The sequence below is a fragment of the Streptomyces collinus genome, from assembly GCF_031348265.1.
GTDB classification, from domain to species: domain Bacteria; phylum Actinomycetota; class Actinomycetes; order Streptomycetales; family Streptomycetaceae; genus Streptomyces; species Streptomyces collinus.
The window spans coordinates 7,819,433-7,877,103 of record NZ_CP133771.1 but is presented as its reverse complement, the minus strand read 5'-3'; the positions used below and the strand labels follow the sequence as shown (position 1 = coordinate 7,877,103).

The following is a 57,671-nucleotide window of genomic DNA, read 5'->3' as shown; positions in this document are numbered from 1 at the left end:
TGGCTCAAGGGCCTGTCCCTGCTGGCGTTCCCGGTGATGCCGGACCTCGCCGAGCTGCTCTGGCAGCGCCTCGGCGGCGCAGGAGAGCCTCGCGCGGCGGCCTTCCGCGCCAGGACCCCGGCCCACCGGGACCGGCCCGCGCCCGGCTTCGGCCGGGTGAGCGCCGCCGATCTGGATGCCTGCCTGCCCGACACCCTGCGACCGGGAGCGGACACGTGACCGACCGGACCACCCCGCTGTACGTCGTCCTCAACCGCTCCGGCGACGAGTTCGGCGAATACCACCGTTTCCTCGACGGCCACCCCTGCCGGACGGTGTACCTCACCACGCCCGGCGGGCTGCCCGCGCTCGACCAGGACGGGGCGACCGAGGTCCATGTGCGCGACAGCCTCGCCCACGACGACCTGCTGCCCCTCGTACGGGAGATCGCGGACCGGCACGGCACGCCCGAGGCCGTCTTCGGCCAGTCCGAGTACGACATCCTGACGGCCGCCCGGCTCTCGGCCGCACTCGGCGTCCCCGGCGGCTACGGTCTCGACCTCGTCGAGCGGTTCAAGGACAAGCCCGCGATGAAGAGCGCGGTGGGCGCAGCGGGACTGCGGGTTCCCCGGTTCCTGCGCCTCGACGACGCCCCCTCGGCGGAGGCGGTCGTCGACGCCCTCGGCGGTCTGCCGCTGGTCCTCAAGCCGCGCGCCGAGGCGGGCTCCCAGGGAGTCACGGTCGTCCGCAGCACCGACGAACTGCGCGACGCGCTCGTGGGCGTGGACCCCGAGGCGTACGAGTGCGAGGAGTACGTCGAAGGGGACATCTTCCACGTCGACGGCGTCCGCCGCTCCGGCCGCCTCCACTTCGTCACCGCTTCCCAGTACGTCCACACCTGCCTGGACTACGCGCACGGCCGCCCGCTCGGCTCGGTCCTGCTCGACCCGGGTCCCGAGCGCGACGAGCTCATCACGTTCGCCGACCGCTGTCTGCGGGCGCTCGGACTGCGCGACGGCGCGTTCCACCTGGAGGCGATCCGGCGTCCGGGAGGCGAGCTGGTGTTCCTGGAGGTCGGGCTGCGGCCGGGCGGCGCGCAGGTGCCGTTCCTGCACGTCGACCTCTACGGCATCGACCTGTTCGCCGAGGCGTTCCGGGCGGCCCTGGGCCTGCCCCCGCTGTGGCAGCCGTCCGAACCGGTCGGGCCCCGGGCCGGCGGCTGGCTCATCTACCCCGCTCCGCGCGAGCTGCCCGGACGGGTCGTCGCGCGCACCTCGCCCAAGTCGGCCGTCCCCGAGGTCTACCACGAGGAACTGCCCGCGATCGGCCAGATCATGACCGGGCCCGGCAGTTACGACGAGGGCTGCGGGATCTTCCGGTTCCGGGGGCGGAGCGCCGCCGGGGTGCGCGCCGCCGTGCACACCGCGATGGAGGTGTACGGGCTGCGGACCGAGCGAGCCGAGGGAGCTGAGCCGCGTGGCTGAGGAACGCCGGTACGGCGCCGTGCTGCGCGCCTGGTTCCGGGAGACCCTTCCGGCCGCCGGGAACGCGCGCAGACTCGGCGTCCTGACCCTCATCCAGTCCCTGGGGCTCGGGGTGTTCCTCACCTCCAGCGCCGTGTTCTTCACCCGGACCATCGGCATCCCCGCCCAGCGCGTGGGCCTCGCCCTGTCGGTCGCCGGGCTCTGCGGTCTGCTCTGCACCGTGCCCATCGGCCGGCTCGCGGACCGGCTCGGCGCGGGCCGGGTGCTCACCGCCAACTTCCTGCTCGCGGCCGTCGGCTTCACCGCGTACTGCCTGGTGGACGGCTTCGCCGCGTTCCTCGCGGTCGCCTGTGCCATCGCGGTTCTGGAGACCTCGGCGGGCGCGCTCCAGGCGTCGCTCACCGACGCGCTGGTGGGCGAGGCGGAGCGGGTCAGGGTGAGCGCGCAGATGCGCAGCCTGTTCAACCTGGGCTTCCTCGGCGGCGCCGCGCTGGCCGGAGCCGCCATCGCGGCCGGCACCTCGACCGCCCTGTACGCCACGGTCCTCGCCAACGCCGCCCTCCAGCTGGTCTCCGTCGCCGTGCTGCTCGGGATGCGGCTGCCCGCGGGCGCCGGACCCCGGGCCACCGCCGCCGCCCCCGCCGCCGAGGCGCCGGGCGGGGTGCTGCGCAGCGCCGCGCTGCGGGACGTGCGCTATGTGGCGGTCGCACTGGTGTGCGGCGCTCTGGAGCTGTACCACCCGCTGCTGACGGTCGGTCTGCCGCTGTGGATCGTCACCGGCACCGACGCACCCGCGCTGCTGGTGTCGGGGCTGCTGATCCTGGACACCGTCCTGGTGCTGTTGTTCCAGGTCACGGTCAGCAAGGGCGCGCGTACCCCGGCGGGAGCGGCACGTATGCTGCGCTGGGCGGGGTGGGCGCTGGGGGCGTCCTGCCTGGTCTTCGCGGTGAGCGGGGGGCACGGCGCGCTCCTGGACAGCGCGGCCCTGCTGGGCGGCGCGCTGGTGCTCGTCCTCGGCGAGCTGTACCAGGCGTCGGCGAGCTGGGGCCTGTCCTTCGGGCTCGCCCCGGCGGGCCGGCAGGGGGAGTACCAGGCGGTGTTCTCCCTCGGGCGCGGGTTCCAGCAGTTCGCCGGGCCGTGGCTGATGACCTCCCTGGTCGTCGGCGCGGCGGGGACCGGCTGGCTGGTCCTCGCGGCGCTCTTCGCCCTGCTCGGGCTCGCCGCGCCGCCGCTGGTGCGCGGCCTGGAGAAGGCCCGCGCGCGGACGGAGCCGGCACCGGCCTGAGCGGACCGGCCGGAGCCCGTCCGGACCACATGTGTCACACCCCTACGACCGAACCAAGTGAGCGAGCGCACCATGATCCTGAAGCGACGACACGACCCGGACGAGCGCGGCTTCGCCAGCGACAACTACGCGGGTGTACACCCCGAGATCCTTGCCGCGATCGCCCTGGCCAACGGCGGCCACCAGGTCAGCTACGGCGCCGATGTCTACACCGAGCGCCTCCAGGAAGTGGTGCGCGGCCACTTCGGCCCCACCGCGCACACGTACCCGGTCTTCAACGGCACCGGCGCGAACGTGGTCGCGCTCCAGACCATGCTCGACCGCTGGGACGCCGTGGTCTGCGCCGAATCGGCCCACATCAACGTCGACGAGGGCGGGGCGCCCGAGAAGGTCGCCGGGATCAAGCTCCTGACGGTGCCCGCATGGGACGGCAAGCTCACCCCTGAGCTGATCGACCGGCAGGCGTGGGGCTTCGAGGACGAGCACCGGGCCCGGCCCAAGGTCGTCTCGATCGCCCAGTCCACCGAACTCGGCACCTGCTACACGCCGGACGAGATCCGTGCGATCTGCGACCACGCGCACGACCTCGGCATGCTCGTCTACCTGGACGGCGCCCGGCTCGCCAACGCCGCCGCCACCCTCGGCGTGTCCCTGCGCGAGATGACCACGGACGCCGGCGTGGACGTCCTCTCGCTCGGCGGCACCAAGAACGGGCTGCTCTTCGGCGAGGCGGTGATCGTGCTCAACGAGGACGCGGTGCGCGGCATGGCCCATCTGCGCAAGACGAGCATGCAACTGGGCTCCAAGATGCGTTTCATGTCGGTGCAGTTCGAGGCGCTGCTCGGCGGCGACCTCTGGCTGCGCTCGGCGGCCCGCTCCAACGCGATGACCCGGCGGCTGTACGAGGCGGTGCGCGACCTGCCGGGCCTGGAGATCGCCCGCCCGGTGCAGGCCAACCAGATCTTCGCCGTCCTGCCGCCGGCCGTCACCGAGCGGCTCCAGAAGCGCTTCCGCTTCTATACCTGGGACGAGCAGACCGGCGAGGTCCGCTGGATGACCTCCTTCGACACCACCGAGGGCGACGTGGACGCGTTCGCGACGGCGATCGCGGAGGAGCTGGCGGCGGAGCGAGGGCAGGGGGCGGCGGGCGCGCTGTCCGTGGCGGAGCGGGAGGAACTGGTGCTACTGCGCCGGAAGGTCCGCGAGATGGAAGAGACGATCGAAGCGCTGGGGAAAGAGCCTGCCTTCTCCGCGAACCGCAAGACGAAGTAGCCGGCGGGGGAGCCTGGGGGGTCAGGCGAGCGCCCTGCCCCCAGGCAGGAGAAGCCTGCCCCCGGCAGGAGAAGCGCGAAGAGGTCGTCCAGTTCGCGGTCCCACTGATCGGCAGCATGCTCGGTGATCACGTGGGGAGGCTGCCCCGCCGCTGCCACTACCAGCGACGCGGGTCCCTGAAGAGCCTCTGCACACGGTGGCGTTCCATCGGCTCCGTGTAGTAGCCGCTCGGACTGCACAGCAGACAGCCCTCCTTCGTGGTGCCGTGCTTCTCCTCGTACCGCTCCATCTCTTCCCGCACCGAGCGTGGCAGGGGAACCTCCCGGAACTCCCCCGCCTTGTGATGCTTCAGCTTTCGCGGCTTGTGCGTGTTGGAGTGGATCTGCTCGTGCACCCGGTAGACGTCGTCGGCCACGACGTTGTGTTGATGTTCACCGCCCGGGCTTCCTCGTCCCCCAGATGACCAGTCATGCAGAGATCGAACTGGCCCATGCCCTCGGTCCGATCACAAGAGGGTGTCGCCAGGCAAGCGCCTGCTTCCCATGCAGTCGCACTTCTGCCTGCCAAGCCTCGCTCTCAGCTCCAAAGCCCCTTCGTTACCACTCCCTGTGGCTCACCGTTGACTGTTACCGCCGGGTCGGCCTCCACCACGCGCACGGACATGTCGATCGGTGCGGGCCGGGCGTTAGCGGTCTCGGCTGCCGAGAGGTGCCGGACATTGGAGGAGCCGTCGGCAAAGGGCCGGATGGTATGGGCCAGGAGACGGGTCAGTTCCTCCTCGAGACCCTGCTGCAGCGGGGTGCCGTCGGGGCCAAAGGAGTCAATCTCGCGCTCAGAGAGCACTACGCCGGTGGCCACATGGGTGGCGGTGAAGTGCAGAATGCCGCTCTCGTTGTAGCGGAACTTGACCTCGATCTTGTTCCGCTGGACATCCTGCTCCCGATTCGGGAGCGGCACCTCGATGTTGGCCAGCGGAAAGGCCCTGTCGCTGTCGGCCGAGTGGCCAACCTCGCCCTCAATCACCGGGACGCGTACACAGGAAGCTCCCGGCTTGCTGGGATGGAAGGTTTTCATGCCCTCCGCAGGGAGCGTGGCGTTGCGATGAATGATCGCCTGAAACCCCCTCTGCTCACCCGCAATCACAGCCGTACCCAGGTCGTAGCTGGTCACCAGAGAGAAGTCGCTGTCGTCTCCGAGTTCTCCGTCGAGGGAGGCCGCGTAGATGGCCGCACCCCGGGCAACGGCGGTCATGGGCCGGCACAGGCCGCTGTCGACGATGCGGTCGTGGCCGAGCAGCTCGCCCAGGGCGTGACGCACTTGGGGGATCTGCGAGGTTCCGCCGATCATCAGAACCGAGTCGATGGCGTCCGGGGTGATGGCCAGGTCTTCCAACGCCTGCTGGACCGGCTCCAGGGCACGGGTGATGAGCGGGGTGATCGCCTCGGTGTACTCGGCCGCGGTGATCCTGACCTCGCGCTTCGAGATCAAGGGGGCAAGACCGACCGGGAGGTCGAAGAAGAGCGCGCCATCCATGGGCACGGAGGACAGAGCGATCTTCGTCAGCTCAACCGACCGGCGCCACCGGCGTCGCTCGGCCTTGGTGAGGCGGTCCGCGGTCAGGCCGATCTTCTGCTGGATCAGCTTGGCCAGTGCGTTGTCGAACTCCAGGCCGCCGAGGGCGGTGATGCCGCGGGAGGTCTGCTCCTCGAAGAGACCGTCGTCGTATTCGAGGACGGTGACGTCGATGGTTCCGCCGCCCCAGTCGAAGACGAGGAAACGGCCGGGGATCGGGACGTCGTGGGCGTACGAGATCGCTGCTGCTGTGGGCTCGTTGAGCAGTGCCCGGACCTTCACACCGCCGAGCACTGCCGCGGCACGGGTGCGGTAGCGGGCACCGCCCGTCGCCTTGGCGGGGACGGTGACGACCGCGTCGGAGAGGTCGAGCAGCTGGGCGGAGACGCCTTCCTTCAGGCGGCTGAAGAGAGAGGCGGCCGCGACCGTACTGTGGAACTTCTCCGAGCCGACCCAGACGTGGTACTCCTCCAGCCGGGCCGCGACCTCGAGGCCGTCGATATCGCCGTCCTTCTCGGCGCTGGAGCGCGTGCCGAGCATGCGCTTGACGGCGTCGAGCGGCTCGCTGGTGCCGGTCTTCGCCTCCCAGCCGAAGCAGAGAGTGCGCTGCAGGTCTCGGACGGACAGCACGGAAGGGAAGAGCTGCTCGAACTCCGACATCTGCCACTGGGCGGGCACGTTGTCGCCGTCGACCGGCAGGACTTCGGTGGTGTGCCCGTTCCAGTGAGCGACCACGGAGTTGCTGGTGCCGAAGTCAATACCGAAACTCATCGCGTTTCCTTCCGCGTCACCCGGCGGCGGTCTCCGTTTCCTGCAGGACGGGGGCGCGGTGCGCCGTCGCCCTTCCCATTGCCTCTGTTCTGCTGCTTTTCGGGGTCCTGACCCCGGTGATACTTCTTTCTCCCGTGCTGTGCAGGAGCCTTCTTCTCCAGCTGCTTCTTCTTGGCCTCGGCCTGGTTCGCTCTACGCCTCTGACCGGGTTTCACCTCGTCGAGTGAAGGCTTGGGAAGTTGTGCCTCGGCAACAGCCCGCAGCCATCCGCGTTCAACGAGCTTCCCCGACTCCTTGTCGACGTAGGCCGGCGCGATGAGCTCGAACGTGACCGGCTCTCGCTTCATCACGCCGGGCTGGTCCTCCACGACGTTGAACAGCGACGGGTCACCGGTGTCGTCGACGATCTGCAGGCCGGCCTTTGCTGCCTCATGGTCAAGGCGGGTCAGCACCGTTGTCAGCTTCTTCGCCTCCAGCACGTGCCGGTGCAGGACGGCCAGCTGCGCCAGGTGCATCTGGCGCGTGCGGATGCTCTCCAGCACGCCTCTGCGCACCGCTTCGGTGAACTGAGGAAGTACTCGGCGCATCAGTTCGGCCCGGAAGGTGGAGACCAGATCAGCCTCCGCCTGCTTGTCGGCCAGAGCGGCGCCCAGCTTCTCCGTCGCCTCGTGCAGCTCCTCCTCCACCACGGGCAGGAGCGTCTCGTTGACCGACTTCAGGATCGCGGCCGCGTCCAGGGCCCCTGGCGTGAACTCGGGCAGGTGGCTCTCGGTGTACCGCCAGGGAGCAGCCTCGGCCGCCCTGAGCTCACCGCGATTCCGCACGCTTCCACGATTCGGCCCTCGTCCCCGACTCCGTCGGGATCCATCACGGGGGTCAGAACCACTGTCGCCTTTACCGGCTCCGCTGCTCATGATGTGCCGCTCTCTGGGTCTTCAAGGGCTGCGGTGTCTTCAGCAGCCGGGGAAAGGCGTTCTGTCGCCTTGGTGATTATTTCTCGGGCAGCCTCGGTGCGAGACCACTCGCGGTCGCTGTCCGTGGATGGCATCGTGAGCCTCCGTAGGGGCTCGGGCGGGAGCTCCAGCCGGTGGCTTGTGCCGGTGGGGGCTACCCAGCGGTGTGGGGCGAGCGGTACCACGAACCGGGGCAGTTCCTGCTGCTCCCGCTCGGCCTTCTCGATCATGTCCTTGGCCCGGTTGATCTGGACGCGGCCACCGTCGTCGAGTTCCTTCCTCAAGGTTCGCCAGGCCTTCTTCCAGTCTTCCGCCTCGTCGGGTACGTCGAGCACGAGGTACGGGTTGAGCTGTTGGTCGCGTTCCCCGAGCGGCCGGTCCTCCAGGAAGCTCCGGTTCTTCCGCAGCGCGACCACGGTGGCTCCACCCAACTGTTCCTTCACCGGGGGACGGCCTTCAGCATCCTGCTCCAAAAGCTTGAGAGACTCCGTCATCTCTTGGCCGACGCACAGATAGGCCTGGATGTTCTGGGCCTCCCAGCGCACTGGCTGCGACTGGTGCCGGAGCCTCGAAGCCACAGTAAGCGCCGTCTTCCTCCGCTGCTCCGCAGTCACGTCGTCCCCGCGGAGGAGGGCACGGTGCATCTGCCGCACGGCCCTGATCAGGAGCCGCACGCCGATCCAGCCGTTGAACTTCCTGCTACTCGCGCTGCGCACCTGGGAGTTGATCCGTTCTAGGAGGACCCACAGCCGCTCGTCGGCGATGAGGTCGTCCGGGACCTCCCCGGTCCGCCGCACCTCACGCAGGCTGTCGAGGAGCTTCTGCGTCGGTGGCAGGAGGTCGGTCCACTCCTCGGCAATGGAGCGGGCGTCGTTGGCCTGCAGTCTCACCAGCAGTTGCCAGTCCTGCGGCCAGTCACGGCCAGGTTCCGCTTCCGGGCCGGCCTCCCGGCGCTCTCGCTCCAGGGGCCAGGCCAGCAGGTCCATCTCTTCATCGGTGAGGGATGCCGGGTCCAGGCGGGCACGGAAGTAGGCCGCCCGGGAGGTGCCATCGTGATCGGGGACCGCGCCGATCCACTCCTCATCGATGTAGTCGTCGAGGAGCGGCCGGGGAAGCTTCGCCAGAAGAGCCTTCTGCCGCGGGGCAGGCAGGTTGGTCTCTGTCAGGCGGCGGTCGTCCTGATAGATCTGCCACATACTGCCCGGCTCCCCCGGGAGCGGCAGTGGCTTGTCTTCCAGCAGGGCGCGGGCCCGGTCGTCGAGCTGGCCGTTGAAGACGTCCAGTCCGTGGTCCTGGGCCATGACGAGCAATGAGACGCCTTCGACCGGGCCGTCCTTCCGGGATGCTGTATCGACCGCGACCCATGCCAGTTTCTCTGCGGAGAGCCTTCCGGCCTCGGCCTTCAGTGCGTCGGGCAGCATGAGTTCCGCAAAGGAGCGGGCGCGCTCCCAGGCCACTTGGTCGGCGAATCCTTCGGGAATCGGTTCGGGCACGACCGGTTCGGGCTGCTTTTGCGGCGGAACGAACGGGGCCGGGCTGCTTCCACTTTCCGGGACTTCCCTAGTGGTGACGGCCTCGACGGGAGCGGTCCGGCCCTCGCCGCGAGCCTGACGGAGGGCGAGGCGGCGGGCGATCTCGCGCTGTCGCAACTCCTCCAGGCGAGCCTGCTCGTCCTGGCCTGCTCCCAGCGGGATTTCCGGCGTCATCAGAAGTCCTCCGCGAAGCTGCGCACCTGCTCGATCACCGCGGCAGGAGTGCGGTCCAAGCCGTGGGAGTCGGCGAAGGCGATCCTGGTGGCGAAGCCGCGGGAGCGGACCTCGTCACGCAGGGCCTGGAGGCGTTCGTTCGGGCACTCCTCGGTGATGGACTCCAACGGATGCTTGACGGCGACCGCGACTGGCTCGCCAGTGAAGTCCGAGGTGAAGAGCGCGACCGGTCCGGCTGCTGTCTCCGCCAGGCGGACCGAAGTCTCCTCGTCCGCCCAGCCCTTCAGCAGGACGGCATGCTCATCCGGGTCGATCTGCAGTTTCCGGCCCCGCAGGGCATCGGTCAGGTCGCGGGCGAGCCGCCAATCGTACAGCGGGTGGAGGCGCATGTTGGAGTAGTCGCGCAGGCAGGCGTAGCAAGAGCTGCGGCAGTTCTGCGCATGGTGGTCAGCCTCCAGTTCGTGCACATATTGGTCGACCGCCTGGAGGAACTCCTCGATGTGTTCTTCCGAGCCGAGGTAGGTGCTGAAGCCTGCGCCGTTGTCGAGGGTGTCCGCCAGATAGGCCATGACGGGAGCGGCCACCGGGGCGTCCGAGCCGTGGATGCCGCTGAGGAGTTCCTCCGGCTGCACGTCCAGGTGCGGAGCGGCTGCACGGCGCAGGAGGGCCGCCAGCGAGTACCAGGCGGCACGCCGGCCGTGGTACGCCTCGGGGAAGCCGTCGGTCTGCTGAGACTTCGAGATGTCGAAGCGGAGACCCCGGCTCGTGTCGAAGGCGCCCTTGGCCCCGATGAAGAGCATGTCAGTGTGCTGGGTTGCGCCGAGGGCAATCTCCAGGTCGGCCTCCAGCCTGGGGCTGTCCACGGTTTTGTACCCGCCCCAGGCCCCGTGGTTCTTGACGAACCGGAAGAGCTTGCCGGCGTTGGTGTTGACGATGTAGCGGTCGCCGCTGCCGGTGTGGACGACCATCCAGTCGTCGGCAGCACGGTGGATGCGCGGGGCGGTCTTCTCCAGGTCGGTGGCGGTCCGTGCGCTGGTGGCGTTGGAGCCGACTTCCCGATAGCCGTCGTAGTCGCGTGCTTCGGGGGCGGCCCGGAAGCCTGCAGGCTCCCGGAAGGGGACAGCTTTGTAGTACTTGCTCTCCGCACCGCAGGCGGGGCAAGTTCCGGCGCTTCCGGTCTCCGGGTCGACGACGGCCTGCGGGTCCACATGGGAGCAGATCCTGCACATTGCGACCAGCTGTTCCGGGCCGAAGGGATCCTCGGCGGCCTGAACGCCGCGGCCGCTTGGGACGAGGGACACCACGCCCATGGAACGGAGCAGACGGCCGTCCTGCGGGGTCTCGCTGCCCGGCGCGAACTTGCTGAGGGCGACGGCCAGGTCTCGGTTGACGGAGTCGGCCGGCGGCCAGGGGAAGGTTTTCTGCGGGATGCTCCGATAGAGGAGGCGGGAGCGGGTCGGGAAGCCGAACATTGGCAGGAGGCCGGCCTCCGCCAGACGCTGGCTGAGGTCGGAGTGGCCGACGGTTCGGGCTGCCACCTCGTCGACCTGGTCGAGGAGTTCGTCAATGACGACCACCGGGTCGATGGCGGTGATGTTCTCCGGCGTCCCGGCCTGGAGGGCCGTGGCAGCGGCCCTGATGCGGCCCGGGTGATCGGCGATCCAGCGGCGGACGGAACTACGGTGCATCGGCCAGTCGGCGGCGAGGCCGAATTGTCCGTGGACGTTCGTCGTCATGTCCGCCCCCTTCCTGGGGTCGTCCGGCTGCATGGGCTCGAAGGCCTGGCGCAGGACTTCTCCCAGCAGGACCCGCCGGAAGACGGAGACCATGCCGAGGACCAGGTAGGGCGGCGGGGTCGGGTCGTTGGTGATGGCTTCCGGGCGGGCGAAGTAGTGCTCGTCGTGGCTGCGGCCACGGCAGACGGTGAGTGCCACGGCGACCGGGCTGTTGCGTCGGCCTGCGCGGCCCACCCGCTGCTGGTAGTTGAAACGGGTGGGCGGCATGTTGGCCATGATCACGGTGTTGAGGGGGCCGATGTCGACACCGGCCTCCATGGTCGTGGTCACTGAGAGCAGTTCCAAGCCGTCCGCCTGCGGCACGTCGTTGTCGCCCAGGAAGACATCCTGGAAGAGGCTCTGCCGGCGCTGGGCCTCCAGCCGGTCCGTCTGGCCGGTCAGCTCCGCGGTCCGCAGGGGGAAGTCGCCGGTGCTGTGGGCCGCCTTCCAGGCGTAGTAGTCGCCTTCGAGGACGCCGCTGTACTGCTGGGGTATGGCAGGCAGCGGGGTCAGACACTTGGTGCACAACCCCGCACCCGGGTGCAGGTGCGGACGGTGGCAGGAGAGACACGTCCAGGCTTTGTTCTCGCCGGGGCGGAGCGCCACCTTCTCCGGCTTGATCACGTAGTCGACGACGGCGTCCTTCCAGACGCCCAACACCCGGTCCGTGATCGTCTCCAGATCGGTTCCCTGGCCTTCGGCGACCTGCTTCCAGAAACGCTTCAGGGGGGCGGGAGGTCCCTGAAGAGAACCGCGCATCCTGGTAAAGCGCCGCATCAGGCCGAGGATCCGCAGGCTGGCCCGCGCCACGGCCTGATCGCTGTCCGGGCCGATCTGTATCGGTGACCGGTCGTCGCGCAGGCAGAGCCAGCCAAGACCGAGTGATTCGAAGTCTCGGCCTCCGCTGGAAAAGAGGCTGCCCACGGTCTCGAGGCGGAGACGAGAACGGAGACGGTCGAGCAGTTCCTCCTGGGTCTGGGTATCCACCACCGCATCGCGGTCCCGTTCCCAGTTGTAGAGCGTGGTCCAAGGCTGTCCGGCTGAGGTCTGCTGGAGCGAGGCCGCGGGCCCCGCGGGGTTTGTGCCGTACTTCAGCAGCATGCCTTCGAGGTCGGAGGCGAGGTCGTCCAGCGACGGCAGTTCGGAGAACTTCCGCTCCAGGTCAGGCAGAAGCTCCGGATCCGCATCGAGGTCGTCGGTGAGGATCGCCTTCAGGCGCCCCCAGTCGGCCGGGTTGCGGTCCCGCAGCCGTCGCATGGCGGCACGGACGCCGTCACGTTCAACCGGTTCCCCCGCGTAATGGGCTTTTACGAGCTGAAGGTCTCCGAACGGATCTCCCTGGCTCTCGACGGCCTGAGCACTAAGCAGACGGAGAAGGTCCTGGTAGTGGCGGAGGGCAAGACCGCTGGCGAGCTCGGAGGCGTCATCGCGGCTGTCGGAGAAGGCGATCGCTTTGCGCTGGCCGTCAGGGAGGTGGCCGAGGGCTTCCGTCACCAGCACCTGGTTGATCTTGTAGAAACCCGTGCGCATCCGCCGGACCGGCGCGTTGCGCAATCGATCAGGGGATTCGAGCGGGATGAAACGGCCGTCCCGGTCACGTTTGATCTCCCAGTCGTCGCCGCAGGCCGGACAACGGGTGGGGAAGGCCTGCAACCGGGCCGGGTCGTAGGCCGGCTTCTTGCCCTCCTTGTCCAGGGGCACGGAGATGTGGAACGACCATCCCGTGTGGTGGACGTCCCGGTTCTCCAGGCGGCCGGTCGCGGGCTGGTAGGCGCTGCGTCGGAACCCGAACTCGACCTGCGGTCCCCCGTCGGACAGGCCCGCGTGCCAGCTGGGGTCGTCAAGGCCGAGGCCCTTGGTACGCGGCCAGTACACGACGTAGTTCGCCGCGGTGGGCACCCCACTGGCCTCGTCTGGAAGCAGGTCCAGGTCCGGGAAGTCGGTGTGGAGGGCACCGGTGAACTTGCGCTTGTGGGTGTCCTTGGGACTGGCGTAGCCGCCGAGCATGAGATCGCCGCATGCCTGGCAGGAGAGAAGCTCCAGTACACGGGCGCCGCAGGTGCAGCGGGAGGTGGGCTCGGCGAAGAGCCGGCCGACCCGGCGTTCGGGGCCGTGCTCCACGGGGATATCGGGGCACTGCGGGTCGGAGCAGGCCCAGACGCCCTCGATGTTCCGGAAGAAGAAGTGGGCGCGGAGCTGGGGAAGTTCGGGATCCTGGGCGGAGCCGAGTGTGCGCAGGACCCCATGGAGGGCGTCCTGGCGCTGCTCCTCGGGGACGGCCGGGAAGAGGTTCTTCGCCAGTTCGGGGGCGGGCAGGGCGCGGGGTTTGCCACCGGGGGTGAGCGCACGCTGGAGCGCCGGACCGAGGCCGGTCTCCCGGGCCAGAGCGACGGCATCGCGCCGGGAGATGGGGGCCTTCGCGGCTCTGACGAGGCGTTCGGTGTGGACGGCCAAGTCACCCTCGCCGTGATTCTCCTTCGCCCTGCCGGGGATGATCACTCGCCGAGAGCCGGGCAGGGCGAAGAACCCATCGAGGAATTCGTCGTCCCGTCCGGCCTCCAGGGAGGCGGAGGCGGCGAACACGCGGAACTTTTCGGGGCTCTTGTCGAGGCCGAGACGGTGGCGCAGGTTGCGCAGTAGGTAGGCCACCTCGGTGCCGGCCGTGCCGCGGTACATGTGGAGCTCGTCGAGAATCAGGGTGAAGCAGGCGCCTGGCGTCTCCTCCAGCCACTTCCGGGTGGCGCTGAAGATGAGCTTCTCCTGCTTGCGGAGCAGCATGATGTTCAGCATCGAGTAGTTGGTGACCATGATGTCCGGCGGAGCAGCCTGCATGTCCCAGCGGGCGTGCATCTCCGCCCCGCCGAGGCGCGGGATGAAGGCTCGCAGCTCCTCGCCGAGCTTCTCGTCGGCCTTACGCTGCCGTTCCTGGACCTCCCGCAGGTACTGCCGGAGACGGAAGTTCGCAGGTCTGGAATCGCGGCTGCCGGAGACGGGAGTGGCTCCGGTGTAGCGGCCGAAGTAGTAGCGGTGTCCGTTGCGCTTCCTGTCCAGCCACTCATGTGCCTCGCTGCTGTTCAGCGATTTCCGGAGTCGGACCAGCTGGTCGTCGGCGAGGGCGTTGGTGGGGTAGAGGATCAGCACGCGCATAGCGGCAGGGTGGCCGTGCTCACCCTGCCGGCTGGGCACGTAGTCACCGTCGCCCTGCCACCATTCCCGCTGCGCCACACGCGTGCCCTGCCAGTGGACGGACTCAGCGACCAGGTCGGCCAGGACCGGCAGCAGGAAGGACTCTGTCTTGCCGGAGCCTGTACCGGCGGTGACCACGAGGTCCTTGCCCTCGCAGGCGGTGACCAGGGCATCGTGCTGGTGCTGGTAGAGGCTGGCCACGCCGTCGGGGAGCGCGAACCGGGCAAACTCGGCCGCGTCGGGGTGCGCCCCTGCCTCGGCAAAGGAGTCCGCGATGCTGATGCCCCGGGAGGCGTACTGCGGGCGCAGCTCGATCAGCGGGTCGCGCCAGGCTCCGTTGTCCCGGTCCAGCAGGCTGCGCCGCTCCTCCATCACGGAACGGTCGTCGACGCCGAACGGGGTGTCGTAGTAGCGGAAGAGCGCGCTGCGCAGATCGCCGAAGGTGCCCATGACATCCTGGACATCGGTGTTCGTCACCGCCGCTGTCTGCTGTTCGATGCTCACTTGACCCTCCCGCCGGTGGCCCCCACCGGTCGCGGCATGATCTCCAGGTTCTGCTGCAGCGAGACGGCGATCGCCTCAGCCAGCCCCCTCGGCACGTTGTCGTACGTGCGGGTGTGCACGTGCTTGCCCACCGAGGGCGGGAAGCCGCTGCACAGGACGGCGGCGCGCTCGTGCAGGGCGGGCAGGGGCGCGTACCGGTCGACGAAGAGCCGGCCGATGCCGACACGGCCCTTGCCGGCTTCCGGCCTCCATCGCGTCGCGCCGGTGCGGTGACGGGCGAGCTCGAGGTAGATGCCCGTCTCGCGTTCCACCGCGTAGAAGACGCCGTTGCGGCGGACACGGGTCAGGCGTGCGTAGTCGGCACCGCGCCAACGGTACAGGCCGTCCTCGTTGTCCGTCTCCACTGGGACGAACCGCTGGAGGCGCAGCTCGTACTTCTCCAGCGTGTTAGCGGTGCTCCCGCCGGGCGGCGCGGACTCGGGCCCTGGAGTCGCCTGCGGAAACAGGTCCATCAACTGCAGGGCGGCACAGGGTACATAGCGGGCCCCAAGCAGGTCGGCGGCTTCCTGAAGGGCCCGCAGGTCCTCATACTGGAACAGGAGGGTGTCGGGCAGCGGCGCCTCACCGGCCTCCAGCCGATGGGGGACGGTGATCAGCTCCATCCACTCCTGCGCCGCCTCGTCGACGCGCGCGCTGATCCGCGCGGTGCGCGCGCCGGTCAGCAGCGCGAGGCCGTCTGCGTGAGGCAGCCGGGTCAGTATCGGCGGCGCCACCGACCAGCGGTCGGCGCGCAGGTCCACGTCGATGAAGCCGAGGGCCGCGACCTTGCGCATCCAGTCCCAGTCGGCGTACTCCTTCAGCTCCTGGCCCCATGCCTGGGCTTGGCTGCGGACGCCGTCACGCAGTGCGGACGCCTTGCCGCTGCGGCTCTCGCTCAGCCACCGCAGGAGGATCTCGCCGAACTCGTTACTGCTCATCGTTCCAGCTCCTTCGCGGCCTGCACGTACTCGACCCACGAGGACTCGGTGGACGCCTGCTGGGCGTTGAGGACGACGCGAGCCCATGCCCGCGGGTTGGCGGCAGTCTTCGGCTTCGGCGTTCCGGGGTTCACCGGGCGGCCCTTCCAGCGTCCGCTCCGGCGCTCCAGGAGCCAGCCGCCGATGCCGTGGAAGTCGGCCTCGAAGCGGAGCGGGGCGGGGGTGTCGGGGAGGCGCTCCGTCCACCAGTCCGGCTGCTCCGGGGCCTCCAGCGTCCACAGCCGTCCGTCGGCTGCCGCGAACAGCACCTCGTCCGCGTCCCGCCGGCACAGCTCCATGACGGCTGCAGTGTTCTGGAGTGTGACACCCGTGCAGTCGGCTCCGGTGATGCCGGTCGGCAGGGTCTGCTCGGCGAGGAGGGAGGGCGACTCCGACACCGTGCCGTCCACGACCGTGAAGCCGCAGACCTTGGTCATCTTCGGCTCGATGACGGCCTGGTCCGCCGTCGCAAAGTCGATCTCCACGCCTGCGTAATTCACCGTGTGGCGGCCCGGCTCCAGCCGGAGCACGGCCAGGGGAACGGGACGACCCGCGGCGATCGCCTTCTTGAGCTCGGGCCGCTCCTTCCCGTCGACCAGCAGCGTGCCGTCCATGGCGTCTGGCAGGACCACATGGGGCTCACCGCCCCGCAGATAGAGGTGAGCGTCGAGCGAGGGCGCGAGCTTCAGCCCGCCCTCGAGGCGGAGCTTGAACTGCGCCGGAGGCTGCAGGAGGCTGATCGCGCCCTGGGCCTCGTGGAGCGCCCGGCGCAGGGTGACGGCGTCGTCGAAGGTGACGGGGCGGTGCATGGACCAGCTCTGCGGCACCCATGTCAGCCTGCTGGTGTCGCTGTTCCTGCCCGTCGTCGCCGCCTTGTCCAGTAGCCGCTGCACGTCCCGCTGCGCCGTCGGGGAGGCGAGCACCACGTGTGTCTCTCCCGGGCGGAAACCGTCGGTGCTGGCCCAGACGCCGAGCACGTCGTCCCGTACGAGCACCAGGACGGAGGAGGAAGGGCGGCTGAGCACCAGATTGTCCCCGTCGCGACGGATACCCCTGACGAGGGTGTCCGCGCTCGGGACGGGCAGGCCCGTCACCTCGTAGTAGGCGGTGTCGCCAAGCTGCTCGAGCACGACGCCGCCCTTGAGCTCGATGCGGTCCTTCTGCTCCGCGGACCGCAGGCGCGCCACCCAACTGAGACGGCCGGCGTCCAGCCGCACTAGTAGCTCGGCGCGGGTGACACCGGTGGGCACCAGCTCGTCCGAACCATCCCAGGAAGCGGCGTAGTTGCCGATCAGGCTGGCGAGGAAGGGGCGGAACTCCTCCTCCTGCAGGGCGTTGCGGAAACCCTTGGAGAAGTGCCGCTCCATGCCTTGGATCTCGATCTGGGCCAGCAGTGTCTTCCCCGGGAGCGGCCAGGTCGTGCCGTGCTCCCTCAACGACCGGAAGAAGTTCGGCATGAAGGACCGGTCCGCGCCGCTGAGCAGCGCCTGGGACTGGGCGAACCCGATCATACTGCGGTTCGAGGGCAGGTCGGCGGGTGCGGGAATGGTGCAGAGACCCCGCGCGCCTCTCTGGCTGAACTGCCAGGAGGCCAGCACCTGCCACATGCGGGAGATGGGCTCGTAATGCTGGCTGCCCAGCTGCTTCGCGTCGCCGGTCAGCAGCTCGGAGAAGCGGGCGTGGTAAGCGGTGGCCCGGTGGTTCTGGTCGTTCATCATCCGGGACGCGGCCATCACCGAGCAGGCCAGCAGCGGCAGGAAGACGGGCACGCCGTTCTTGTCCTGCTGCCGCTTGCGCCAGCGGTAGTCCTCCAGCGCGCTGTACGGTTCCGCGGTCCCCAGCCGAAGAAACTTGCCCACGCACGGGACGAGGGGTTCGTCTATGCCGTACCCGCGCCTGAGTCCCTGCTCCACGTCGTCGTCGACGTAGAACAGCGTCGGGTGGCCGGCGTGCTGCCGACCGAAGAACTCTTCGGCCAGCGCTTCCTGCCACACCTCATAAGAATGATCCACTCTGTCCCCAAAAGAGAGGTTCCAATGCCCTGTTCGTAAAGTCCCCCTGGGCATGGAACGATTCCGCGTCACCCTAGAGCCCGCCACTGACAACGGGCCGCCACCGAACGCCCCCTCGGGCGCAGCTCCCGTCTGCCGCGCAGCCCTCGACCGTCACCGGTCGGCGCAACTTACGGCGCGCGACGCCCAACGACTTACCCAATCCTTCCCCCACCACATTCATAAGCGACCCATCACAGAGCCTGCACAGCCAGCCGGAAGGACTCACCAGAACCTTTACCGATGGTGGCGCCCGCAATAATCGCAGGATTCACGACAGTTACACAAAACCCTCATCGCTCCGCAACCAAAGCTACTTGTGCCGGTGACGTGATCGAGATACAGGAGCGACGATCCGAACTCCCGTCCGGACGACTCTCGGCTCTCATCCGGAACAGCTTCGGCCGACAAGACGCACAGGCTCCGACAACACCGCGCGAGCGCTCTCGAAGTCGGCCAGACGGGCCGCGACCGTGGCGACGGCGAGGCGTTCCGGGAGGGCAGCGGAGAACTTGAGGCCTCGTACGGCACGCTGGTCCACGTCGGGTAGGACCAGGCTCTCGCCGACACTCTCGCGAGCCGCACGCCAGTCGGCGGGGGTGAGGTCTTCGCGCAGGCGCAGCCAGCAGTCGGTAGGGCGTTGCAGAGGGTCCGTGACCGACTGCAGAGTTGCCCCGAGGGTGGCGTTGGCGCGGTAGCCGGCCCAGGTCCACCAGCGCACGTCGCTACCGACGCGCGTGATCAGCGTGCCGTCCAAGTGCACCGTGTCGGGGGCGTCGCTCTCGCGCTGTTCGGCCAGGCATGCCTCGGCGCGCCGGGTGAGCGAAACGGGCGGATCCGCACCGAGCAGCACCTCGCGCATGGCGCGGGTGAGGGCATAGGACAGCCCGGCGATGCCGCCGTTCATCCACTTGGCGATGCCGCCGCCGTCTGCGGGTTCGACGAAGACGCGTTTACGCAGCCAGTCGATGTACGTCACCTGCCAGCTGCGTCCGCCGAGCAGCAGACGCCGGGGCCCGGGACGTTCCTCGGTGAGCACGCTCGGGTCGGTGCGGCCGATCTCCGTGCGTCCGGACAGCACGGTGAACTGGGGTGGTGCGGTGAAGGACGCGGTGAGTTCGATGAAGTGCCGCCTGCCGAAGCGGCGTTCGGCCTCGGGACCGACGAACAGCAAGCCGCCGTCGTCGTCGAGGAAGCCCTCCTCGGTGAGGTGGCGCAGGATGGGGGCGGCGGAGCGGTCGAAGGGGGCGAGTCCGTTCCACTGCCGGTCCCACAAGTGGTCGCCGAGCTTGTGCTGTTGAAGTGTGACGGCTAGGAGCTGCTGGGCGACGAGGTGGCGCGGCTCGGGCGGCGGGAGGACCGGTTCGACCCAGCCGCGCGACCACAGCAGCAACAGGCCGGCCGCCTGCAGCAGTGTGTCCTTGCGGGTGGTGAGGAACAGACAGTTGCGTACGGTGCCGGAGCGTCGGCCGGTACGGCCGATGCGCTGCAGGAACGAGGCGACGGAGGCCGGTGAGTCGACCTGGATGACGCGGTCCAGGTCACCGACGTCGATACCGAGTTCGAGGGTGGAGGTCGAGACGATGACGCAGTCGCGGGCCTCAGCGAAGGCCTGTTCTGAGCGGGTGCGTTCGTCGACCGACAGGGAGGCGTGCGACAGGAAGACGGTCACCTCGCGGGCCCGGAGCGCAGCGCCCAGTTGTTCGACCTGGGCCCGCGAGTCACAGAAGACGAGCCGTTTATCTCCCCGGTGCAGGGCCGCGATGAGTTTGGCGGCGTTGTCCAGGGAGCCCACGTAGTCGAGCTCCACCTCTCCTGCTGGCTTGGGGAGTTGACTGGCTGGGGCGGTGCCGTCGTGTCCGGTTGCGCCGGGAGCGGGCGGCAGTTGCAATCCGGGGGCGACGACCTGCCCGGTACGGCTTCCGGCGCCCGCGCCCTGCAACCAGTGCAGCAACTGCTCGGGGTTGCCGACGGTCGCCGAGAGTCCGATCCGCTGGATGGGGCGGCCGGTGACCCGCTCCAGTCGTTCGAGCACGGCCAGCAGGTGCCAGCCCCGGTCGTCGCCCGCGAAGGCGTGCACCTCGTCGACGACGACGGCCCGTACACCGCTCAGCAACCGGGCGTGATCGGTCTTGACGCCGATCAGCATCGCCTCGAGCGACTCGGGCGTGGTGAGGAGGATGTCCGGCGCCTCGGTGCGGATGCGCTGCCGCTGGGACTCCTTGGTGTCGCCGTGCCAGAGCGCGGCGCGCCGTCCCAGCCACTGGGCGTACGCGTCGACGCGGCCGACGAGGTTGTTGAGCAGCGCCTTGAGCGGGCACAGGTACAGGACCGAGGTGCCGGTCCACTTCTGTTCGGTCATGGCCGACAGGAGGGGGAAGCAGGCCGCCTCGGTCTTGCCGCCCGCCGTGGGCGCGAGCAGTACGGCGTCCTCGCCGCCCATGAGCGGCGTGATCGCCGCCCGTTGGAGGGGACGCAGGTCGGGCCAGCCGAGGGTGTTGACGATGTGGTGCAGGACGACGGGGTCGAGCCGGTCCAGCACGTCGGCCGGACCGTCGCCGTTCGCGGTGTCGCCGACCAGGTTGCCGTCCTCCGCCATCACAGCTCCAGGTCGAAGTCGTCGGCCGATGCGGGATCGCCGGAGACGGAGGCGGCCAGGTTCCTCTCGACGTCGGTGAGTTCGCTGCTCGCGACCGTCAGCCGGTAGTGCTGCCGGGGGTCGAAGTCGTCGAACTGGTCCACCCGGTCCAGGACGTCACCGACGAGCTTCTTCAGGAACAGCCGGGGTGCCACACCGACCTTCCCGCCCAGCGCCCCGCCGACGGCCCGCGCGAGGTCGGCGACGTAGGCGTCGTCGACGACCGTCTTCACGCGCTCGGGCGCCTCAGCGGCGTCCGCGTACAGGTCGCGGATGGTGATGCCGAGGCCGACCAGAGACTCCTGGCTGAAGCCGGGCAGCCGGATCTGCACGGCGCGGGGGTTGTCGAAGCGCGGATCGGTGGTGAAGTCGGTGGCGAGCCGCTGAGCAAGTGGAGCGAGACGCTGAACGCCCTGCTGACCGTCGTAGAAGGCCGGCGTGCCGGTGATCACCAGGTACAGGCCGGGGAAGCGCCCCGAGTGGACCTCGTCGATGAGCTGCCGCAGCGCGTTGAGCGCCTTGTCGCGGGCGTCCGACCGGACCCGCTGCAGGGTCTCCACCTCGTCGAGGACGACGAAGAGGCCGGTGTGCCCGGAGTCGCGGAGCACGGTGAGCAGGCCCTGCAGGAAGCCGAGCGCGCCGAAGTGGTCGAGGTCACCGCGCACACCCGCGGACCGGCGTGCGGCGGCGGCCACGTGCGGCTGGCCGCCCAGCCAGGCGAGCACGGCGGCGGCGGTGGCCTCGTCTCCCTCGGCGAGTGCCGTCCGGTAGCCGCGCAGCGCGGTGGCGAAGGACGGCGCGTGCCGGGACACCTCGGCGAGCCGGGCGACGAGGAGCTTCTCGACCTCTTCTGGCAGTGCCTCCTCGGTCACGCCGGCGGCGAGGGCGTCCTCCTCCAGCGCGTAGAACCAGGCGTCCACGACCGGCCGTAGCGCGCTGGGCGGGAAGCTGGGCGTGGTGAGCCGTTCGGTGAGCCGCCGGTAGACGGTTTCCAGCTTGTGCAGCGGGGTTTCGTTCTCCGAGATCTGGATCTCGGCCACGGCGAAGTTGCGCCGCTTGGCCCTCTCCCCCAGCCACCGGGTGAAGAACGTCTTGCCGGACCCGTACTCACCGCGCACCGCCTTGAACACGGACCCGCCGGACGCGACGGCGTCCAGTTCCGCGTCCAGAGCCGCCTCATAACGGTCGAGTCCGGTGGCGAGCAGGTCGAGCCCGCTCTCGGGCACGGCCCCGCGGCGCAGGGCGTCGATGACGGTACGGCGGCGGGCGGCGCTGACCTGGGCGGGGCGCCTCGATCCGGTGGTGCTCACGGGGACCAGTGTTCCATCTCTCTGTGCACCAGGACCTCGGCGAGAGATCGCAATGTCCGGTTTATGGGCATGTGAGTTCGAGGGCGTCACCGTACACGCCGCCGCCCTCACCGTTCGGGACGATCACGGTGCAGGTCGACTCCGCAGCCGTGGCGTGCTGCCAAGCAGTGTGGGAAGCAGCGTAGTTCGTTCGGTGTGTCATCAGGCGACCTGCCTGTGAGTTCGACTTGCAGGGAGGCTACGATCCGGCTCAGCGCAGTCGGCGGGTCTCAGGAACCCATCCCTTGCGATGGGCCCTCCGGTCTGGGGCACCTCGGTGCTGATCACACGGGGTGCTGGGGATCGGTCCCTGTGCTTGCACAGGGTGGCGGAGGGATACAGCGGACCGCCCGCCTGTCGGGCTTGGAAAAGCCACACTCAAGGTGAGGCTCGCCGACTGCGTATCACGGGGAGGGACGAGGCGGTTCGGTGACGACGACAGACGACTTCGCGGATCTCACACCGGACCAGTTCCTTGAGGCGGTGGTCAGCGGCTCGATCTACCCTTACACCGAGCACCGAATACCCAAGCGCCGCGGCGGACGGCGGACCTTGCACGCCCCGGTCCCGCGGTTGTCCGAGGTGCAGCAGGAAATCTTGGCCCGCCTGGAAACTCTTCCAGCCGACTTTCAGCCACACCCGGCAGCGTTCGCCTACCGACGTGGCCGCTCGGTCGTGGACTGCGCTGCCGCCCATCTGCGAGCCCACACCGTGATCCGCCTGGACATCGCCGACTTCTTCGGGAGTATCCGGGAACGGCACGTCCACGCCGCTCTAAAAGACGCCTGGACTCAACCGGCGGAACGCGGATACCGGCTCGATCTTGCGGAGAACGACGAGGGCCGCCGGGAGATCGCCCTGCGTCGTAACGGTCGCACCCTGGGCACGTACACCACGGCCCGGCTGGTCACCGTGTCACCACCGGAGCCGAACCACACCTGGACGAACCGTGGCACCGGGCGTCGCACCGTGCGCCTGGAGGCCACCGGACAGGACTTTTCCGTCCGCCGGCCCGGCCTGATCCACAAGCACACCCGCGAGGGGTTCCTGCCGCAGGGCGCTCCCACGAGCGGGTACCTGTCGAACATCGTCATGCGCGACGTCGACGAGGTCGTCACCCACCAGGCCGAGTCCTTAGGGTTGCGCTACACCCGCTACAGCGACGACATGTACTTCTCGAGGCGTGCGCTCGTTCACCACGACGACGTCGTCCGTCTTATGGCCGGAGTGAAGCAGGCCCTGGAACCGCTCGGCATGAGGCTCAACACGAAGAAGACCTATGTGGCCCGTCCTGGTGCGCGCCGCAGCGTGCTCGGCATCCTCGTCGATGGTCCCGCTCCTCGTCTGACGCGCGAGTACAAGCGCCGCATCACCAAACATGTGCGAGGGGCTGCGTCGTTCGGTATCGAGCAGCATCGCCGTCACCAGAAGTTCAAGGACCTGGCCGAGCTGGACGCCCATGTGACCGGACTGCTGTCGTTCGCGCACATGGTCGAGCCCGGCTGGGCCGATACACAACTCGCGGACTGGAAACGGCTGCGCGAGATTCCCCGCGACCACGAAGAGCCGGTGATCGTGCAGCACGGGCTCGATCTGCCCTGGGACGAGGAGGTTGAGGTCTCCCAGGCAGACCTGGCCAAGGCCTCGATCGACGACCTCGTCCGCGGCGCCCAGCGCTATCGCTCGTCCTCGGACTACCTGCAGATGCTTGAGTTCGTCGGCCGGTTCAAGCGGTATGCACCGTTCAACGCCATGGTGGTCCACATACAGAAGCCGGGGGCACGCTACGTCCTACCTTCCTCCGAATGGACGTCGAAGTACCGGCGGGTGCTCAAGCCCGGTGCCCAGCCGCTGATGATCTTCCAGCCCCGTGGGCCCTACATGCTCGTGTACGACGTCGGGGACACCGAAGCCCTGCCCGGTGCCCGGCCTCTGCCCAAGGGGATCACCGCACCGGTATCGGTGTCCTCTCGAGTCGGTGAGAAGGTGGTCGCCGAGGTCTGGCACCACACCGAGACGAACCTCGCACCCCTGGGGATCCGGCTCACCCTGGTCGACCACGGGGCCTCCTCCTGCGGAGGCACGTACCGCAGCAGGTCCGGCAGTGCTGTCGAGCGTCCCGGCAGCAGGCCTGGGGACCGACCGGAGACTTACCCGACGTTGTTCGAGATCGAGGTCAACCGGAACTTGCCTCTGCTGGACCGGTACGCCACGCTCGCCCACGAACTCGGCCATCTGTTCTGCGGACACCTCGGCGCAGGCCCTGGGGAAACCTGGCCCGACCGGTACGTGCGGCCTCTCTCGGACGAGGATGCAGTGAAAGTCCATGCACGCAACGAGGTTGAGGCCGAGTCCATCGCCTACATGGTACTCAAGCGTCTGGACCCGGATGTCCGGATGGGCGACTACATCACTGGACATCTTGGCCCCGACCAGCAGGTTCCCGAGACCGTCGCCCTCAACGTCACGTTCAAGGCCGCCGGCCTGATCATCGAGATGGGCAAGAAGCGCATCCCTGCCGCCAAACTCCAGAAGCCCAAGAAGTGATCAGGGTCCTCGACCTTGTACGACGACGCGGGAAGACGGACCGCTCAATGTCCTGATCCTCCGGGACGTCCAAGCACGACCTGGCGGGGCGCGGGGGCTCGCCTGCAAGTGGGAACCCGCAGAGGCAGCATTGTGACCCGGCGGCCATTACTTACGGGGCGTCGGTCTGGGGGTCATCGTCCCAGTCGGTCGCCAGTGCGGCCGGCAGCGGCAGCCCGTACTTGTCGCACAGGAAGCGGGTCTGGCAGTACCGCTGGGCGTCGGCGGCCACCCTGCCGAGGACCGCGGCGTTCATGCCGGCACCGATGAGGACACCCACGAACGGCACGACCTTGGCGACATTTTTGACTGGCACCCTGGAGCCGGCGGGGCCCAACTGCTGCATCAGCTTCTCAAGGGCGGCCAGAAGGCGGTGATCCTGGCGAAGCTTCTGTGACCACTTCAGGCGTCCTTTCACCGCGTTCGCCGCCTGTGCGGTCTCACGCAGCGGCTTGGCTTTGGCCGCCTGCGCCATGAAGGACCGCTGTACCAGGCGTTGGATGAATTCCTGCTCCTTGGGGTCCTTGGCGTCGTAGCCGTAGGAATACGCGATGCGCGATGCGATCGACGTGCTGAGGACCTGGATGACGAGGATGTCCGCTGTCATCGCGACGGGGATGCCAGCGACGGGGACCATGGCCAGCAGGCCCATGGCACCACCTTCGAACGCGCCGGCGGTGCGCCACCTGAGGGTATTGCGGGACAGCAGCCGGTCGCAGACCTTGAGATCCTGCTGCCGTAGTTCGGTGAAACTGTCGAGTTCGAAACCTTGCTTGCGGGCGAGCTTCTCGACGTTCTTCGGGTCGTTGAGCTCCATGGCCCAGTCGTTGACCAGCTCGAGCAACGCTGCCGCGCCTGCGAGCGCCGGTCGCATGGCCTTGTCGGCGACCGCGTCGCTTGCGCGACGGATCGGTTCCGTGACCGCCTCCGGCACAGCGTCCGTAACCCGTCTCACGGCGTTTCCCGCGACCTCACCGGTGCGACCGAGGGCGGCGCTCGCCCAGTTCGGCAGACCACGGCGGTTGTTGCGGCGCTGCCAGTGCTCGTTGAGCGTGTCCCACACCTGCCCCTCGTACTCACTCATCGGAGTTGCACCGTCGACGAGTGGATCGGCGTATGTGCTCATTGAGGTTCTCCATTTTCGACTGTGATCGCCGGGTCCACGATGCCTGCCAGCCGACACGTGGGTGAAGCCGCAGTGTGGGGGTCGGTGTGCGAAGCGCGGGTGACTGAGATGCAAGATCTCCTTCAAGGAAGGCCGGTCACCACACACTGAATCGCATGATCTAGGAGCTCGGACGCATCGCGCAGTAAAACGGCCACATACGCCGGGAGTATGTCTACCCGGGCGACGAGGCAAAGCGGGATGTGCTGGCCGACGCTGCCCGCACCGGCAACTGGCCCCGTGCGGCTGAGTACCGCTCAGGCGGAGGTCGCAGTCGGACAACACACGGGTGGTTTTCGGCCATGCATCTTGGACTGTCCGCGCAGTAACCCTGAGGGCGGCACAATGGCTCCGCAGACCGACACCGCGTTCCCGGGGGACTCATTGACTCGCTCTTCATGCGCGCACCTACCAGCAACCTGCTGGTTGCGGGCTCCTTAGAGCTCGTACGCGCATCGCTGGGAAGGACCACTCACCTCGGTGAGTCGTGCCCTCTTCCCGCTAGCGAGCCAACAAGTCAATGGAGGAACGGTGTCGACCAACTCGACCCATCAGGCGTGCCACCACCCGGCCCGTGACATCACCATCGTCGCTCTCGTCTCCGGTGTGGTCTCTCTCGGCACTGCCGTCACGACGATGGCGTTCGATGTCAGCCCGTTGGCGACTCTCACGAGCAGCGGTGGTGCGTTCATCGCCGTCCTCAGCGCGGGGATGAACGTGCTCAACCACGTGAAGCGCAACAACATGTAGCAACTTCAGGGGCGGCCTGCTGGAAAGCGGGCCGCCCCTGTCTGCGGCATCCCGCCACAGGCCGCGGTGAGCCTGCTGCCGCTCTCTTCGAAGCCGTGGGTCTGCAACCTCAGATGCACGGTGCTCACGGTGATCTCGCTCTTCGGCGTACAGGTTGACGGTCACCGCAGAGCGCTGCTGGAATCACTCTCTGTACGCGTGACAGGTGAGAAGAGAGACACATGGCGGCACTGGACAATCTGAAGCTCAGGGACGTACTCGCGGATGTCGCCTCCGGGGCGTTACAACTGCCCGACTTCCAGCGGAACTGGAAGTGGGACGACGACCGGATCAGGGCGATCATCGCGACAGTGACGCTGGACTACCCGCTCGGCGTGGTGATGACGCTGCAGACCGGTGGTGCCACCCGCTTCCGTTCCCGCACGCTCACCGGGGCCCGCCCCGAGGGCGATCCGAAGGCGGACCTCCTGCTGCTGGACGGACAGCAGCGCCTCACCTCCCTCTTCCAGGCACTGTGGCTGGACGCCCCGGTGGAGACGTCGGACTCCCGCGGCAAGCCGATCGAGCTGTGGTACTACGTCGACATCGAGAAGGCCGTCGGACCGTCCGCCGACCGCGACGATGCGATCCTGTCCGTCCCGGCGGACAAGGTCCTCCGCACCGACTTCAACCGCACGGTGGTACTGGATCTGAGGACCGAGGAGGCCGAGTGCGCGGCGGGTCTCTTCCCTCTGCACCTCGTTTTCGACGCCCAGCGCGTCAACCAGTGGAAGAGGAACTACATCAAGGCGGACGAGGAGCGGAACTGGGACCTGTGGGGCCAGTTCGACGACCTCGTCCTCCAGCAGGTCCGCGCCTTCCAGGTCCCGATGATCCGGCTGGCCGCCTCCACCTCCATGGACGCCGTCTGCGCCGTGTTCGAGCGCGTCAACACCGGCGGCGTGCCTCTGAACGTCTTCGAATTGCTCACCGCCACCTACGCCGGTGACCCCGAGTACGTGGAACGGACCGGGGACTACTACCAGCTTCCCGAGGTGTGGCGGGAGATCAAGCAGGCGCTGGCGTCGAAGTACCCGGTCTTCGGCCGGCTGGACAGCGGCCTGGAGAACGGCCTGAGCAGCATCGACTTCCTGCAGGCCATCGCGCTGGTACGCACCTGGGAGCGCAAGGAGGCGGGTGTCGGGGCCGCGGTGTCCTGCAAGCGGCGCGACCTGCTGGACCTCCCGCTGGCCGACTTCGTCCGCCTGGCGCCCGAACTGGCCGAGGCCTTCGCCTGGGTGGGCGATTTCCTGGAGCGGCAGTGCATCGTCCGGCCCAACGATCTTCCGTACAAGACACAGCTCGTCCCGCTCGCGGCCGTCCGCGCCATTCTCGGCGGCGACGAAATGGAGGGCCTGGGGCCGGAGGAGAAGATCGAGCAGTGGTACTGGTGCGGGGTCCTGGGTGAGATGTACGGCGGCTCGACCGAGACGCGCTTCACCCGGGACGTCGAGCAGCTCGTCGACTGGATCCGGCAGGAGGACCGCGCGCCCGACACGGTCACGGACGCCTTCTTCTTCACCGAGCGGCTCGACACCCTCACCACCCGCAACAGTGCCGCCTACAAGGGGATCTACGCCCTGCTGATCAAGCAGGGCGCGGTCGACTGGCACTACACGGACGCTCCGCTCAGTCCCGGGCGGCTCGACGAGTACAGCGTGGACGTCCGGCAGATCTTCCCCAAGGCCTGGTTCCGCCGGGGCAACAGCCAGGGTCTGCCGACGAGCTCGATCGTGAACAAGACCCCGCTGTCCTACCGTGCCACGATGGACATGATGGGGGCTCCGTCCTCCTACCTCTCCACCCTGATCGCCGCCTCCGACATGCGCCCCGAGTGGTTCGACGACGTGATCGCCACCCATCTGATCGATCCGGAGACGCTGCGCGAGAGCGACTACAAGCGCTTCTACACCGACCGCTCCCGGCAGTTGCAGGACCTGGTGCAGTCCGCCATGGGCAAGCGCACCATGCTCCGTGACCTGTCGGAGGGCGACGCCCGATGACCACCAGGCCCAGCGAGAAGGACCTCGCAGCGCTCAAGGGCAGCACCGTGCCCGTGCAGGAAATCCTCGACCTGTTCCAGGTACGGGTCCGCGATCACCGCACGGTGCACTTGATCTCGCAGGCGCTGGCGGACTCGGGACTGACGACGCTGCCGGATTTCGCGGTCTGCGGACTGCGCAGCAGTGTCGACGTGGTCCCCATCGCCTCCGTCCCCGCGCAGGCCGGGCCCGTCGAGACCGAGGCCGGGGAGGAGGCGGACGAGGCCCTCCCCTCACTTCCCCAGCGGTTGCTGCTCGGTGACATTCCGTCGGCCAAGCGGGGCGTGCGCGGCGTCACTCTTGGCAACTCCCTGGCACACGCCACCTTCTTGATGCGTACCGAGAGCTTCTCCCAGGTGCCGGTGACTACCGGCATGGCGCAGATCCACGGCGTGATCACCTGGGGTTCGGTGGCCAGGATGTACGAGGCGGGCAAGGCCGCCACGCTGGAGAACGCCATGGAGAAGGACTCGCTGCCGGTCGCTGACGCTCGACAGGAACTCTTCGCCGCCCTCCCGGTGGTCAAGGAGCACGGTTACCTGCTCGTGCGCGGCGACGACGGCTGCCTGTCGGGCATCGTCACCGCCGCGGACGTCACGGAGCGCTTCGAGGGGTCGGCAAGGCCCTTCTTCATCGTCGGGGAGATCGAGTCCCTGCTGCGCCGCTGCCTGGGCGCGGCCCTGGACGAGGAGTCCGTCAAGGCCGTCCAGACGAACAAGAAGCCCGAACACCGCACCGGCCAGGTGTCGGACCTGATGTTCGGCGACTACCTGAGGCTCCTGGACGGCGACCAGACGAAACAGTCGCTCGCCGAGCGCGCCGATCTCAACTGGGAGGCCCTGAAGTGGCCGAACATGCCCCGCGAGCAGTTCATCGGCCGCCTGAGGCGGGTGAAGGACATCCGTAACCGAATCGCCCACTTCGACGAGAAGCCGCTCCCCAAGCAGATGATCGAGGAGCTGACCGCCTTCGCCGCACTGTTGCGGGCGTTCGTCTCCTGATCGCGCGGTCCCGCCGGACCATCCGGCTCACGACGGGTGCGTGATCTCCGCCCACACGGTCTTCGTGTGGGCGTCTCGCGTCTGGCAGCCCCACTCGTGGGCGTACGCGGCGACGAGAAGCAGGCCCCGGCCCGTCTCCGCCTCCAGCACGTCGAGGTTGGTGGGCGTGGCTGCCGTCTTCGGGAGGCGTTCCGGGCGGGTGTCCACGACCTCGATACGGACTCCGCCCGGAAGCCGTGCCAGCGACAGCAGGAAGTCCCGGCCGGGCAGCCGGCCGTGCGTGATCGCGTTCGCCGCCAGCTCCGCCGTGACGGCCACGGCGGCGTGCGAGGTCTCCGAGTCGTACGGGATCCCCCAGGCGGCGAGCCGCTCGGCGGTGAGGCGGCGGGCGAGCCGGGCACCGCGTCTGGTGCTGCTGAAGCGAACGGTGAACTGCTCGGTGGAGGCGCGGCGTTCGGGAGTGGTGTCGGCCAGTCTCATGCGGTGACCGTCTCGTCCCAGCCACCGTCCCTGCCAGGTCGGAGAGTGGTAGCCGATCGCGGGTACGGCTCCGGTACGGGTTTGTACGGCCGTTGTACGAGCCCGCACCGCGCATCGGTTGAACCGCGGCGTCGTTGAGCAGGTCGCACCAGGAATGTGGCAGATCGGGGGCGACATGGGCAGGGCAGCGGAGCGCACGTGCCAGACCACGGGCCGACGCAGGCCGGAGAAGGAACGGCCGGCCGTGTGGAGCGCCTACGGCAAGCTGCTGCGCCTGTTCCGCGAACGGGCGGGGCTGACGCAGCAGGGGCTCGCGGACGCGATCGGGTACTCGGTGGAGCAGGTGGCCTCGGTGGAGCAGGGGCGGCGCGCAGCGAAGCTCGTCCTCACCGAGGCCGCAGAACAAGTGCTGGGTGCAGGCGGTGCCCTACGGGTTCTTCAGGATGATGTGGACCAGGCGAAACTGCCCGCGTTCTTCCAGGACTTCGCCTCCATCGAGGTCGAGGCGGTCAGCCGTCTTTCGTACGACCCGCTACTCATTCCTGGACTCCTGCAGACGGAGGCCTACGCCCGAGCCCTCTTTACTGCCCATTGCCCGGCCTTGGAAGAGGAAGTAATCGACCTGCACACCGAAGCCCGCGTCCATCGACAGCGGTTGCTGACTCGGACGCCCATCGTCGAGTTGTCGTTCATCATCGGCGAAGCGGCACTCACCAACCCGATCGGCGGTGATGAGGTGATGGGCAAACAGCTTGTGCACCTGGTGGACAGGGCAAAGCTCCGTAACGTGACCATCCAGGTCATGCCTGCCGCATACGGCTTCCACCCAGGCCTCAACGGCGGCTTCGTCGTGCTGGAGACAGCAGAGCACCGTCAGGTCGGCTACGTCGAGTCCCAGGAAGTGGGGACCGTGGTCACCGATCCCATCCAGGTCAGCGCCTTCAGCTCTAGGTATGGCAAGCTGCGCTCGCAGGCGTTGAACCCAGAGGAATCCGTACGCTTCCTCGGGGGACTGGCAGGGGAGACCACAGCATGAACGTTGATACTCACACCGGGGGCGGCGAAGGCCAGCTCCACTGGCGCAAGAGCAGCTACAGCGGCTCGGGGGGCGGCGACTGTGTAGAGGTCGCCACCACACCCGCCACCGTTCACGTCCGGGACTCAAAGAGGCCCCTGGCGGCCTCCCTCACCTTCTCCGTAGAGCAGTGGAGCGCGTTCGCCGCCTACGCCGGGCTGGCGTAGGCGAGCGAAGCACCTCACCTCTACCGCAGCTCGAACTGGTCCCTCAGCAGGGCCGTGTGCAGCCGAAGCGTGCGGCCGTCGGGGAGGGTCTCCAGGACCTGGACCCCGTCATAGTTGAGAAGCTGCCGCAGGACGGCCGCGAAACCGTCGCCCCGTGTGGGCGGCAGCCCGACGCGCTGGGCGAGGGCCGTGACCGGGAGGGTGCCCGCGTCGACGAGGGTCGCGAGCGCCTTCCTGATCTGTTCCTGCGGCGGCTTGCGGGCCAAGAGCCCCAGCTGGGCCTGGTAGGTCTCCGAAGTGAGGAGGCCGTTGACCAAGGTCTCATCCGGGGAGACCAGGGTGGGGGTGACGAGTGTGTCGTCGCCACCCGCCGTGACGGCCACGTCGAAGAGGGCGTCGTGGGTCTTCGCGAGCTCGGCCTGTTCCTTCTTCGGCTTGGCCGCCGTCTTCTTCGTCGGGACTGCGGCCTGGGCCACCGGACGGGCCGCGACAGGATCAGCGGTCCGCGTGCCGGTGGACCACCACTCCGGCCGCTGCTCCCCCAACTCGCGCCACCCTTGGGGCGGTTCCGCGCCGAAGGGCAGGAACGCAAGCACCGGGATGGTGAACTCAGCGAGCGAAGCGCCACCATGGTAGCCGGCCTTGAGTGAGGTGTAGCGGGAGTCGACGTCCCACAGGGCGACGATGGTCGCACCGGGCTCCGGCCAGACGACCCGGGGACCGGACAGCGTGATCTCCTGCTCGGCGAGCGGGCCACCGCCGGGGAGACGGTGCCGGGCGGACGGCGGTTCCGTCGCCTCCACCTTCACACCATGCCGGTCGACGACGTGCCCGTGGTCGCTGGTGAGGATGACCGCCATGCCCTGGGCGGCAGCCACCCGCAACAGGTCACGCAGCCCGGCGACATGATCGACGTGCCAGGCGCCGTCGCCGAGCTTCTGCTCCTTGGCGAGCCGGTCGTCGATGGTGTTGAGGACGACCGCGACGTGTGTCTTGCCGTCGGTGAGCGCTTCGGTGAGGGCGGGACCGAAGGTGTCCCCGGCCTGCTCGGCGCGCAGGTCGTCCTTGTGGAAAACGGCGGCCGGAGCACCGCCCCACAGCTTGTGTGCGGGGAACAACCGCTTCTCGTCGGCCTGGGCGCCCTTCATCAGCCGACCGGCGAACAGGGAGGTACGGGACACAGCAGTGAGGGTGGGCAATGCCGCGGCCATGGCGCGACGCTGCGGTGTCCCCAGAGGCAGAGGGTCGAACTCGGCCCAGGTGCCGCGCAGTTCCTCACCGAGTTCGTTGCCGATGGCGGCGCTCATGCCGTCCAGGACGAGGAGCAGCACGCGCCGTCCCTCGCCATGGTGGACGACGGGCTTCACCACCTGGTCGAGGAAAGTCTCCACGGTCAGCATCGAGCCTGGCTGGGTGCCGGACTCGGTCCAGACGGCGAGTGCGCGGGCGAAGGAGGCGTCGAGCGCGCGGCGCCGTTCACGGACCCGGGTGCCCAGAGCGTCGTACGCGGCCTTCAGCACCGGGTCGGGGTCGCCGCCGGCCTCGATGTGTTCGAGGGCCAGGTCGACCCAGCCGGTCTCGGAGACGTGCCGCTTTATGGCGTCGCCCACGGTGGGCGACTCGGCAGGCGGTTCGGTGGCCAGCCAGCGAGCGAGTCGCTGGCCCATCCGGGCCCGTTCGATACGGGCGGACTCCTCCGGGTCACCGGCGAGTTCGTGCTCCGCCAGGTGCCGTACGGCGTCCGCCACCGCGTCCGTGTCGGCGGCTGCGGCAAGGGCGTGGCCCACGGCGGTGAACCGGGCATCGAGCCCGCCGGTCATCACCGGGCTGGACTCGACGGCCTTCTCCGCGCCGAACTGCCGGGCCAGGACCCCGGCCCGGTCGAGGACGATGCCGGTCAGTCGGCGGGCCTCGCGCGCCCGGTCCGGGTCCGTCGTGCCGGCGGTCCGGTGGCCGGTGGCGAGCAGGGCGACGACGTACTTCTCGGCGGCCCGGCCGAAGACGGACACCAGCGTGTCGAGCTGGTCACCGGTGGCCGGAGGCCGGTCTCCGAAGTAGCGCTCGGCCCGGCCGCGGGCCTGATACGTCTCGGGAGCGGGCTCGGCGTGCTCCCACAGAGCCGCGCACACCAGGCCGAAGGCTACCGCGTCGGCTCCGCGTTCGGCGTCGACGAGGGCGAGCAGGGCGCGCCCGGCGAGTCCGGCCTGGTCGTCCTCGGCGAGGAAGGCGGCGAGTCCGGTCCGTTCGGGGCCGCGCAGCCCGAGAAGCCGTTCGGGGCCGCCCGCGCGGGTGGACCAGTCCAGCAGGGTCTGCGCGTCGAGCCGTTCGTCACCGGGTCGCTGAGCGGGGGCGACCGCGCTGTCGGTGTCGTAGCGGCCGAGGCGCAGACGGCGCTGGGCGAGCGCGGTGAGGGCGTACTGCCGGGAGAGCCAGCCGCCGGAGACGGGCGGCCAGCCGCCGGGCGGGGTGGCGTCGAGCAGGGCCTCGGCGGCCCAGTTGGCGTCCTTCAGGCGCGGGTCGATCTGCCGGGCGCCGAAAGCCTCCCGGACCACGTCCCAGCCGTCGACGGTGTCGATGGCCTTCTTGTGGACGCGGGCGAGGATCGCGGGGTCGAGTTCGTGCTGTTCGCGGTCGGTGAGGACGACGAGGACGGCGGGGCCGGGGGTGCGGCCCGCGAGGTGGTCCAGGACCAGTTCGTGGACGGCGAGCGGGGACAGTGCGGCTGCGACGCGTGCGGTGCGGCCCTCGGCCCAGGCGGGCTCGGCGGGTCCGTCCCACTGTGGCGCGGAGCGCAGCAGGACGGCCCTGCGCCGGTCCTCCCCTCCTGGCCGGAGGGAGGCGGCGAGCTGCGGCTGGGAGGAGAGGTACTGGGTGACGGTCGCGGTGTTCAGCCGAACCGCGCCCGGTACGGCGGAATCGGAGACGGGAGCGGTGGTGGTCATCAGTCGACCACCCGCCAGGTGATCTCGATGGTGGCTTCCGGGTTGTTCTTCGCCAGCTCGGTCAGCTCCGACTCCAGCGCCTTGACCGCCTGACGGGCGGTGGTGGTGCGGCGGCCTGCGGACTGCCCTGCCGTGCCGGTGCCTTGGGTGGCGGTGGGCTGCTGGGTGAAGGGGATGCGCGGGTCGCTCGTCGGCGTGTTCAGGGACAGGTCGTCGGGCTTGACCGGGTCCTTGGCCGCCGGGGGTGTGACGGGGGCGGGCGGCGGGGTGGCCGCCGCCTGGTTGCGCTTGATGAGGGCCAGGATCTCCCGCTCGGTGCGCTTCAGCGCCTCGCGCAGGTCTGCGGTGCGCTGGTCGCCGCGGGCCACGTTGCGCAGCGAGTCGAGCAGGGCCGCGCCCTCCGCACCGAGGCCGATGCCGAGTTCGAGGGTGTGCCAGGACGCCTCGGTCACGGCGCGGGCGACACCGCCGGCCTGCTTGACGGAGGTGCCGTACCGGTCGGCGCTGACCTCGCCCAGGTCGAAAGCGGCGAGTGCCTCCACGGTCTTCTTTGCCCCGGCTCCGCTCTGCGCCGCGCCGCCGGTGAGCGTCTCCAGGAACTGGAGGGAGCGCCGGGCGAGGGCGAGACGGCCGGTGTCGTCGGTCTCGTCGAGGCCGAGGAAGGTGGAGTGCTCCTCCAGCCGTCGGACGAGTTCGGCGGCGTCCTCCTTGAGGGAGCGGGCGGACTCGACGATCTGGCGGGCGAACTGGTTGACCATGCGCCCGCGGCGCAGGGTGGGCGCCTTCTGCCCGAAGATCGTCTCGTAGCGCTGCCGTGCCGTGGTCCAGTCGTCCTCGCTGGGCAGGGGCTGGCTGCGCAGCGCGTCGTGGTCCTTGATCGCGGAGAGTTCGGGCGCGGGGTCGAGGACGGTGCCGCCGCGCACCCACACCCGGTCGTCCATCTCGGCGAACGAGGCGACGACGAGCCGGGCGAGGAAGTCGGGCAGGCCGCGCGGCTCGGGCTGGTCGGTCCAGTCGGTGAGCGTGATCAACGTGAGGTCGCCGGTGGCGCCCTGGGCGCTGGCGAGCTGCCGGAAGTGGTCGGCCCAGTAGCGGGACAGCTCGAAGTACGCCTCCTTCTGCTGTCCGAGGCGCAGCGGTCCGGCGACGCGCTGCATCAGCTTGCGGTCGCCCGCCGGAACCTCGACGCGTCCGTCGCGCGCCTCGGCGGCGGCCCGTACGTGGGTGAACACCTTGCGCGCGTCGACGGGCTTCACGGCGGTGCCGGCCACGTCGGGGTCGAGGTTGGGGTGGGCCGGGTACTGGTGGGCGAGCAGCTTGCCCGCCACGTGCCGGATGCCGTCGTGCAGGGACTGTCCGAAGGACAGGGTCAGGTCGTCGACGTCGGGCAGTGCCACCAGGTGGTCGTCGAAGTCGACCACCACGTCGGCGGCCTGCTTCTGCGCGAGCCCGTACGCCTGCTTGAACGCGCCCTTGACCTGCTTGAGCAAGGCGTCCCGCTGGGTCTCCAGCAGGCCCTTGGCACGGCTGCGGTTGTCGGCGTTGAGGTGGCCGGCGTACTGGGTGTCGAAGCGGTGCTCGTCGGCGAGGGCCTTGTCGATGACGACGAGCCGCCGGAAGTCGGCGAGGCGCTGCGCGGACAGGTGCGCGGGCAGCCAGGCGATGCTGCGGGACCGCTCGCCCTGTTGGCGTTCACGCAGCCGCTGCATGCGGTTGGCGTCCTCGACGGGCCCCCATTCCCCCTCGTCGAAGGGAAGGTCTATGGCGATCCGCCAGCAGCCGTCCTGCTGCGGCATCAGGTCGTGGTCGGGCAGCTCGTCCTCGTCGGCGACGTTGCCGAAGACGACCTCGGCGGTGCGGGCGGTGCCGCGCCAGACGAAGCTCAGCTCGTCGGCGAACTGGCCGTGCTCGACGCCCAGTTCCTCCGACAGCAGCCGCCGGGCGAGGGAGACGCGGTTGCCGGGGTTGTCGTTGACCTGGGCGTTGGCGATGACGGAGTCGACGTCGACTCCGGACAGTTCCAGCCGGACACCGGGGTTGGTGTCGGTGCCGGTCTCCTTGATCTCGGGGAACCGGGCCGCCCATTCGGCGACCTTGTTCTTGATGATGCCGACCTCGCTGCCCGGGATCGGTGCCATGACCGACCCGTGGTTCAGCGCGCCGAGCCGGCGGATCGTCAGCTCGGACAGGGCGGGCACGCTGGGCGCGAGCGCGGACAGCAGCAGTGTGCACACGAGCCGGTTGTCGCCGACGAACAGGCGGCAGCGGTTGGTCAGTTGCGGGTCGCCAAGGGTGTCGGGCCGGTTCAGGTACTGATCGATGTCGTCCTCGGTGATGTCGTACGAGCTGAGCAGGTACGGTCGGAGCTTGGTCTTGTACAGCTTGTCGGCGGCCTCGAAGACCACCTTGAGGCTGTCGGTGAACGGCTTGTCGCCGCCCTCCGCGATCACCGGGTACAGGTCGCCGACGGGGATGAGCTGGCCGAGCCGGATCTCGTCGCGGTGGTCGGCGAGGAGCTGGCCCATCAGCTTCAGACCGGTACGGGAGCGCTGCAGCGCGGACGAGATGTGGACGAGGGTGTCCATGAACGCCGGCGAGAAAGGATACGTCAGCCGGAACGACTCCGCGTCCGCGCCGGTCGTGCCCTTGTCTGAGCCGAGCAGCGTGTCCCACACCTGGGTGCCGACCCGCTTGGTCTGCTCGAAGGCCGCGTCGATGAGGCGCTCCGCCTCGGCGTTCTTCGGCTTGAGGAGACGGGCGTGGGCGATCTGCGGGAGATTGCGGTCCTCTAGGGTGATCTTGTCGAACCGCCCAGAGGCCAGATTGAGGGTGTCCTGGATGGACGACTCGGCCGCCCCGGACACCTCCTCGCCGACCAGCTCGCGCAGGTCGCGCTGTCGGGCGATGAACGACACGACGGGGATGGCGCGGCGGGCGTCGCCGCCTTCCACGAAGTTCGTGATCTTGCTGGCCTCGCGGGCCACGAACTTCTCGTCGTGGATGAGAGTGGCGAGCCAGAGGATCAGCTCGTCCATGAAGAGGATCAGCCCGTCGTAACCGAGCGACTTGGCGTGCTCGGCGATGACGGAGAGACCGGCGTCGAGGGAGATGAACCCGTGCTCGTCCTCGGCGGCGTTCTTGGCGAAGCTGGGCGAGAGGCGCGTGATCGCGTCCTGGACGAGGCGTGCTCGCAGCTCGGAGGGAGTGGAGGGGTTGACCAGATTGAGGACCTCACCGGCCTCGTGCACCTCCTCAGCGGTCAGCGCCGTGTCGAGGAGGTCCGGCGTCCAGGTGAAACTTTCGCCCCACTCGTCCTCGTCACCGTCGTCGGACTCTCCGGAGCTGAGGCGCTGGATGACGGCCGCATCGCCGTAGCTGGCGCGGTCGGCCCGGATGTCGTCGAACAGGCCGTCCGTCCGGTACACCTGCGGAGTGGACGCCTCGGGGTGCAGCCGCTTGACGTGACGTACATAGCCGCCGAGCACGCGCTGTTCGAGGGCCTTGGCACCGAGCATGTGGTACGGCACGAGCAGGAACTTCTTGCCGTCCGTGCCGAGCCACTCGTGCTTGGTGAGTACGGAGTCGAACTCGGTGCGGGCGCGGGCGGCCGGGTTGCCGCTGAGCAGCGAGTACAACACGGCCATGAAGTGCGACTTACCGGAACCGAAGGAACCGTGCAGGTAGGCGGCCTTCGAGCGGTCCCCGTCCAGCGCGGCCTTGATGAGGTCGAGGGCCTCGTCGAAGTTCTCCAGCAGCCGCTCCGTGACGACGTAGTCCTTGAGGGCATGCTCAGCGCCCTCGGGAGTCGTGGCCTCGGCGAGGGACAGCACGAAGTCCGAGGTGGAGATGGACTCCTTGATGTCGATGACATCGCGGAGGAGCGGCTGCTGGGCCATGGTGTGTCTCGCTCTCCTTACGGGTGCGGCACGGGATGGGGCTGCGGAAGGACGGGGTGGTGGGAGACGGCGGCCGAGGCTGGGTGGTTGGCCGCCGCCTCCGGGGCTACTTCTTCGGGGCGGCGCGGCGACCTCGGGTGGCGGCCGGGGGACGCCAGGCGCGCAGGTCGTCGTCGGTGAGACCGTGCTCGCCCTGCAACTGCTGGCGGTAACCGGCGAAGAAGTCCGCCGGGGAACCGCTGTAGAGCAGGTCGAACTCGTTGTGCCACTGGTACAGCCACGGCTGCAGTTCCAGCAGGCCGGCGAGGAACGGCGTGATCTCTTCGGAGGTCAGCGCGGTGTTGGTGAAGTACGTCGCCAGGGCCTGCGCCTGCTCGCGGTGGTCCCAGCCGGCCCAGCCGTACAGCTCGGGGGTGGCGGCGTTGGTCTGCCCGTAGGAGATGAACCGCTCCTTGGGCACGTCCAGCTTGCCGCGCGCCTTCCAGTAGGAGGCGCGCAGGAAGTCGGCCGAGGTGTACTTCGGCGGAACGGGGATGGAGTCCCGGATCTTCCGCTTGGCCGGCTCGTCGGGCGCGGCGTCCTCCTTGCGCTGGAGGTCCCAAACTGCCTCCCAGTCGGCGCGCTTCTTCAGCCCGGCGGGCTTGTAGCGCAGCGCGGAGAGGAACGGCACGTGCTCGTCGGTGATCAACTCCGCGACGACCTTGGGGAGATCCTTGCGGGGCGCATACAGCTTGGCCACGGAGACGAAGCCCTCGTCGCGCGAGAGAGCGTCGGTGAGGCGGGAGAGGGTGAGGATGGTCGGCTGACCGTTCTCGTCGAACCAGTGGTCGCGGTTCTCCATACGGTCGAGCAGCCAGGAGCGGAGGGCCTTCTCCTGGAGTGCGTCCCAGCCTTCGGTGGCCCAGCGGCGCTTGTACTCGGGTCGCTCGACCATGCCGATAGCACGGTTCGACTCGATGGCGTCGATGCGTTTCTGGACGATCTCGCGGTAGGGCGCAGGCCAGTGAGCGGGGATCTCCGTGATGGGCTTGGAGTTGTGCCGCTTGAACCACTCGTCACTGGCCTCGCCTGCGGCTACGCGGCGCGCGAGGACGATCTCGAAGGCACGCTCACCGAGGGCGAGGGCGGGAATGTTGGGTTCGTCGGGGTCCTCGGAGACGCGAAGGTCTTTGGAGTGAAGGTTATAAAGAGAGTAGACCTGCCAGTCCAACTCCTCCTGAAGAGCAATCATGCGGGCACGGGTGGACTCCCAGCGGACCTTGGTCTCACGGAGGTTGCTAGCCGTAGGGGTGATTTCAGCGATTACAGCGACGGGGCTGGCGGCAGCAAGCTGCTGTCCCAAAGTGTCGATGATAGCAGCAAGGGCGGTGGGATACTCGGCGGGCAGCGGGAAATCTTGCAGCTTGGTTCCGGTGAACTCATAGAAATCCTCAAAGGGGATCGTTGACTGCCGGGCGCCCTTGGAATCCACTGTACTGCCCTTATTATGACTCACCTGCTTAAGCCAGAACCCAGCCGTGGAGCTGTTTAGCAACCCAAGCAACCGAAGGTAGTCCTCCTCGCCCATACTTTCTTGCAGCTTAATCACTGGCGCATGGCGATTAAACACCCGATCTCCGCGACCAAGCGAGAAATGATTATGCGTGGCCACGAACGGGAATGCGATCAGGAATTTAGCATTTAGACGAGCCTCATGATGGAATGCATAGTTGGACCACGGTAGGCTTCTCTGCTCTTTAGTGGTGGAGAACATGAGCCCATTGCGCAGCACATGCCGACCTTTCCATAGTGTGTACTCCTCCAAGTTGGCCCGCTCATTCTGACTAGCCGCCGAAGGAAAGATGACATCGGCAGCATGGAGGCAGCCCCAATCACGCACCTGATCACCGGTAACAAAAGAGCGGCAAGGCGCATCACGGTGACGGATCCAAGAAGCCAACGGATACGGCAATACGAAGAAATCATCATCCCCCGTGATAGCAGCGAACCCGATCGATTCGACCATACCGGACAGTCGCCCCACAGAACTTTCCCGTAGCTGCTCAACCATCTCCAGTCCGCCGTCGCCCAAAATCCATGGCTGCTTACTGAAGTACCGCTTCCGCTCCAGGTCATCCACCGACACCCACTGACTCACCGACCCCGGCTTATCGATTTGCTCGACAATTGCTCGCCAAACTAGACCATCATCCGCCCTTTTCGGGGCTGCCGGCTCACCTCGGACACTTCGCACGGTGCGAATAGTGTTCAAACGCTGAATGCCACTACGCCGCATGCCCACAAGGATGACCGTCGGTGTTCCGTGCCCGGGAATGTAGGCGCCCGAGGTGTCGATGACCTCAGTCAACTCCACCGCATGCCCGAAGAAGCCCTCGATTAGCTTGGTGCCGAATTCCCGTTTCATGAAAGAATTAGCAGTGAGCTGGCCGACCATGCCATAACCGCGCCCATCAGCATCGCCACGTTTAGCCAGCTCGAAGAATCTCTGCGCAAACGGCACCGACAGTGCATATTTGCCTGCACACACGTCGGGATAGAGTTCCCGGTACACTGCATTCAGATTTTTATCTTTAACCGTGATGTATGGCGGGTTGCCGACCACCACGTGGTAGCGACCCTGTTGCAAAATTCCAGGATGCTCATCGTGCAGGTCTTCCGTGGCATAGGCGAAGGTGGCCAGGCCGTCCTGACCTTCTACACCGTCAAACAGCCCCAGCTGCCGAGACTTGATGAGTGAATCTCCAACAGCCAAGTGGAGCGGCCACTCGTATTTCGCCGCATCCCCTAGTGTCCGCACACCACCTGCTGCCAATGCGGCAACGAGTAGCCGGAACCGGGCAATAGCCACAGCAAACGGGTTGACGTCCACACCGTGTACCGATTCCAGCGCACCCCGCACCCGCTCGTACAGGTCACGCCCCGGCTGGCCCTCGGCCCACAGTCGGACCAGCCGCCGGAACGCTCCCAGCACAAAGTGTCCCGACCCACACGTAGGGTCGATTACCTTCAGTTCTTCATAGCCGAACTCCCGCACCGCCGGGGTCATCGTTCGGTCGAGGATGAACTCCTCCACAAACTCTGGTGTCTGAAGAAGTGCGTACGTCTTCCGTGCGGCCTCACTCAACCACTGGTACAGATCGCCCAAGAATCGCGTGTCCCACCCTTCCGTACCGTCCTCGTTCAGTGGGTCCGTAAAGTCGTGAATGAGGACACCCGCGTCGTCGCGCTGCCGCCAGAACTCCACCAACTCCCGCGCACCATCATGCGACAGCGGAATCTGGTACAGCGGATTATGCCGCTTGTCGAACAACAGCCGGCCCGCCTGGCCCGCCCCCAGTTCCTCGAAGGCCTTCTCCAACCAGCCGCGGTAGGTCGGGTCCTCCTCCATCTCCACGTACGCGTCGTACCGCGCCTCCGCCAGTTCCCGCCGGTCACCATCCGCACCCGTCAGATACGGCTCCGGGATCAGCCGGTTGTCCTCGCAGAAGCGGACGAACACCGTGCCCAGCACCCACGCCACAGCGACCTGCGTGACCCGCTCGTCGAGCCACGAGGTCCACGTCGCCGCCGTGCGCCCCAGCTTGCGCGCCTGGTCGTACTCGGCGCGCAGCCGCGCCCCGACGTCCCCCAGCGCCTTCACCTGCTTGCCGAGGTCGGTCTCGACCGCCTTGACCTGCTGCTTCAGGTCGTTCAACAGAGCCTTGCGGTCGATCACTTCGCGTCTCCCTCGACACTACGCACCACTACCTTGCCGGACCCGCGATGGACGTTGTCCACCCACGTGTCCGGAAGCTGAATCCACTCCCCCAGGCCGGCCTGATAAGGCACAGCCACCTGCCCGAGCCGGGGCTCGCGCGCCGGGTCGCTCTGGGGAACGAGCAACCACAGTCCACGGCCGCCCCGCCGGGCCACCGAAGCGAGCCGATGCAGGACGCCCATCGCGTCGTACCGGGCGAACACCCCGGCCTCCGTCAGCAGCACCGGTCCGCTCCCGGCGCCGAGCCGTTCCTCGATGCGCGGCGCGACCGCACCCCACGCCGTCTGCGCGTAGTCGGCGAACCGCAGCGCGCCCGTCGAGCCCGGCTTGGCGACGTCCGCCTTGAGCAGGGTCTCCCACGTCGGTTTGGTGCCCGGGGTGACCTGGGCGTGCAGGGCCTCGATGAACAGCTCGGTCACCGAGACGGCCTCGGCGCCCAGCCGTTCGGCACCCAGTTCTCGTATGGCGTCCCGTACGAGCCGCTGGCTCACGGTCAGCACCCGGTAGCCGTCCCGCCGCGCGGAGGCGACCAGCCGTTCCTCCGCGCGCACCGCGCTCGCGAGCAGCGGGTCATCGGCGTACCGCGTCACCGCGCCCGTACGCGTGGACTGCCGCCAGGCACCCGTCGTGAGGTAGCTGGACGCGTCGTCCACCCGCGTCGGCAGGTAGCGCAGGGTCTTCGTGTCCTCCCGCGTGCCGAGCGACAGCTCGAAGCCGGCCTCGCGCAGGGCCTTGGTCAGCGGGCCAGCGGTGGGCAGGTCGTGGGTGAGCCCGCCGCGACCGTCGGGCACCGTCAGCTCGGGGAAGCGGGCCCGCAGCCGCTCGTGGATCTCCTCGCCGGTCAGGCCCGGCTGCGTCGCCTCCGGCTTGCCCGGGATCCAGCGCACCAGACCGGCCTGCGTGAGCCGCAGCGCCCGTACCAGCGACAGGTCGCGCGGGTAGATCTCCAGGCGCGGGGTCGCCGCCGCGTTCACGGAGGCTGCGGCGGCCAGTTCGACCATGCGGCGCTCGTCCCAGTCGACGGTGCCGGGCGGCATCTCCAGCGCGCCCAGCTCCGCCAGTACGGTGGCAGCCGTCGGCAGGGTGTCCAGCCGGGCCAGCCGGTCCGCCGTACGGCCGAGACGGCTCGCGTAGTCCAAGAGGCCCGGCGCGGTCGGGGTGTCCGGGGCGTCGTCCTCGCGGACGTCCAGGGCCAGCAGGCCGGCGCCCAGCGACTCCTCCGTCGCCTTGCGGTTGGGCTGATGCTGGAACTCCGCCTCGTCCGGGACGAGTTGCTCGACCTCGACGACGGCCCGTACCGCCGCCAGCGCCAGCGCCCGGCGCTGCTCACGCCCGGCGAGCTGGCTGCCTCGCCGGACGGCGAGGGCGTCCGCGATCTCCACCGCCGACGCGACCCGGCCCATGCCCGCGAGCAGCTCGAGGATCTCGGAGCGCAGGGCTTGGACCGCCCGGTCGCTCTTCCAGCGCTTGCGCTCCTCCTTGAGCATCTGCGGAATGCGGCCCGCGCTCAGGTTCAGCGCCGCGGCGACGTCCTTCTGCTTGGGCCAGACGCCGATTTCCGGCAGCAGGCCGTGCTCGTCGGGCAGGCGCAGCAGCAGCCGGACCATCTCGGCCTTGTTGCGGTTGGAGCCGTTGTTGTTGACGACCGGCACGAAGATCGTGGCGAGTGCGTCGAGGCTGATGGAGCGCAGGGCGCGCGCCGACAGGCCGCCGGCCGCATCGCTCGTCGCCAGGGTATCCGCGAGGGCGGACTCGGCTGCGGTGAGCTGGTCCAGCTCCTCCTTGGCCTCCGCCCGGCCTTCGGGTGTGAGCGGCGAGACGGGCGTCTCGCGCAGCTTCTCGCCCCACTCCCGCTGGCGCTTCTGCACCTCGTTGCGAGTCTTGGCGCCCAGGCCGGGGGCGTTGACGAGCTTGCGGCGGCTGTAGTCCAGGAGCCCGCCGACCGTGGTGATGCCGAGGCCGTAGAGGAAGGACTGGGCGGCGCCCGTGAGGCCGGAGACGCTCAGCGGGGTGTCGAGGGCGACCTCGGCGGCCAGGCGGTCGCGCTGCTGCTCGGCGGTCTCCGGCTCGGCGTCCGCGATGACGCCGCGCTGCACGGCTCCGCCGTCGGCCCCCGCCTCGGAGGACGTCGCCGTGTGGCGCGTGCGGTGGCTGGAGGGGACGGTCTGCGAGGCGTCGAGGAAGATCTTGCGCCAGGCGTCCCGCATGGGCTTCAGCTCAGGGAACCGCTTGCTCGCGTCGCGGTGCAGTGCCTTCCGGAAGAAGGCGACGAGCCCGTCCCGTACGGCTGGGTCGAACGCCTCGGCGGCGATCGTCGGGTACGGCCACTCCTTCGCGTCAGTCATCCGGGGCAGCACGCTGCCGTCGCCCCACTTGGGCAGCTCGCGGCTGGCCATCTGGTGCAGGGTGACGGCTACGGCGTACCGCTCGGCGTGGGAGTCGTAGGAGCCGCGGGTGATGACGTCGACGAACGGGTCGAGGTAGCCCTCCGTGCCCGCGTCGGTGCTCTTGGCGGGGTAGCCGGCGAGCGAGAAGTCGATCAGGACCAGTTCGCGGGTGCGGTTGGGGCGGATGCGGATGGCGATATTGTCCGGCTTGATGTCGCGGTGCCAGACGCCCTCGCCCTCCAAGAAGTCAACGGCGCCGAAGAGGTAGTCGCCGTACGCCTCCAGCTGGTCGACCGGGAGCCGGCCGTCGTCGCGGAGCTGACGGGCGACGGTCTCCTCGCGGCGACGCGGGGCCTTCCGCTCGCCCACCGCGTCCACGCTGTCGTCGCGTTCGTCGCCGACGTACTCCAGCGCGAGGACGGTACGGCCCGCGATGCTCAGCGGTTCCGGTTCGACGAGGCGGATGATGCCCGAGTGGGGGCGCAGGCGGCCCATCACGTCGGCCTCGCGGATGAGGATGTCGCCCCGGTTGTCGGACAGGGCGACCTTCAGCACGGCCAGCGGGCGCGTCCTGCGTGCCTCCGCCTCCAGGTCGCGGACGAGGAAGGCGCGGCTGGTGGAGCCGGTGCCGAGGCGGCGGCGGACTTCCCAGCGGCCGGCGAGCACGTCGCCGGGGACGGCGTCCAGCGGGTCCTTCTCCGGTGCGTCGACCGCCTCGGCGGCGGTCTCGGCGGCCGGGGCGGTGAGGGAGTCCTCGACGACCTCCAGCATCTCCAGGAAGTCGTCGACGCTGTGCAGGCGCTGGTCCGGGTTGTAGGCGGTGGCCGCCTGCACCAGCTCGTCGATGTCCTCGGACAGGCCGTCCACCAGCGAGCTGGGACGCAGGCCCTCGCCCGCCTCCAGGCGGGCGCGCAGTTCGGCCTGGCTGGCGGCCGGGGCCTTGCCGGTGGCCAGCAGGTAGGTGAGGACGCCGAGGCCGTAAACGTCGAGGGAGACGGGGTCGGGGCGCAGGGCGGTCAGCTCGGGGGCGAGGTAGGGGTCCTCGTCGTCGGCGAGGTGCATCGCGGACAGCGCGGTCGGCGCGAGGCGTGTCGCGCCCTGTCCCTGGGAGGAGTCCCCGGTGCGCTGGGTGGCGATCTGCCAGTCGGAGATCTTCAGCCGAGGGCTGAGCCAGGCGGCCTCCTCGCCGACGGCCTTTCCGGGGCCGCCGTCGGGGCGGGGCAAGACGTGGATGGAGCGGGCGGCCAGGGCACGGTGGTGGATGCGGCGGGCGTGCGCGGAGCGCATGGTCTCGGCGAGCTGGCGGACCAGCACCATCCGTCCGAGGATGTCGAGCTTCTCGCCGTACTGGACCAGGTACTCGTCCAGCTTCATGGTGCGGTCGTCGTAGTCGAAGACGAGGGCGGGGCCGGAGGGGTGGCCGGTCGGGAAGTACTGCCGGTAGGAGACGACGCCGGGGTGCCGGAAGCGCTGCAGGACGGCCGCCTCGCGGCGGGCGGCGTTCTCCACGGACTGGCGCAGGGAGGCGTCCGAGCCGCGCTCACTGAGGTAGACGCGGACGCGGGCGCGCTCGGGCAGCTCGGTGTGGGCCGCCTTGTAGTCGGCCCAGGTCTGGCCGGAGTCGAAGGGGGTGCGCTCCAGCTCGTAGGGGCCGACCTTGTACTGGGCCTCGCTGCGGCGGATACCGATGCGGTCCAGCGCGGTCTTGATCTCGCGGGAGTCGATCGCGGTGATGCGGCGCCGCTCGTCACGCGGGGGCTGCTTGAGCATGTCGACCAGCTCGGCGACCGTGTATACGCCGTTCTGATCGTGGGCGGGCAGGCGTACGCGCAGGGCGTCGTCCGTGAAGCAGACGGCTTCTCCGACCCACACCCGGCGGGCGCCGTGGCCCTGGCCGAGCAGGCTCGCCAGCTCCTTGGCCTTCTTGTTGACCAGGTGCAGGGGGTTACCGTGCGTGCGCCGACGGCCGCCGGGGGTGGTCTGCACCCAGGTGCCGTTCTCGGACGTGACTGAGCCGTGCCAGTCCTTCAGTTCGACCATGTACATTCCGCCGGGCGCGACGACCAGCAGGTCGACCTCGCGGACGTGTCCGGTGTTCGCGGTGAACGTGAAGTTCGACCAGGCCCGCCAGGGATCGGAGTCCGGTAGCTTCTCCCGGATCGCCTCCAGGCCGCGGTGTTCGTGATCGAACTCGGACTCGGTGACCGTGACCCACCGGCCTTGCCGCATGCCTAACCCCACTCGTGCCGTTCCTCTCAGGCCCGCCGTTCCCCGAGGTCGAGCCTGTCGCAGATCCTAGTGGTTGCCTGGTACATGGGAAGAGTCCGTGAAGGACAGGACTACAGGACATCCAGCCCACGTGGGCTGGATGCTCGTGCCGCCTCCTGCCGAAGCAGGCGACAGAAGCCGCCTGATCAATGACATACGAGAGTAAAACACCCTTTACGTGGCGTCATAAGCGAGTTCAGCCAGGGCGAGAGCCTGCTTCAGAGTGTTTTCGTCACGAATCTGAATGTTCACCCTGTATCGGCGGTGGCCAGTTGCGAGCGGATAGGCGTCCGGCGCCAGCTCCGCGATCTCATCGCTGTGCAGCAGACGAAAGTTGACCACGCCCGTGGAAGCGAAGGCATAGGCGAAACCGCCGAACTGGCTGCCCTTGCGGCGGAGGCGGAGGTACCCGGAATAGTCGAGCGGATCGCCCTCCTGCCACGTCTTGCGCTTGATGCCGTGCACTCCGACGCTCTCCCAGGAGCCGGCTTCCGCCAGGAAGTCGATGAACTGCTCCGCAGCGGGGTTGAAGGCGAGCTGCGCCTTCACCGTCTCCTGCCCCTCGTCCGCCACCCCCGGCACGTCGCCCTCGACTTGCCATCCGAAGTCCACGACGTCGTCACTGTCGGGGTCAGCGACAACCCGAGGTGTCGGGCGAGCGGTGTCGACCGTGCCGGGCAGCTGCTGGACGAGCTCGCGAACCACCTGGGACGCGTCGAGTTCCTCCGGCGTGCCCTCGAAGCGGAGATAGGTGAGCTTCACGGGTCCCCCTCCCGTTCTACGAACCGTGTCGGAGCGGACACATTAGCGCTCAGCGACGTCGGTGACTGCAGGGCCGGAGAACTCCCCGGAACCAGTGCTGACCGGAAACACGCTTGCCTCGCCTCGGTGTGCATAGGCTCGCCCTGGCATGTGCCCTGGCTTGGGCACATGCCAGGGCGATGAGCCGATCACCTCGGGGGTGGGGATGGCGCAGGAGTCACACCGGCCGTATCCGGTCGACGAGCTGCTGGCCGCGGTCCGACTGGAGATCGCTGCCGAGCTGCGCAGCGACGGCACGAGTAACTCGTGCGGGTGGGGCGTGTCCACGTAGGAAGCCCGTCGGGCCGCGACCGGTGTCAGTGATCTTTGACAGGCACCGACTCGTCCCGGAAACAACGAACGCCTTTCAGCCAGTTCAATGGAATGGCTTGGCCGACTCACGACAAGTGCGCTGTCCTGCCGTGCACTCCGCTGTCACACCCGAGCCGACTCCCGCGCTGAACCACCCACGAGTTCCCTCAGCTTCGCCCGCGTCTCCGAGTCGGTCGAGTACACGACTGTGCCGACCATGCCCCGGGTGAGCAGCACCTTGTAGGTGTTGCGGATCAGGCGGTCCACGTCGGCGTCGGAGGTGGACCGCCTGAACACCGGGTCCTTGGACTCGGTGCGATCGGTGACCCAGCGGTCACCGCGCCAGAGCAGATCGGGGCCGATGATGACGCCGGACCAGTCGTACTCGAAGCCCTGTGCGGTGTAGACGCAGCCGACCTGGCCGAAGCCGGCTGGGTCGGTGGCCCACAGGGCGGCCGGAGGCGCGCCGGAGACGGAGCGGTCGCCGCGCAGGTTCCAGGGGCGGGCCCAGTCACCGATGACGACATCGGGCGGCAGCGGCTCGCCGGGCCTGGGCTCCGGGGACCAGCGCCAGCAGTAGCCGGCGGACATGCGGGCGCCGTAGCCCTGTGCTCGACGGGCCTCCAGGAACGCCTCCATCTCCTGAGGGCTCTCGGCAACCAGGAGCTGCATGCGGCCGTCGGGCTCCCAGGTGACCGGTCCGCCGGGCTCCAGTCCGAGGAGTCGGACCACCCAGCGCAGGTAGGCATCGCTTCCGCCGCAGCGGAACTGGCTGTCCAGGGGTACGACGTGGCACGGGATGTCCCGCTTCGCCGCCGCCTCCTTGATGTCGGCGACGGTGCCCATCTCGCCCGGGCGCACGACCTGGTGCTCGTCGAGAAAGAAGACGGGCACGTAGGCGACGTCGATGAGTTCGTCGATCTGGGCCCTGCCGGTCCGGTGCTCGGCGCGGGTGTAGCGGTTGGCAGAGGTCTCCCGGATGCGGTGGGCCTCGTCGCAGATCAGGGCGCCCAGGCTGTTCTTCTCGGCGGTCATGAAGCTGTTGAAGTACTTGAACAGGTCCTGCACTTCCCGCTTGCGGGCCCCAGCGATCTTCCGCATCGTCTTGGTGAAGGACTGGGAGCCGGTGGCGTGCAGCGCTGGTACGCCACGCCGGTAGAGCTCTCCGAGCAGTTGGAGGGCGATCACGCTCTTTCCGGTGCCGGGTCCTCCCGTGACGATGACGACTTCCTTACGGTCGGCGTTCTTCGCCTTCTGCACCGCGTTGAGCACCATGCGGTACGCGACCTGCTGCTCGTCGAGGAGCACGAACTACGTACGCTCCCGCACTTCTTCGGCGGCCACGGACATCAACTGCTTCGACGGCACGGCGACGCCTGCACACAATTCGTCCGCCGCCCCTGCCCCCGGGTGCTTGTCGCTCAGCCTGGTACGGAGGTGATCGAGGAATGCGCCTCGGCGCTCCCCGGTGAAGAGCAGTCCGTGACCGTCACGTTCGATCTCCCTCAGCCCGGTCACACCGAACTCGGTAGCGTTGTGCAGGAACGCCACCCCGTTGACCCGGTGGCGGTGTTCGGCCACCGACCCGTTGAAGTTGACGAGGTACTCGCAGTAGCGGCGCACCTGCTCGATCGGGTTGAGGACCGGGTGGGCGTAGGCGTCGACATGGCAGAGGGTGGGGTCGTCCTCGTGGGGAAGGGCCTGGCTCCACTGCTTGAGTTCCACCACGACGTACGACGGCTCCCCTGTGGCCGGGTGAACTCCGGCGAGGACGACGTCGGCGCGTTTGCTGTTCAGCGGGAGCGCGTACTCCAGCATGACCTCCACGTCACCCAGGCCCGCGTCGTTGAGCGCGGTGGCAAGGACGGGGATGCTGCGCTCCCAGGAGCGCAGCTCCGAGGTACCGGGCCGGTAGCCGTGCATGTGGACGAAATTGTCGGTGAGGTGCAGGAACAGCGAACCGTCGAGCGCCATGACGGCGACCGTTTTCGCGGACGCGCGGAACAGCAAGGACTTCCCCCGGGCAGCACGAAGAGACTCGTGCGGGTGGGGGCATGTCCTTCGAAACTCCACCGGGGTGGAGCGGAAGCCCGTCGGGCCGCGTTGACGATGAGTCGAGGGTACCTGGCAATCGGGGCGACCATGGGCGACGGTGCCGGCTCACAAATCCACCACGGTCACCGCTGGACGGCCTCCGGATCCGCCTCGAAGCCGTCTCAGGCGTCAGAGCGGTGCGTGACCCGGCAATCCGACCGCCCCTGGGGGGCAAAGCCGCATAGGCTCGCGTCGCACAGGTCGACGGCAGGGGAGGGACCGCGATGCGACAGGGCAGTGCCGAGGACGGGCGAGCGCTGGACGCCATGATCGGGATGCCGCGGGGTCGGGTGCCCCACGGGGCGGATGGCGTGCGGTACGGGTGGCCCGGTGCCGAACCGAACCTCCGATCCTCGACGAACTGAAGGACCGGGTAGCGCAGTTCGCCGGCCTGTGTCGTTTTTCGGACCGGCCCCATGAGCCGGGTTCACGCGGCACGGCGGTTGTGAGCGACATCCCGTCCGCCCGGCGTCCGCCGGGTGCGATCGACACCCCGCTCTGCCCGTTTCATCCCTCTGTTTCAAGGAAGTGTTCGTGAGCGAAATCGGCTCCGGCGGAAGAGTTCAGCCGGCTCGTCCGGGCGACCCCTCCCGCATTGGCCCCTACCGCATCATCGGCCGTCTCGGCGCGGGCGGCATGGGCACCGTCCATGCCGGAGTCGCCTCCGACGGAATGCGCGTCGCGGTCAAGGTGATCCACCCCGAGCAGGCCCAGGATCCAGAGTTCAGGGCCCGTTTCCGGCGTGAGGTGGAACTGTCCTCCCGCGTCACCGGACCGCACGTGGTTCCCCTGCTCGCCGCCGATCCGGACGCGCAGACCCCGTGGCTGGCCACCGTCTACGTCCCCGGACCGACACTGACCCAGCACGTGCTCACGCAGGGGCCGCTCACGGAAGGGAGCCCGTACGCGTTCGCGGCCGCCACCGCGCAGGCGCTGGCCGCCATTCACGCCGTGGGGGTGGTGCACCGTGACGTGAAGCCGCAGAACGTCCTGCTCACGCCCGTCGGCCCCCGTGTGCTGGACTTCGGTATCGCGCACGCCGCCGACGGAATCAGCGTCACCCGGACGGGGGTCATGACCGGCACCCCCGGTTGGATCAGCCCCGAGCAGTACCGTCAGGGCACCGCGGGTCCGGCGGGTGACGTGTTCGCGTGGGGGGCGCTCGTGGCCTATGCGGCCACCGGCCGACTGCCGTTCGGGGCCGGTGCGCCCGATGTGGTGGCCTTCCGCGTGATGTCGGGCGAGGCCGACCTGGACGGTGTCCCCGCGCCCCTGCGCCGGATCGTGGAGAAGGCGCTGGCCCAGGAACCGGGTGAGCGTCCGTCAGCCGCCGAGGCCGCCCAGGAGTGCGCGGTGCTCTTGGCGTCTCAGGTCACTCAGGCGGCGAGTGCCGATGCGTTACCGGCGACGGCCGCGGACATGATCACGGCCGCCTGGGAGGTGCCGGCCGCGGAGGACGCCGTCTGGAAGCTTCCGTCGGACAGGGGTCGATCCCGAAGGCGACTCGTAGCCGCCGTCGCCCTCGCGGCAGGCGTCGTCGGCGGCCTGGCCGGAGGAGTGGCGGCGCTGCTGCCCGGCGACATTGGGGGTGGCCGTCAGACACCCCTGTCCGCGGCCTCTGCGTCACCGCCGGCTTCGGCCGGATCCGGGCAGGCTTCGGCGAGCGCCGCGCAAGGGGACGAGAAGGCGGAGCGGCAGGCCGCGAACGGCAGCTCGGCGAGTGCGGCGAGCTGGAACCAGGCGCGAGCGGCACAGGGCGCAGGGGAGCACGACGTGGCGCGCGCGGTCCTGCACGACCAGGGTGTCGAGGCGCAGGACCTCGGCGAGAGCGCCGACTTCACTCCGGGGACCGTGCGGTTCCACGCGTCGCGCCGGGAGGTGTACCTCTCGTACCGGCTGGCCTCCGATGAGCAGGGGACGCTGTATGCGGAGACGCAGATCGCCAGGTCGATGTGCCTGACGCTGCGGGACGTCGTCCTCCGGCTGCACCCGGACCTGCCGTACCGCACGTACGTCATGGTGAAGGAGGAGCAGGGCCGGGAACCGCGGGTGACCTGGCAGGACGACTTCGTCACCGACACCGGCTGCCGGTCGGCCGCCGACAACGGCACCGGGCAGGACACGGACGGTTCGCAGGGCTGGCAGCCGGACGAAGAAGGTCTGGGGCAGGCGATGATCCCCAGTACCGACAGCGCGGAGATCCGGGTCGCGGACGGCACCGCCAGAAAGATCATCACGGGTACCAACGGGATGCGCCAGACGCTCGGCACCGACCGTGTGCTCGGCAACGCGCACATCAAGGTGGGCTTCGACCCCGAAGACTCGGTGATGTACGTCTGGTCGGAATACCTGCAGTGGAACCAGGAGCAGGTCGAGTCCTGGGCGGCTCTGGCCGCCGGCGAGGCGTGCCGGGCTCTGGTGAGCGAACGGGAGAGTGCGGGAGGCGCCTGGCCCTACTCTCGCTACGCCGTGGCGGAGATCGGCGGGTCCGGCTATCTGATGATCCGTTGGGGTACGGCCACCACGCGGGCCGAGTGCCCAACCTGAGCGGACGTCTTCGTTCAGAAGTGCCGTACGAGTGCCCTGGCGAAGGGCACGCCGCTGCGCCGGGCGAACGTCATCCGCTCGCGCACCTCTCGCAGCGTGCGGGGGCGGTAACCGGGCCCGCCGCAGCAGCTCTTGTGGAAGCGGACGCAGGCGTGCAGCAGCACGGACAGTGTCCGCCAGGCCGCGGTGTCCCGGCGGCGGGGTGCCGCGAAGGCGGACCCCACGTGGATCAGCGGCTGCGCGCAACGGGGGCAGATCCTCTGCCTGTCCCTGTCGTACGGCTGCTTGTACGAAGCCCGGCAGGGCTGGCAGACGTAGGAGGTCTTCGCGTGTCCCATGCCGCCAGGGTAGGCAGCACCCGGGAGGAACTCGACGGAGTTTTCGCAGCCTGCCCGGGCACCTGCGCTTCGATCGTGGCACTTGGTAAGGTTAGCCTTATCTAACGGACTTCGTGCATGACCTGCGGCACCACTTCGCCCGGGACCTGCCCCGCCATGAAACGGAGTGTCCGCGTGACCGTGACAGCCGCCCGTGATGGGGATCCGCTCGCCGGGCCACTCCCTTGGCCCGAGGAACTGCGCGGCCGTGTGGTCGTCGTCAAGTTCGGCGGCAACGCCATGGTGGACCCGGAGCTTCAACTGACGTTCGCCCAGGACGTGGTGGAGCTGTGGCACGCGGGCCTGCGGCCGGTCGTCGTGCACGGCGGCGGACCGCAGATCAGCGCGATGCTCGAACGGCTCGGGCTGGAGACCCGGTTCGAGGCCGGGCTGCGGGTGACCACGCCCGAGACCATGGACGTGGTGCGCATGGTGCTGACGGGGCGTGTCCAGCGGGAGCTGGTCGGTCACATCAACGCCCATGGGCCCTTCGCGGTGGGTCTGACCGGGGAGGACGCACACACCATGACCGCCGTGCGGCGGCCGGCCCGCGTGGACGGTGAGACCGTGGACATCGGCCTCGTCGGCGACGTCGTGGACGTCAACCCGGCCATGGTGCGCGCCCTGTTGGAGCAGGACCACATCCCCGTCGTCTCCCCCGTCGCACGCGGCGCGGACGGGCAGGTCTACAACGTGAACGCCGATCTCGCGGCGGCCGCCCTCGCCGTCGCTCTCGACGCGGAGCGGCTGGTGATGCTCACCGATGTCGAGGGGCTGTACGCGGACTGGCCGCGCAGCACCGAGGTCATCGGGCGTCTGACGGCCCGCGCGCTGGACGGACTGCTGCCCGGGCTGGCGAGCGGGATGCTGCCGAAGATGGAGGGCTGTCTGCGGGCCGTCCGCGGCGGGGTGCGCAAGGCGCATGTGCTGGACGGGCGCGTGCCGCACGCGGTGCTGCGCAGCGTCCTCGCCGGGACCAGCCCGGGCACCACCGTGGTGCCCGACGCCGTCACCAGGTCCTGATCAGGACGCGCGCGTCGCGCCGCGGGTCCAGGGACTTCGCCCAGCTCCGCGGCGCACGGTGCGCGGTCGTGGGCGTGAAGCCGTGGCGGAGGAACAGTCCGGCGCTCCCGGTGGTCGCCGTGAACAGGGAGCCGAGCGACCGGGCGCGCGCCGTGACGAGCGCCGCGCGTAAGAGCCCGGCTCCCGCTCCGCTCCCCTGGCGGTGTGCTGCCACACAGAAGTTGTAGACGACGCCCGCGAGTTCGCCGTCCTCCCGCGCGTCCGTGGGGTACGCACGCAGGCCCACGCAGCCGTCGAGCGTGCCGTCAGAGGCCTCCAGGACCAGGAAGTCGGCCGCGTGGGCGGCGTAGAGGGAGACGGGGCGTTCGCGCAGTGCGCCCGAGCGCACGAAGGGCCGGGACAGGGCGGCGAGGGCGGCGGCCTCGTGCGGGCGGGCGGTGCGCGGGGCGGGTGTCGGTGCGTCAAGGGCGCGTGGCAGCGCGGCAGGGCGCGGCATGGCCGTGGTCAAGGGGTTCCTTCCTCGGTTTTGGACCGGGGATCAGTCGCGCGGACGGCTCGGACGGCCGTCCACGTATGTCTCCACGACCTCGATGTCGCCGATGCGCGAGGTGTCGACGCTCCTGGGGTCGTCGCCGAGGACGACCAGGTCGGCGTGTTTGCCGGGGGTGAGGCTGCCCAGGCGGTCTTCCCAGTGGCAGGCGCGGGCGCCGGCGACGGTGTACGCGTGCAGGGCCTGGTCGACGGTGACGGCCTCGTCCGGCCCGATGAACTGCCCGGAGGTGGAGGCGCGTTCGGCCATGAACTGGACGGCGCGCAGGGGTGATCCGTCGGCGACGGGCCGGTCGGAGCTGCCCACCAGGGGAATGCCATGGTCCAGGAAGGCCCGGCCCCGGTACATCCAGGGGGCCCGTTCCTCGCCCATGATCGAGGCGTAGTCGTCGCCGAAGTAGCGCAGGAAGTTGGGCTGGACGACCGCGCTGAGGCCGAGCCGTGCCATGCGCGGGAGCTGGTCGGGCCGGATCAGCCCGGCGTGTTCGATGCGGTGGCGCGCCTCGGGGCGGGGCCGGATCCGCTGGGCGCGGTCGATCGCCTCCAGGGCGATGTCGGCCGCGCGGTCGCCGATGGCGTGCACGGCGAGCTGCCAGCCGGCGAGGTGGCCGTCCACGATGAGGTCGGTGAGCGCGTCCGGGTCGTCCTGCAACTGCCCGGCGTGGTCGAGCCCTTCGTACGGGGTGGTCAGCGCGGCCGTACGGGCCATCATGCCGCCGTCGGTGTAGACCTTCAGCGCGCCGACGGAGAGCCGGTCGTCGCCGAAGCCGGTGCGCAGGCCGAGGTCGAGGGCGCGCGGGATGCCGTCGGTCTCGTGCGCGGTGACCGGGCTCAGCCGGTCCGCCGACACCATGAGCTGGACGCGCAGCGGCAGCAGGCCCTTGTCCCGGGCGAGTTGGTAGGCGCCGAGTTCGACGGGGCTGTGGCCGAACAGGGTGCCGCCGATGCCCGCTTCTGCGCAGGCGGTGACACCCTCGGTGAGGCAGGTGCGGGCCGCGCGGCCGATCGCCTCGGCCAGGTCCTCCTGGGCGTGCGGAAGGCGAAGTGCGCGGGCGGCACCCATGGCCTGCTCGGCGAGGAAGCCGTTCTCGTGCGGGATGTCGGCGGGGAGCAGGTCCAGGACGGCGGTGTTGACCACGCAGCCGTGTCCGGAGTCGTGCAGCAGGTAGAGCTTGCGTCCGTCGCTGACCTTGTCGAGGTCGGCGGCGGTCAGATGGCGGCCCAGGGCCCGCTGGTCGTAGCCGGCGATGCTCACCCAGTCGCCGGGTGCGCGGGTGCGGGCGACGGCCTCGGCCACGACCGCGAGCACGTCGTCGACGCGGGTGCGGCCCGCGATGCTCGGGGTGTTCTGCTTGAACCCGGTCCAGGCGAGGTGGACATGGGCGTCGATGAACCCCGGCAGCACCGTGGCGCCCTGGAGGTCGACGACCTCACGGGCGGGCAGGGCGGTCACGGCTTCGTCGAGGCCCACGATCCGGCCCTGCCAGATGCCCAGGTCATGAGCGACCGGATGGTCCGGATCCATGGTGAGGAAACGGGCGTTGGTCAGCCTGGTGCACAGCATCGGCGGTGTCAGGCGTCCTGGGGCGCGGCGAGGGACCGGGGGCGCAGGTCCGTCCAGTGGGTTTCGACGTACTCCAGGCATGCCTCGCGGGTGTTCTCGGCGAAGGCGATCGTCCATCCCCCGGGGACCTCGGCGAAGGACGGCCAGAGGGAGTGCTGGCCCTCGTCGTTCACCAGGACCAGGAAACGGCCCTCGTTGTCGTCGAAGGGGTTGGTGCTCATGTGCTGTGCCTCCTCGGAAGACCAAGATTAGGTTAGGCTCGCCTAATTGACGGAGCTTAGCCTTTGGTCCTTCCCTCTCACAAGGAGACGTTCATGCACGTGGCCGCCGCCGACAGGGAGGGCGCGTTCGCCGGGTTCGGACTGCCGGGCGCGCCCGGCAGTTCCGCGTTCTGGGCTGCTGTGGGGGCCCCCTCGTCGGTGCCCGCCGAGGGCGGCGGTTGGGTGACGCTGTTCCTGTGGCGCGGGTCGTCGCCGGTGACCATCGAGTTCGAGAGCTGGTCGGAGCCGGTCGCCCTGCGCCGCTGGCAGGACACCGACTGCTGGTACGCCGAGGTGGCCATGCCCGCGCGGCTGCGGGTGACGTATCGGTTCGTGGCGGGGGACGTCTCCCATGCCGACCCGTTCAACCCGGCCGGGGCGGGCGGCGAACGGTCCATCGCCGCGACGCCGGACGCTCCGGAGCAGCCGTACTGGCCCGTCATCGGGGCGGACGCGGTGCTGCCCTTGCCGCGTACGCGGATTCGGTGGGCGAGTGAGCGGCTGGGCGGCCGGCGTACGGTGCGGGTCCATCCGGCGGGGGGTGGCGGGCCGGTGGTGCTGCTGCTCGACGGGGACGACTGGCTGTATCTGCATCCGGCCGTGACCGCGTTCGACGCGGCCGTCGCCGCTGGTGAGGTGCCGCCGGTCACGCTGGTCTTCCTGCCGGCCAAGGACCGGGTCGGCGAGTTCACGTGCCGGCCCGAGCTGTGGGAGGCGGTGCGGGACGAACTGCTGCCGCTGGTGGTGGAGTCGGGCGTCCCCGCCGATACGGAGCGGCTGGTGGTCGCCGGGCAGAGTCTCGGTGGGCTGAGTGCGCTGTACGCGGCGCTGGAGTTTCCCGGGTTGGTGTCACGGGTGGCGTGTCAGTCGGGGTCGTTCTGGTGGACACCGGATGCCCTGCGGGCGGCTGATCCGTTGGGGGGTTCGGTGGGGGGTGTGATCGCCGAGCGGTTGCGGACGGGGGTTGATCTGTCGGGGCTGCGGGTCGCGTTCGATGTCGGGGAGCACGAGGACCGGATGCTGCCCCACTGTGAGGTGACCGAGGGTCTGGTGGAGCGGGCCGGGGCGACCGTGCGGGTCTCCCGGTCCGCGTCGGGGCATGACCGGGCGGGGTGGCGTCATGCGCTGCTCAGGGATGTCGGCTGGGCCCTCGGTTCGTAGTCGTGTGCGGGGCGGTGGGGGCTGGTCGCACAGTTCCCCGCGCCCCTTGAGGCGTCTCCACCGGGCCCCTTGAGAAGGCACGCGTGGTCTCGGCGCTCCGCGCGTGACGCCGCTGTCGAGTGCGGGTGCGTGGGGGCTGATCGCGCAGTTCCCCGCGCCCCCTGAGGCGCCTCCACCGGGCCCCTTGAGAAGGCACACGTGGTCTCGGCGCTCCGCGCGTGACGCCGCTGTCGAGTGCGGGTGCGTGGGGGCTGATCGCGCAGTTCCCCGCGCCCCTGAGGGCGTGTCCCCCTGGCCCCCTTGAAGCGCTACCGTGCGACCGCCAGGCAATAGGTCTCGTCGTTGGCCAGCAGGTTGCGGTGGGTGTCCTCCGCGGCGATGACTCCGTCGTCCAGGACCAGGACCCGGTCCGCCGCGTCCAGGAACGCCGGGCTGCTGGTGATGACGATCGTCGTGCGGCCCCGGCGCAGTTTCGCCACGTTGCGGGCGACGAGTTGTTCGGTGACCGCGTCCACCGCCGTCGTCGGGTCGTGCAGGACGAGGACGTCGGTGTCGGCGGCCAGGGCACGGGCCAGGGACAGGCGTTGGCGCTGGCCGCCGGAGAGGTTGGCGCCCCGGTCGCGGACGCCGTAGTCGAGGCCCTCGCGGTGCAGGGCCACGACGTCGGTCAGCATGGACGCCTCGACCGCCTCGGGGACCGTCCGGCTGGTGCCCGAGGGGTCGATGTTCGTGCGGAGGGTGCCCGCGAAGATCTCCCCGTCGTACGGGTTGACCAGCAGGTGCTCGCGGACCGCCTCGACGGAGAGGTCCGCCAGGTCCTTGTCGCCGATCCGTACCGTCCCCTCGTACGCGGCGGGCGGGACACGCACCGCGAGGACGGCGGCGAG

35 protein-coding genes and 1 pseudogene (2 of these 36 running past the window's edge) are annotated in these 57,671 nt (G+C 69.1%); 14 read left to right on the top strand and 22 right to left on the bottom strand.

The features are described from left to right. From RFN52_RS35390 to RFN52_RS35375, 4 genes are all read left to right on the top strand, one after another. Positions 1 to 219, top strand: partial view of a class I tRNA ligase family protein gene (locus RFN52_RS35390; RefSeq protein WP_184852689.1) — the end only. It extends 1,413 nt beyond the left edge of the window; only the last 219 of its 1,632 coding nucleotides appear in the window; its start codon lies beyond the left edge, outside the window; its stop codon occupies positions 217 to 219. Further along, entirely contained in the window at positions 216 to 1,463 is a 1,248-nt protein-coding gene (locus RFN52_RS35385) for an ATP-grasp domain-containing protein (RefSeq protein WP_184852686.1), read from the top strand. Before RFN52_RS35390 ends, RFN52_RS35385 begins: the two co-directional genes overlap by 4 nt. After that, a complete protein-coding gene (locus RFN52_RS35380) occupies positions 1,456 to 2,748 on the top strand; it encodes an MFS transporter (protein WP_184852683.1) in 1,293 nt (430 codons plus the stop codon). The genes RFN52_RS35385 and RFN52_RS35380 overlap by 8 nt, the downstream gene beginning before the upstream one ends. 72 nt (positions 2,749 to 2,820) lie before the next feature. Further along, complete coding sequence (locus RFN52_RS35375; RefSeq protein WP_184854153.1) at positions 2,821 to 4,020, top strand: threonine aldolase family protein; 1,200 nt, start codon at positions 2,821 to 2,823, stop codon at positions 4,018 to 4,020. Between the two features lie 157 nt (positions 4,021 to 4,177). Here RFN52_RS35375 and RFN52_RS35370 read toward each other — a convergent pair whose 3' ends face one another. The 9 genes from RFN52_RS35370 to brxD all read right to left on the bottom strand — a co-directional run bounded on the left by RFN52_RS35370 (position 4,178) and on the right by brxD (position 21,502). Then, positions 4,178 to 4,435, bottom strand: a complete 258-nt coding sequence (locus tag RFN52_RS35370; RefSeq protein ID WP_311241132.1) for a hypothetical protein — start codon at positions 4,433 to 4,435, stop codon at positions 4,178 to 4,180. Positions 4,436 to 4,596: 161 nt separating this feature from the next. After that, a complete protein-coding gene (locus RFN52_RS35365; protein ID WP_311241131.1) occupies positions 4,597 to 6,363 on the bottom strand; it encodes an Hsp70 family protein in 1,767 nt (588 codons plus the stop codon). Further along, positions 6,360 to 7,187: a PspC-like choline-binding domain-containing protein gene (locus RFN52_RS35360; RefSeq protein WP_184852678.1), complete on the bottom strand. Its 828-nt coding sequence runs from the start codon at positions 7,185 to 7,187 to the stop codon at positions 6,360 to 6,362. The genes RFN52_RS35365 and RFN52_RS35360 overlap by 4 nt, the downstream gene beginning before the upstream one ends. A gap of 86 nt (positions 7,188 to 7,273) precedes the next feature. Further along, positions 7,274 to 9,022, bottom strand: a complete 1,749-nt coding sequence (locus RFN52_RS35355) for a hypothetical protein (RefSeq protein ID WP_184852675.1) — start codon at positions 9,020 to 9,022, stop codon at positions 7,274 to 7,276. Beyond that, entirely contained in the window at positions 9,022 to 14,487 is a 5,466-nt protein-coding gene (locus tag RFN52_RS35350) for a DEAD/DEAH box helicase (protein ID WP_184852672.1), read from the bottom strand. Before RFN52_RS35350 ends, RFN52_RS35355 begins: the two co-directional genes overlap by 1 nt. Beyond that, positions 14,484 to 15,464 carry a hypothetical protein gene (locus tag RFN52_RS35345; RefSeq protein ID WP_184852669.1) on the bottom strand — a complete coding sequence of 327 codons (981 nt, stop codon included), beginning with the start codon at positions 15,462 to 15,464 and terminating at the stop codon, positions 14,484 to 14,486. The genes RFN52_RS35350 and RFN52_RS35345 overlap by 4 nt, the downstream gene beginning before the upstream one ends. Continuing rightward, entirely contained in the window at positions 15,461 to 17,515 is a 2,055-nt protein-coding gene (locus RFN52_RS35340) for a hypothetical protein (RefSeq protein WP_184852666.1), read from the bottom strand. The genes RFN52_RS35345 and RFN52_RS35340 overlap by 4 nt, the downstream gene beginning before the upstream one ends. A 424-nt stretch (positions 17,516 to 17,939) precedes the next feature. Beyond that, positions 17,940 to 20,153, bottom strand: coding sequence for a DEAD/DEAH box helicase (locus RFN52_RS35335; RefSeq protein ID WP_184852663.1), 2,214 nt, complete (start codon positions 20,151 to 20,153; stop codon positions 17,940 to 17,942). Beyond that, entirely contained in the window at positions 20,153 to 21,502 is a 1,350-nt protein-coding gene (brxD, locus tag RFN52_RS35330) for a BREX system ATP-binding protein BrxD (RefSeq protein ID WP_184852660.1), read from the bottom strand. The genes RFN52_RS35335 and brxD overlap by 1 nt, the downstream gene beginning before the upstream one ends. A 468-nt stretch (positions 21,503 to 21,970) precedes the next feature. Here brxD and RFN52_RS35325 point away from each other — a divergent pair, with 468 nt between their 5' ends. Next, complete coding sequence (locus tag RFN52_RS35325; RefSeq protein ID WP_184852657.1) at positions 21,971 to 24,088, top strand: RNA-directed DNA polymerase; 2,118 nt, start codon at positions 21,971 to 21,973, stop codon at positions 24,086 to 24,088. A 151-nt stretch (positions 24,089 to 24,239) separates the two neighbouring features. On the opposite strand, the gene RFN52_RS35320 is transcribed toward RFN52_RS35325, so the two are convergent. Continuing rightward, a complete protein-coding gene (locus RFN52_RS35320) occupies positions 24,240 to 25,253 on the bottom strand; it encodes an EcsC family protein (protein ID WP_184852654.1) in 1,014 nt (337 codons plus the stop codon). 570 nt (positions 25,254 to 25,823) lie between these two features. Here RFN52_RS35320 and RFN52_RS35315 point away from each other — a divergent pair. The 3 genes from RFN52_RS35315 to RFN52_RS35305 all read left to right on the top strand — a co-directional run bounded on the left by RFN52_RS35315 (position 25,824) and on the right by RFN52_RS35305 (position 29,124). Next, entirely contained in the window at positions 25,824 to 26,042 is a 219-nt protein-coding gene (locus RFN52_RS35315; protein ID WP_184852651.1) for a hypothetical protein, read from the top strand. A gap of 221 nt (positions 26,043 to 26,263) precedes the next feature. After that, positions 26,264 to 28,084 (top strand): GmrSD restriction endonuclease domain-containing protein, encoded by a 1,821-nt coding sequence (locus RFN52_RS35310; protein WP_184852648.1) that lies wholly within the window; start codon positions 26,264 to 26,266, stop codon positions 28,082 to 28,084. Continuing rightward, the gene (locus RFN52_RS35305) at positions 28,081 to 29,124 is read left to right on the top strand and encodes a CBS domain-containing protein (RefSeq protein WP_184852645.1); all 1,044 of its coding nucleotides are present in this window, start codon (positions 28,081 to 28,083) and stop codon (positions 29,122 to 29,124) included. The genes RFN52_RS35310 and RFN52_RS35305 overlap by 4 nt, the downstream gene beginning before the upstream one ends. A 27-nt stretch (positions 29,125 to 29,151) precedes the next feature. On the opposite strand, the gene RFN52_RS35300 is transcribed toward RFN52_RS35305, so the two are convergent. Further along, the gene (locus tag RFN52_RS35300; RefSeq protein WP_184852642.1) at positions 29,152 to 29,604 is read right to left on the bottom strand and encodes an ATP-binding protein; all 453 of its coding nucleotides are present in this window, start codon (positions 29,602 to 29,604) and stop codon (positions 29,152 to 29,154) included. Between the two features lie 175 nt (positions 29,605 to 29,779). On the opposite strand from RFN52_RS35300, the gene RFN52_RS35295 reads away from it, so the two are divergent. Together RFN52_RS35295 and RFN52_RS35290 are read left to right on the top strand one after the other, a co-directional pair. Next, positions 29,780 to 30,640: a helix-turn-helix domain-containing protein gene (locus RFN52_RS35295; RefSeq protein WP_184854152.1), complete on the top strand. Its 861-nt coding sequence runs from the start codon at positions 29,780 to 29,782 to the stop codon at positions 30,638 to 30,640. Continuing rightward, positions 30,637 to 30,846, top strand: coding sequence for a DUF397 domain-containing protein (locus tag RFN52_RS35290; protein ID WP_184852640.1), 210 nt, complete (start codon positions 30,637 to 30,639; stop codon positions 30,844 to 30,846). Before RFN52_RS35295 ends, RFN52_RS35290 begins: the two co-directional genes overlap by 4 nt. 20 nt (positions 30,847 to 30,866) lie before the next feature. Here the strand turns inward: RFN52_RS35290 and pglZ are convergent, their stop codons facing one another. From pglZ to RFN52_RS35265, 5 genes are all read right to left on the bottom strand, one after another. Then, positions 30,867 to 33,788 (bottom strand): BREX-2 system phosphatase PglZ, encoded by a 2,922-nt coding sequence (gene pglZ, locus RFN52_RS35285; protein ID WP_184852637.1) that lies wholly within the window; start codon positions 33,786 to 33,788, stop codon positions 30,867 to 30,869. After that, the gene (gene pglY / locus RFN52_RS35280) at positions 33,788 to 37,684 is read right to left on the bottom strand and encodes a BREX-2 system ATPase PglY (protein ID WP_184852634.1); all 3,897 of its coding nucleotides are present in this window, start codon (positions 37,682 to 37,684) and stop codon (positions 33,788 to 33,790) included. The genes pglZ and pglY overlap by 1 nt, the downstream gene beginning before the upstream one ends. A 106-nt stretch (positions 37,685 to 37,790) precedes the next feature. Continuing rightward, a complete protein-coding gene (gene pglX / locus RFN52_RS35275) occupies positions 37,791 to 41,399 on the bottom strand; it encodes a BREX-2 system adenine-specific DNA-methyltransferase PglX (protein WP_184852631.1) in 3,609 nt (1,202 codons plus the stop codon). Continuing rightward, complete coding sequence (gene pglW / locus RFN52_RS35270) at positions 41,396 to 46,057, bottom strand: BREX system serine/threonine kinase PglW (protein ID WP_184852628.1); 4,662 nt, start codon at positions 46,055 to 46,057, stop codon at positions 41,396 to 41,398. Before pglW ends, pglX begins: the two co-directional genes overlap by 4 nt. A 213-nt stretch (positions 46,058 to 46,270) precedes the next feature. Further along, positions 46,271 to 46,858: a hypothetical protein gene (locus tag RFN52_RS35265; RefSeq protein WP_184852625.1), complete on the bottom strand. Its 588-nt coding sequence runs from the start codon at positions 46,856 to 46,858 to the stop codon at positions 46,271 to 46,273. 205 nt (positions 46,859 to 47,063) lie between these two features. On the opposite strand from RFN52_RS35265, the gene RFN52_RS35260 reads away from it, so the two are divergent. After that, positions 47,064 to 47,189: a hypothetical protein gene (locus RFN52_RS35260; RefSeq protein ID WP_311241130.1), complete on the top strand. Its 126-nt coding sequence runs from the start codon at positions 47,064 to 47,066 to the stop codon at positions 47,187 to 47,189. Between the two features lie 143 nt (positions 47,190 to 47,332). On the opposite strand, the pseudogene RFN52_RS35255 reads toward RFN52_RS35260, so the two are convergent. Further along, a pseudogene (locus RFN52_RS35255) lies at positions 47,333 to 49,219 on the bottom strand (DUF2075 domain-containing protein). A gap of 618 nt (positions 49,220 to 49,837) precedes the next feature. Between RFN52_RS35255 and RFN52_RS35250 the strand changes: the two are divergent. Then, positions 49,838 to 51,850, top strand: coding sequence for a serine/threonine-protein kinase (locus RFN52_RS35250; protein ID WP_184852622.1), 2,013 nt, complete (start codon positions 49,838 to 49,840; stop codon positions 51,848 to 51,850). A gap of 14 nt (positions 51,851 to 51,864) precedes the next feature. On the opposite strand, the gene RFN52_RS35245 is transcribed toward RFN52_RS35250, so the two are convergent. After that, entirely contained in the window at positions 51,865 to 52,188 is a 324-nt protein-coding gene (locus tag RFN52_RS35245) for a deoxyxylulose-5-phosphate synthase (RefSeq protein ID WP_184852619.1), read from the bottom strand. A 156-nt stretch (positions 52,189 to 52,344) separates the two neighbouring features. Between RFN52_RS35245 and argB the strand changes: the two genes are divergently transcribed. Continuing rightward, a complete protein-coding gene (gene argB / locus RFN52_RS35240; RefSeq protein ID WP_184852616.1) occupies positions 52,345 to 53,250 on the top strand; it encodes an acetylglutamate kinase in 906 nt (301 codons plus the stop codon). Here argB and RFN52_RS35235 read toward each other — a convergent pair. From RFN52_RS35235 to RFN52_RS35225, 3 genes are read right to left on the bottom strand one after another with little or no spacing between them, the layout of a single operon-like run. Further along, positions 53,237 to 53,758 (bottom strand): GNAT family N-acetyltransferase, encoded by a 522-nt coding sequence (locus RFN52_RS35235; RefSeq protein WP_374050192.1) that lies wholly within the window; start codon positions 53,756 to 53,758, stop codon positions 53,237 to 53,239. The genes argB and RFN52_RS35235 overlap by 14 nt on opposite strands. A 30-nt stretch (positions 53,759 to 53,788) precedes the next feature. After that, complete coding sequence (locus RFN52_RS35230) at positions 53,789 to 55,363, bottom strand: amidohydrolase (protein ID WP_184852613.1); 1,575 nt, start codon at positions 55,361 to 55,363, stop codon at positions 53,789 to 53,791. Between the two features lie 8 nt (positions 55,364 to 55,371). After that, complete coding sequence (locus RFN52_RS35225; RefSeq protein WP_184852610.1) at positions 55,372 to 55,584, bottom strand: MbtH family protein; 213 nt, start codon at positions 55,582 to 55,584, stop codon at positions 55,372 to 55,374. Between the two features lie 93 nt (positions 55,585 to 55,677). Here RFN52_RS35225 and RFN52_RS35220 point away from each other — a divergent pair, with 93 nt between their 5' ends. Next, positions 55,678 to 56,784 (top strand): alpha/beta hydrolase-fold protein, encoded by a 1,107-nt coding sequence (locus tag RFN52_RS35220; RefSeq protein ID WP_184852607.1) that lies wholly within the window; start codon positions 55,678 to 55,680, stop codon positions 56,782 to 56,784. Between the two features lie 308 nt (positions 56,785 to 57,092). On the opposite strand, the gene RFN52_RS35215 is transcribed toward RFN52_RS35220, so the two are convergent. Continuing rightward, a protein-coding gene (locus RFN52_RS35215; protein WP_184852604.1) for an ABC transporter ATP-binding protein crosses the window boundary here: on the bottom strand, positions 57,093 to 57,671 show its final stretch. The gene runs 1,122 nt beyond the window's last position; the window shows 579 of its 1,701 coding nt (coding positions 1,123–1,701); its start codon lies beyond the right edge, outside the window; the stop codon is at positions 57,093 to 57,095.

Bases quoted from the DNA above. Each gene is read 5' to 3' on its own strand.
- RFN52_RS35245 (WP_184852619.1), bottom strand. From the start codon at position 52,188: ATGGGACACGCGAAGACCTCCTACGTCTGCCAGCCCTGCCGGGCTTCG.
- argB (WP_184852616.1), top strand. From the start codon at position 52,345: ATGAAACGGAGTGTCCGCGTGACCGTGACAGCCGCCCGTGATGGGGAT.
- RFN52_RS35375 (WP_184854153.1), top strand. From the start codon at position 2,821: ATGATCCTGAAGCGACGACACGACCCGGACGAGCGCGGCTTCGCCAGC.
- RFN52_RS35300 (WP_184852642.1), bottom strand. From the start codon at position 29,604: ATGAGACTGGCCGACACCACTCCCGAACGCCGCGCCTCCACCGAGCAG.
- pglW (WP_184852628.1), bottom strand. From the start codon at position 46,057: ATGCGGCAAGGCCGGTGGGTCACGGTCACCGAGTCCGAGTTCGATCAC.
- RFN52_RS35220 (WP_184852607.1), top strand. From the start codon at position 55,678: ATGCACGTGGCCGCCGCCGACAGGGAGGGCGCGTTCGCCGGGTTCGGA.
- RFN52_RS35230 (WP_184852613.1), bottom strand. From the start codon at position 55,363: ATGCTGTGCACCAGGCTGACCAACGCCCGTTTCCTCACCATGGATCCG.
- pglY (WP_184852634.1), bottom strand. From the start codon at position 37,684: ATGGCCCAGCAGCCGCTCCTCCGCGATGTCATCGACATCAAGGAGTCC.
- RFN52_RS35355 (WP_184852675.1), bottom strand. From the start codon at position 9,022: ATGACGCCGGAAATCCCGCTGGGAGCAGGCCAGGACGAGCAGGCTCGC.
- RFN52_RS35320 (WP_184852654.1), bottom strand. From the start codon at position 25,253: ATGAGCACATACGCCGATCCACTCGTCGACGGTGCAACTCCGATGAGT.
- RFN52_RS35260 (WP_311241130.1), top strand. From the start codon at position 47,064: ATGGCGCAGGAGTCACACCGGCCGTATCCGGTCGACGAGCTGCTGGCC.
- RFN52_RS35365 (WP_311241131.1), bottom strand. From the start codon at position 6,363: ATGAGTTTCGGTATTGACTTCGGCACCAGCAACTCCGTGGTCGCTCAC.
- pglZ (WP_184852637.1), bottom strand. From the start codon at position 33,788: ATGACCACCACCGCTCCCGTCTCCGATTCCGCCGTACCGGGCGCGGTT.
- RFN52_RS35290 (WP_184852640.1), top strand. From the start codon at position 30,637: ATGAACGTTGATACTCACACCGGGGGCGGCGAAGGCCAGCTCCACTGG.
- RFN52_RS35310 (WP_184852648.1), top strand. From the start codon at position 26,264: ATGGCGGCACTGGACAATCTGAAGCTCAGGGACGTACTCGCGGATGTC.
- RFN52_RS35305 (WP_184852645.1), top strand. From the start codon at position 28,081: ATGACCACCAGGCCCAGCGAGAAGGACCTCGCAGCGCTCAAGGGCAGC.
- RFN52_RS35335 (WP_184852663.1), bottom strand. From the start codon at position 20,153: ATGGCGGAGGACGGCAACCTGGTCGGCGACACCGCGAACGGCGACGGT.
- RFN52_RS35225 (WP_184852610.1), bottom strand. From the start codon at position 55,584: ATGAGCACCAACCCCTTCGACGACAACGAGGGCCGTTTCCTGGTCCTG.
- RFN52_RS35295 (WP_184854152.1), top strand. From the start codon at position 29,780: ATGGGCAGGGCAGCGGAGCGCACGTGCCAGACCACGGGCCGACGCAGG.
- RFN52_RS35345 (WP_184852669.1), bottom strand. From the start codon at position 15,464: ATGAGCAGTAACGAGTTCGGCGAGATCCTCCTGCGGTGGCTGAGCGAG.